The organism is Micromonospora sp. NPDC049047, assembly GCF_040649135.1.
Classification (GTDB): Bacteria; Actinomycetota; Actinomycetes; order Mycobacteriales; family Micromonosporaceae; genus Micromonospora.
In genome coordinates, this window is sequence record NZ_JBEZEY010000003.1 from 137,274 (window position 1) to 193,718 (window position 56,445).

At 71.6% G+C, this 56,445-nt stretch carries 54 protein-coding genes and 1 pseudogene (1 of these 55 cut by a window edge); 23 read left to right on the forward strand and 32 right to left on the reverse strand.

The window, feature by feature from the left end; genetic code table 11:
- Positions 1-286: pseudogene (locus AB0B86_RS06240) on the forward strand (hypothetical protein); the annotation flags it as partial.
- Positions 287-459: 173 nt separating this feature from the next.
- Here AB0B86_RS06240 and AB0B86_RS06245 read toward each other — a convergent pair.
- The 4 genes from AB0B86_RS06245 to purS all read right to left on the reverse strand — a co-directional run bounded on the left by AB0B86_RS06245 (position 460) and on the right by purS (position 4,885).
- Complete coding sequence (locus AB0B86_RS06245) at positions 460-1,215, reverse strand: 2-phosphosulfolactate phosphatase (RefSeq protein ID WP_357411573.1); 756 nt, start codon at positions 1,213-1,215, stop codon at positions 460-462.
- Positions 1,216-1,219: 4 nt separating this feature from the next.
- A complete protein-coding gene (purL, locus tag AB0B86_RS06250) occupies positions 1,220-3,874 on the reverse strand; it encodes a phosphoribosylformylglycinamidine synthase subunit PurL (RefSeq protein WP_357411492.1) in 2,655 nt (884 codons plus the stop codon).
- A gap of 67 nt (positions 3,875-3,941) precedes the next feature.
- Positions 3,942-4,625, reverse strand: a complete 684-nt coding sequence (gene purQ, locus AB0B86_RS06255; RefSeq protein ID WP_357411494.1) for a phosphoribosylformylglycinamidine synthase subunit PurQ — start codon at positions 4,623-4,625, stop codon at positions 3,942-3,944.
- Positions 4,622-4,885, reverse strand: a complete 264-nt coding sequence (gene purS, locus AB0B86_RS06260; RefSeq protein ID WP_030491392.1) for a phosphoribosylformylglycinamidine synthase subunit PurS — start codon at positions 4,883-4,885, stop codon at positions 4,622-4,624. Before purS ends, purQ begins: the two co-directional genes overlap by 4 nt.
- Before the next feature lie 355 nt (positions 4,886-5,240).
- Here purS and AB0B86_RS06265 point away from each other — a divergent pair, with 355 nt between their 5' ends.
- On the forward strand, positions 5,241-5,924 hold the full coding sequence (locus AB0B86_RS06265) for a DUF1986 domain-containing protein (protein WP_357411496.1): 684 nt from the start codon (positions 5,241-5,243) through the stop codon (positions 5,922-5,924).
- A gap of 24 nt (positions 5,925-5,948) precedes the next feature.
- Positions 5,949-6,509 carry a YbjQ family protein gene (locus AB0B86_RS06270; RefSeq protein WP_357411499.1) on the forward strand — a complete coding sequence of 187 codons (561 nt, stop codon included), beginning with the start codon at positions 5,949-5,951 and terminating at the stop codon, positions 6,507-6,509.
- 142 nt (positions 6,510-6,651) lie between these two features.
- Here AB0B86_RS06270 and purB read toward each other — a convergent pair whose 3' ends face one another.
- The 4 genes from purB to AB0B86_RS06290 all read right to left on the reverse strand — a co-directional run bounded on the left by purB (position 6,652) and on the right by AB0B86_RS06290 (position 13,010).
- Positions 6,652-8,076 (reverse strand): adenylosuccinate lyase, encoded by a 1,425-nt coding sequence (purB, locus tag AB0B86_RS06275; protein WP_357411501.1) that lies wholly within the window; start codon positions 8,074-8,076, stop codon positions 6,652-6,654.
- A 60-nt stretch (positions 8,077-8,136) separates the two neighbouring features.
- Positions 8,137-10,512, reverse strand: coding sequence for a hypothetical protein (locus AB0B86_RS06280; RefSeq protein ID WP_357411503.1), 2,376 nt, complete (start codon positions 10,510-10,512; stop codon positions 8,137-8,139).
- Positions 10,505-11,542, reverse strand: coding sequence for a glycosyltransferase family 2 protein (locus tag AB0B86_RS06285; protein WP_357416328.1), 1,038 nt, complete (start codon positions 11,540-11,542; stop codon positions 10,505-10,507). Before AB0B86_RS06285 ends, AB0B86_RS06280 begins: the two co-directional genes overlap by 8 nt.
- A 175-nt stretch (positions 11,543-11,717) precedes the next feature.
- The gene (locus tag AB0B86_RS06290; RefSeq protein WP_357411507.1) at positions 11,718-13,010 is read right to left on the reverse strand and encodes an acetyl-CoA C-acetyltransferase; all 1,293 of its coding nucleotides are present in this window, start codon (positions 13,008-13,010) and stop codon (positions 11,718-11,720) included.
- A 55-nt stretch (positions 13,011-13,065) separates the two neighbouring features.
- On the opposite strand from AB0B86_RS06290, the gene AB0B86_RS06295 reads away from it, so the two are divergent.
- The 6 genes from AB0B86_RS06295 (at position 13,066) to AB0B86_RS06320 (ending at position 19,419) form a co-directional block, all read left to right on the forward strand.
- Positions 13,066-14,421 carry a 3-oxoacyl-ACP reductase gene (locus AB0B86_RS06295; RefSeq protein WP_357411509.1) on the forward strand — a complete coding sequence of 452 codons (1,356 nt, stop codon included), beginning with the start codon at positions 13,066-13,068 and terminating at the stop codon, positions 14,419-14,421.
- A gap of 140 nt (positions 14,422-14,561) precedes the next feature.
- Entirely contained in the window at positions 14,562-15,377 is an 816-nt protein-coding gene (locus tag AB0B86_RS06300; RefSeq protein WP_357416712.1) for a MaoC/PaaZ C-terminal domain-containing protein, read from the forward strand.
- Between the two features lie 93 nt (positions 15,378-15,470).
- Entirely contained in the window at positions 15,471-16,223 is a 753-nt protein-coding gene (locus AB0B86_RS06305; protein ID WP_357411511.1) for an NUDIX domain-containing protein, read from the forward strand.
- On the forward strand, positions 16,220-17,191 hold the full coding sequence (locus tag AB0B86_RS06310; RefSeq protein ID WP_357411513.1) for a serine/threonine protein kinase: 972 nt from the start codon (positions 16,220-16,222) through the stop codon (positions 17,189-17,191). The genes AB0B86_RS06305 and AB0B86_RS06310 overlap by 4 nt, the downstream gene beginning before the upstream one ends.
- Before the next feature lie 9 nt (positions 17,192-17,200).
- Positions 17,201-18,160 (forward strand): hypothetical protein, encoded by a 960-nt coding sequence (locus AB0B86_RS06315; protein WP_357411515.1) that lies wholly within the window; start codon positions 17,201-17,203, stop codon positions 18,158-18,160.
- Positions 18,157-19,419 (forward strand): adenylosuccinate synthetase, encoded by a 1,263-nt coding sequence (locus AB0B86_RS06320; RefSeq protein ID WP_357416333.1) that lies wholly within the window; start codon positions 18,157-18,159, stop codon positions 19,417-19,419. Before AB0B86_RS06315 ends, AB0B86_RS06320 begins: the two co-directional genes overlap by 4 nt.
- Here the strand turns inward: AB0B86_RS06320 and AB0B86_RS06325 are convergent.
- A complete protein-coding gene (locus AB0B86_RS06325; RefSeq protein ID WP_357411519.1) occupies positions 19,407-19,901 on the reverse strand; it encodes an Lrp/AsnC family transcriptional regulator in 495 nt (164 codons plus the stop codon). The two genes, AB0B86_RS06320 and AB0B86_RS06325, sit on opposite strands and share 13 nt — an antisense overlap.
- 108 nt (positions 19,902-20,009) lie before the next feature.
- Between AB0B86_RS06325 and AB0B86_RS06330 the strand changes: the two genes are divergently transcribed.
- Positions 20,010-20,981: an SMP-30/gluconolactonase/LRE family protein gene (locus AB0B86_RS06330; protein WP_357411521.1), complete on the forward strand. Its 972-nt coding sequence runs from the start codon at positions 20,010-20,012 to the stop codon at positions 20,979-20,981.
- Between the two features lie 59 nt (positions 20,982-21,040).
- The gene (locus tag AB0B86_RS06335) at positions 21,041-21,673 is read left to right on the forward strand and encodes a DedA family protein (protein WP_357416337.1); all 633 of its coding nucleotides are present in this window, start codon (positions 21,041-21,043) and stop codon (positions 21,671-21,673) included.
- Positions 21,674-21,688: 15 nt separating this feature from the next.
- Here AB0B86_RS06335 and AB0B86_RS06340 read toward each other — a convergent pair whose 3' ends face one another.
- Entirely contained in the window at positions 21,689-22,330 is a 642-nt protein-coding gene (locus AB0B86_RS06340; RefSeq protein ID WP_357411525.1) for a response regulator transcription factor, read from the reverse strand.
- Between the two features lie 16 nt (positions 22,331-22,346).
- Complete coding sequence (locus AB0B86_RS06345) at positions 22,347-23,498, reverse strand: histidine kinase (protein ID WP_357411527.1); 1,152 nt, start codon at positions 23,496-23,498, stop codon at positions 22,347-22,349.
- 169 nt (positions 23,499-23,667) lie between these two features.
- Here AB0B86_RS06345 and AB0B86_RS06350 point away from each other — a divergent pair, with 169 nt between their 5' ends.
- Positions 23,668-24,315, forward strand: coding sequence for a DedA family protein (locus AB0B86_RS06350; protein WP_357416342.1), 648 nt, complete (start codon positions 23,668-23,670; stop codon positions 24,313-24,315).
- Between the two features lie 38 nt (positions 24,316-24,353).
- Here AB0B86_RS06350 and AB0B86_RS06355 read toward each other — a convergent pair whose 3' ends face one another.
- Positions 24,354-24,992, reverse strand: a complete 639-nt coding sequence (locus AB0B86_RS06355) for a TetR/AcrR family transcriptional regulator (RefSeq protein WP_357411531.1) — start codon at positions 24,990-24,992, stop codon at positions 24,354-24,356.
- Between the two features lie 67 nt (positions 24,993-25,059).
- Between AB0B86_RS06355 and AB0B86_RS06360 the strand changes: the two genes are divergently transcribed.
- The 3 genes from AB0B86_RS06360 (at position 25,060) to AB0B86_RS06370 (ending at position 28,577) form a co-directional block, all read left to right on the forward strand.
- Entirely contained in the window at positions 25,060-25,512 is a 453-nt protein-coding gene (locus AB0B86_RS06360; protein ID WP_357411533.1) for an SCP2 sterol-binding domain-containing protein, read from the forward strand.
- A 1-nt stretch (position 25,513) separates the two neighbouring features.
- Positions 25,514-26,728, forward strand: coding sequence for an acyl-CoA dehydrogenase family protein (locus AB0B86_RS06365; RefSeq protein WP_357416346.1), 1,215 nt, complete (start codon positions 25,514-25,516; stop codon positions 26,726-26,728).
- 286 nt (positions 26,729-27,014) lie between these two features.
- Positions 27,015-28,577, forward strand: a complete 1,563-nt coding sequence (locus AB0B86_RS06370) for an AMP-binding protein (protein WP_357411537.1) — start codon at positions 27,015-27,017, stop codon at positions 28,575-28,577.
- A 55-nt stretch (positions 28,578-28,632) separates the two neighbouring features.
- Here AB0B86_RS06370 and AB0B86_RS06375 read toward each other — a convergent pair whose 3' ends face one another.
- The 5 genes from AB0B86_RS06375 to AB0B86_RS06395 all read right to left on the reverse strand — a co-directional run bounded on the left by AB0B86_RS06375 (position 28,633) and on the right by AB0B86_RS06395 (position 34,678).
- The gene (locus tag AB0B86_RS06375) at positions 28,633-29,859 is read right to left on the reverse strand and encodes a hypothetical protein (protein ID WP_357416349.1); all 1,227 of its coding nucleotides are present in this window, start codon (positions 29,857-29,859) and stop codon (positions 28,633-28,635) included.
- A 2-nt stretch (positions 29,860-29,861) separates the two neighbouring features.
- Positions 29,862-30,446 (reverse strand): SigE family RNA polymerase sigma factor, encoded by a 585-nt coding sequence (locus AB0B86_RS06380; protein WP_357411541.1) that lies wholly within the window; start codon positions 30,444-30,446, stop codon positions 29,862-29,864.
- A 432-nt stretch (positions 30,447-30,878) separates the two neighbouring features.
- Entirely contained in the window at positions 30,879-32,129 is a 1,251-nt protein-coding gene (gene purD / locus AB0B86_RS06385; RefSeq protein WP_357411543.1) for a phosphoribosylamine--glycine ligase, read from the reverse strand.
- Positions 32,130-32,219: 90 nt separating this feature from the next.
- A complete protein-coding gene (locus tag AB0B86_RS06390; protein WP_357416353.1) occupies positions 32,220-33,152 on the reverse strand; it encodes a type IV toxin-antitoxin system AbiEi family antitoxin domain-containing protein in 933 nt (310 codons plus the stop codon).
- A 236-nt stretch (positions 33,153-33,388) separates the two neighbouring features.
- Positions 33,389-34,678: an adenylosuccinate synthase gene (locus AB0B86_RS06395; RefSeq protein ID WP_357411547.1), complete on the reverse strand. Its 1,290-nt coding sequence runs from the start codon at positions 34,676-34,678 to the stop codon at positions 33,389-33,391.
- 124 nt (positions 34,679-34,802) lie between these two features.
- On the opposite strand from AB0B86_RS06395, the gene AB0B86_RS06400 reads away from it, so the two are divergent.
- Positions 34,803-35,864: a hypothetical protein gene (locus AB0B86_RS06400; RefSeq protein ID WP_357411549.1), complete on the forward strand. Its 1,062-nt coding sequence runs from the start codon at positions 34,803-34,805 to the stop codon at positions 35,862-35,864.
- Between the two features lie 91 nt (positions 35,865-35,955).
- Positions 35,956-38,244, forward strand: coding sequence for a chromosome partitioning protein (locus AB0B86_RS06405; protein WP_357416357.1), 2,289 nt, complete (start codon positions 35,956-35,958; stop codon positions 38,242-38,244).
- Between the two features lie 45 nt (positions 38,245-38,289).
- Here the strand turns inward: AB0B86_RS06405 and AB0B86_RS06410 are convergent, their stop codons facing one another.
- Complete coding sequence (locus tag AB0B86_RS06410; RefSeq protein WP_357411553.1) at positions 38,290-38,718, reverse strand: DUF3151 domain-containing protein; 429 nt, start codon at positions 38,716-38,718, stop codon at positions 38,290-38,292.
- 249 nt (positions 38,719-38,967) lie between these two features.
- Between AB0B86_RS06410 and AB0B86_RS06415 the strand changes: the two genes are divergently transcribed.
- Complete coding sequence (locus AB0B86_RS06415) at positions 38,968-40,161, forward strand: hypothetical protein (RefSeq protein ID WP_357411555.1); 1,194 nt, start codon at positions 38,968-38,970, stop codon at positions 40,159-40,161.
- A 51-nt stretch (positions 40,162-40,212) separates the two neighbouring features.
- On the opposite strand, the gene fbaA is transcribed toward AB0B86_RS06415, so the two are convergent.
- Both fbaA and AB0B86_RS06425 read right to left on the reverse strand, forming a co-directional pair.
- Positions 40,213-41,238, reverse strand: coding sequence for a class II fructose-bisphosphate aldolase (gene fbaA / locus AB0B86_RS06420; RefSeq protein WP_124771129.1), 1,026 nt, complete (start codon positions 41,236-41,238; stop codon positions 40,213-40,215).
- Positions 41,239-41,374: 136 nt separating this feature from the next.
- Positions 41,375-41,758: a phage holin family protein gene (locus tag AB0B86_RS06425; RefSeq protein WP_357411556.1), complete on the reverse strand. Its 384-nt coding sequence runs from the start codon at positions 41,756-41,758 to the stop codon at positions 41,375-41,377.
- Between the two features lie 124 nt (positions 41,759-41,882).
- On the opposite strand from AB0B86_RS06425, the gene AB0B86_RS06430 reads away from it, so the two are divergent.
- Entirely contained in the window at positions 41,883-42,092 is a 210-nt protein-coding gene (locus tag AB0B86_RS06430; RefSeq protein WP_357416363.1) for a hypothetical protein, read from the forward strand.
- A 4-nt stretch (positions 42,093-42,096) separates the two neighbouring features.
- Here the strand turns inward: AB0B86_RS06430 and AB0B86_RS06435 are convergent, their stop codons facing one another.
- Both AB0B86_RS06435 and AB0B86_RS06440 read right to left on the reverse strand, forming a co-directional pair.
- The gene (locus AB0B86_RS06435; protein WP_357411558.1) at positions 42,097-43,161 is read right to left on the reverse strand and encodes an LCP family protein; all 1,065 of its coding nucleotides are present in this window, start codon (positions 43,159-43,161) and stop codon (positions 42,097-42,099) included.
- A gap of 2 nt (positions 43,162-43,163) precedes the next feature.
- Positions 43,164-43,643: a SigE family RNA polymerase sigma factor gene (locus tag AB0B86_RS06440; protein ID WP_357411559.1), complete on the reverse strand. Its 480-nt coding sequence runs from the start codon at positions 43,641-43,643 to the stop codon at positions 43,164-43,166.
- A gap of 141 nt (positions 43,644-43,784) precedes the next feature.
- Between AB0B86_RS06440 and AB0B86_RS06445 the strand changes: the two genes are divergently transcribed.
- Positions 43,785-44,606 carry a DedA family protein gene (locus AB0B86_RS06445; RefSeq protein ID WP_357411560.1) on the forward strand — a complete coding sequence of 274 codons (822 nt, stop codon included), beginning with the start codon at positions 43,785-43,787 and terminating at the stop codon, positions 44,604-44,606.
- A 173-nt stretch (positions 44,607-44,779) separates the two neighbouring features.
- Here the strand turns inward: AB0B86_RS06445 and AB0B86_RS06450 are convergent, their stop codons facing one another.
- The 9 genes from AB0B86_RS06450 to AB0B86_RS06490 form a co-directional block, all read right to left on the reverse strand.
- Positions 44,780-45,157, reverse strand: coding sequence for a metalloregulator ArsR/SmtB family transcription factor (locus AB0B86_RS06450; RefSeq protein WP_030332125.1), 378 nt, complete (start codon positions 45,155-45,157; stop codon positions 44,780-44,782).
- 57 nt (positions 45,158-45,214) lie between these two features.
- Positions 45,215-45,754: an orotate phosphoribosyltransferase gene (gene pyrE, locus AB0B86_RS06455; protein WP_357373246.1), complete on the reverse strand. Its 540-nt coding sequence runs from the start codon at positions 45,752-45,754 to the stop codon at positions 45,215-45,217.
- Between the two features lie 169 nt (positions 45,755-45,923).
- Positions 45,924-46,733: an SDR family oxidoreductase gene (locus AB0B86_RS06460; RefSeq protein ID WP_357411561.1), complete on the reverse strand. Its 810-nt coding sequence runs from the start codon at positions 46,731-46,733 to the stop codon at positions 45,924-45,926.
- A 10-nt stretch (positions 46,734-46,743) separates the two neighbouring features.
- Positions 46,744-47,409, reverse strand: coding sequence for a hypothetical protein (locus AB0B86_RS06465; RefSeq protein WP_357411562.1), 666 nt, complete (start codon positions 47,407-47,409; stop codon positions 46,744-46,746).
- A gap of 72 nt (positions 47,410-47,481) precedes the next feature.
- On the reverse strand, positions 47,482-48,276 hold the full coding sequence (locus AB0B86_RS06470) for a hypothetical protein (RefSeq protein WP_357411563.1): 795 nt from the start codon (positions 48,274-48,276) through the stop codon (positions 47,482-47,484).
- Between the two features lie 93 nt (positions 48,277-48,369).
- A complete protein-coding gene (locus tag AB0B86_RS06475; RefSeq protein WP_357411564.1) occupies positions 48,370-48,975 on the reverse strand; it encodes a DUF4178 domain-containing protein in 606 nt (201 codons plus the stop codon).
- A gap of 172 nt (positions 48,976-49,147) precedes the next feature.
- The gene (locus AB0B86_RS06480) at positions 49,148-49,528 is read right to left on the reverse strand and encodes a hypothetical protein (RefSeq protein WP_357411565.1); all 381 of its coding nucleotides are present in this window, start codon (positions 49,526-49,528) and stop codon (positions 49,148-49,150) included.
- Positions 49,529-49,627: 99 nt separating this feature from the next.
- Positions 49,628-52,219, reverse strand: a complete 2,592-nt coding sequence (clpB, locus tag AB0B86_RS06485) for an ATP-dependent chaperone ClpB (protein WP_357411566.1) — start codon at positions 52,217-52,219, stop codon at positions 49,628-49,630.
- Positions 52,220-52,304: 85 nt separating this feature from the next.
- Complete coding sequence (locus AB0B86_RS06490) at positions 52,305-52,949, reverse strand: helix-turn-helix domain-containing protein (protein WP_357411567.1); 645 nt, start codon at positions 52,947-52,949, stop codon at positions 52,305-52,307.
- A gap of 84 nt (positions 52,950-53,033) precedes the next feature.
- Here AB0B86_RS06490 and AB0B86_RS06495 point away from each other — a divergent pair, with 84 nt between their 5' ends.
- From AB0B86_RS06495 to AB0B86_RS06505, 3 genes are all read left to right on the forward strand, one after another.
- Positions 53,034-54,170 carry an epoxide hydrolase gene (locus AB0B86_RS06495; protein WP_357416374.1) on the forward strand — a complete coding sequence of 379 codons (1,137 nt, stop codon included), beginning with the start codon at positions 53,034-53,036 and terminating at the stop codon, positions 54,168-54,170.
- A gap of 277 nt (positions 54,171-54,447) precedes the next feature.
- Positions 54,448-54,948: a TrkA C-terminal domain-containing protein gene (locus AB0B86_RS06500; RefSeq protein ID WP_124815967.1), complete on the forward strand. Its 501-nt coding sequence runs from the start codon at positions 54,448-54,450 to the stop codon at positions 54,946-54,948.
- A 5-nt stretch (positions 54,949-54,953) separates the two neighbouring features.
- The gene (locus tag AB0B86_RS06505; protein WP_357411569.1) at positions 54,954-56,168 is read left to right on the forward strand and encodes a cation:proton antiporter; all 1,215 of its coding nucleotides are present in this window, start codon (positions 54,954-54,956) and stop codon (positions 56,166-56,168) included.
- 10 nt (positions 56,169-56,178) lie between these two features.
- Here the strand turns inward: AB0B86_RS06505 and AB0B86_RS06510 are convergent, their stop codons facing one another.
- Positions 56,179-56,445 carry the 3' portion of a GNAT family N-acetyltransferase gene (locus AB0B86_RS06510; protein ID WP_357411570.1) on the reverse strand. The gene runs 198 nt beyond the window's last position, so the window shows 267 of its 465 coding nt (coding positions 199-465); its start codon lies beyond the right edge, outside the window; its stop codon occupies positions 56,179-56,181.

Consider the following 56,445-nt stretch of genomic DNA (forward strand, 5'->3'; position numbering starts at 1 on the left):
GGCCGGCGGGTACGACCAGGGCGGCACCTACGGTCAGGAGCCCCCGGCGCAGCGCGGCGGCTACGACGACCGGGGCTACGACCAGGGCGGCTACGGCGGCCAACCGGCCGGCGGGTACGACCAGGGCGGCACCTACGGTCAGGAGCCCCCGGCGCAGCGCGGCGGCTACGACGACCGGGGCTACGACCAGGGCGGCTACGGCCAGCCGGCCGGCGGTCGGTCCCGACCGGAGACCCCGCCGCCGACCGACCGGGGCAGCCGACGTCTCGACTGGCTTGACGACTGACGACACAGCGCACTGAAGAACGGCCACCCGGAGATCCGGGTGGCCGTTCCGCATTCAAGCGTCACTCGTGGTCAACGAGGTCGTGGCATCCCGCCGGCCCGAACACCACGGCGTCACCCAAGCCGAGTTGATCAATGCAGGCGGGCCGACGCGGCGCGCTGGTTGAGCGGCGGTCAGGCGGCGGAGAAGACGCCCTGGTTGAGCAGCGGCACGACGTCCGAGACGCCGATCCGGACGGCGATGTCCACGTCCTGGGCGAAGCCACTCTCGGTCAATTCCCGCCCGGACACGCTTCCCCGCACCGCCGCTGGCACATCCGGAGTGCTCGCCAGGGCGGCGAGTGCCATGGCGGCCTCCACGGACAGCCCACCCGGCACGCCGGAGAGCGCGTCGAGCACCGAGGCGGCGCCGAGCTGGTCCTCCACCGACGGGCGCAGCGACCCATCCGGCCACCGCTCACCCGAGGCGATCACGCCGATCGGGGCGTCCACGGTGCCGTACCCCTGGCGGCGCAGCCAACGCCCGACGGCCCGCGCGTTACGCAGACACGCCGCGACCACCGGGAGGCCGGTGGCGCTGGCCGCGGCGCTGATGGCGGAACCGTTCGGCGAGGGTAGGACCAGGTCCGCCACCACCGGTGCGGTGCTCAGTGCGGCGGGCGAGAGCGACCACGGATGTTCCGCGCTCACCCGCCGCCGGCCCACCGCCGCGACCGCGCCGACCCGTACCGCGTACTCCGGGGCCTGCTCGCCCCAGGGGAACGGGTGCACCCGGATGCCCCGCGCCACCGCCACCTCGACGGCGGTGGTGAACGACAGCACGTCCACCACCACCAGCGCCGCGCAGACCCGGCCGAGCTCGGCCGCCCCGGTCAGCCCCCAGTCGAACCGGGCACCGGAACCGGGTTGGCCGTAGACAGCGGCCGACAACGCCTCAGCGCTCGTCAGGCGACGGTTCGGTGACACCGGTGTCAGACTCGGCCGCCCCACCGATCGGCTCGACGGCACCGGTCTTCGGGTCAGGCCCCGAAGACGCGATCGGCTCGGAGAGCACCTCAGCCGGGTCGATCCGCTCGGCCGGGGCGACCGGCAGCGGGACGGCCTCGACCGCGCCCGCCACACCGGCTGCCGGCGCGGGCACCTCGACGGCGGTCGTACCCCCGAAGAGGCGCGGCAGCGTCTCGGTGTGCGCGCTGCGCAGCTCGTCCAGGCCGATCCGGAACTGGCCGTGCACCTCGAGCGCACCGCCGGTCGGGTCGGTGACGCCGATCAGCTCGAACGGCACCCCCCGCTCGGCGCAGAGCGCCGCGAACGCCTTGTCGTGGCCACGCGGCACCGACACCAGCGCCCGGGTGGCGGACTCGCTGAACAGGTAGACGAACGGCATCGAACCGTCGGCGAACTGCTCCGGCACGGCGATCCGAGCGCCGACGCCACGCCGCAGACAGGACTCGACAAGGCTCTGGGCGAGGCCACCGTCGGACAGGTCGTGCGCCGAGCTGAGGTGACCCACCCGGGCCGCCTCGGCCAGCAGGTCGGCCAGCGCCTTCTCGCGGAGCAGGTCGACCTGCGGCGGGATGCCGCCGAGGTGCTCGTGCGTCACCCAGGCCCACTCCGAGCCGGACAGCTCGACGTTGGTCTCACCGAGCAGGTAGAGCTGGTCGTGGTCGCCGCCGGGACGCGGGACGAAGCCCATCGGCACCCGGTCGGCCACGTTGTCCAGCACACCCAGCACGCCGACCACCGGGGTCGGGTGGATGGCCGCCGCACCGGTCTGGTTGTAGAAGCTGACGTTGCCGCCGGTGACCGGGATGCCCAGCTCCAGGCAGCCGTCCGCCAGGCCGCGCACGGCCTCGGCGAACTGCCACATCACGCCCGGGTCCTCCGGCGAGCCGAAGTTGAGGCAGTTGGTGACGGCGATCGGCTTCGCGCCGGTCACCGCCACGTTCCGGTACGCCTCGGCCAGGGCCAGCTTGGTGCCGTTGTACGGGTCGAGCCGGGCGTACCGGCCGTTGCCGTCGACCGACAGCGCCACACCGAGTCCGGTGCGCTCGTCGATCCGGATCACGCCGCCGTCCTCCGGCTGCGCGAGCACTGTGTTGCCCAGCACGTAGCGGTCGTACTGCTCGGTGACCCACGTCTTGTCGGCCAGGTTCGGTGACGCGATCATGCGCAGCACGGTCTCCCGCAGCGCGTCCGGGTCGGCCGGGCGGGGCAGCGTTTCGGCCCGGTCGGCCTGGAGCAGGATCAGGTCGGCCGGCTCACGCATCGGCCGGGCGTAGACCGGGCCGTCGTCGACGAGCGAACCCGGCGGCACATCGACGACCAGGTGGTCCTGCCAGGTGATCAGCAGACGACCCGGGCGGCCGTCCGGCTCCGGTGCGGTGACCTCGCCGATGGCGGTGGCGAGGACGCCCCACTTCTCGCAGGTCTTGAGCACCGCGTCGAGCTTGTCCGGCTCGACGACGAGGAGCATCCGCTCCTGCGACTCGCTGGCCAGAATCTCGTGCGGGTCCATCGACGGCTCGCGCAGCGGCACCCGCTCCAGCCAGACCCGCATGCCGGTGCCGGCCGCGGCGGCGGTCTCGGTGAGCGCGCAGGTCAGGCCGGCGCCGCCGAGGTCCTGGATGCCGACGACCAGCTGGCCGTCGTACAGCTCCAGGCACGCCTCGATCAGCAGCTTCTCGGTGAACGGGTCACCGACCTGCACGGCGGGGCGGCGGGCCTCGCTGCCCTCGTCGAAGGTGGCACTGGCCAGCACCGAGACGCCGCCGATGCCGTCCCGGCCGGTCTTGGCGCCCATCAGCACGACCACGTTGCCGGGGCCGGCGGCGGCCTTGTTCTGCAGCCTGTCGACCGGCAGCACGCCCAGGCAGAGCGCGTTGAGCAACGGGTTGCCCTGGTAGGACGGGTCGAAGACCAGCTCGCCACCGATGTTCGGCAGGCCGAGGCAGTTGCCGTAGCCGCCGACGCCGGCGACGACGCCGGTGAGGACCCGGGCGGTGTCCGGGTGATCCGCAGCACCGAAGCGCAGCGGGTCCATCACCGCGACCGGGCGGGCACCCATGGCGAGGATGTCCCGGACGATGCCGCCGACGCCGGTCGCCGCACCCTGGTACGGCTCGACGAAGCTCGGGTGGTTGTGCGACTCGACCTTGAAGGTCACCGCCAACTCGTCGGAGACCTGCACGACGCCGGCGTTCTCACCGATGCCGGCGAGCAGCCGGTCGCTGTGCGGGGCCTTCTCACCGAACTGCCGCAGGTGCACCTTGCTCGACTTGTACGAGCAGTGCTCGCTCCACATGATCGAGTACATCGCCAGCTCGGACTGGGTGGGCCGGCGGCCGAGGATCTGCCGGATCCGGTCGTACTCGTCGTCGCGCAGACCCAGCTCGGTGTACGGCTGAAGCTCGCCCGGGGTGCCACCGGCGCGCGGCACGGTGTCCACGCCCTCGGTCCAGACGGCAGCGGCCGGCTGGGCGGGAGCGGTCGCGGGTGCGACCGGCTGCGCCGGGCTCGGCTCGGTCGGCTGCACCGGGGCGGAGTATGCCTCCGGGGTGTCGCGTACCGGGTCCGGATGGGTGGTCATGACCTCTCCTCGCTGCGCTCGCGCCCGCCAGAGATGCGGTTGAGCTGACCGATGATCGTGCCGCCGGTCACGCCGGCGCCCCCACCAGGTGCTTGAGGACCGAGGTGAAGAAGCCGAGGCCGTCAAGCGAGGGGCCGGTGAGCGCCTCCACCGCGTGCTCGGGGTGCGGCATGATGCCGACCACGTTGCCGGCGGCGTTGGTGATCGCGGCGATGTCGCGCTGCGACCCGTTGGGGTTGCCGCCGACGTAGCGCGCGACCACCCGGCCCTCGCCTTCGAGCTGGTCCAGCGTCGCGGTGTCGGCGACGTAGCAGCCCTCGCCGTTCTTGACCGGGACGAGCACCTCCTGGCCGGGCTGGAACGTGTTCGTCCACGCGGTCCCGGCCGACTCGATGCGCAGGACCTGGTCCCGGTTGCGGAAGTGCAGGTGCTGGTTACGGGTGAGCGCGCCGGGCAGCAGGTGCGCCTCGCAGAGGATCTGGAAGCCGTTGCAGATGCCGAGCACCGGCAGACCGCCCCGGGCGGCGTCCACGATCGTCTCCATCACCGGGGCGAACCGGGCGATGGCACCGCAGCGCAGGTAGTCGCCGTAGGAGAAGCCACCGGGCAGGACGACGGCGTCCACGCCGTGCAAGCCCGGGTCGCCGTGCCAGAGCCGGACCGGCTCAGCGCCGGCGATCCGGACGGCCCGGGCCGCGTCCCCGTCGTCGAGCGAGCCGGGGAAGGTGACCACACCGACCCGGGCGGTCACGAGCGGGCGTCCGCGGTCTCGTCGGCCTCGACCAGGCGAACGGTGAAGTCCTCGATGACCGGGTTGGCGAGCAACTTGTCGGCAATCTCCCGAGCGCGGTCCAGGTCCGGTTCACCGGTGAACTCGATCTCGATCCGCCTGCCGATCCGAACCGAGGCGACGTCACCGACGCCGAGCCGGGGCAGCGCGTTTGCGACGGCCTGGCCCTGCGGATCGAGGATCTCGGGCTTGAGCATGACGTCGACGACGACGCGAGGCACTGGGCACTCCTGACTGTGTACGCAGTTGGGTGCCGACCCACAACGGGCGAGCGCAGCCAGCCTACCTGGCAGATATCGCCGCGGACGCACCGGCCGGGTGCAGTTCAGGCAGTGATCAACATTACCGGCGCTCAGGGTGACCCATCGGGCGCGACACGCGGCCTCAGCAGGACATATACAGCGCTACAGCGAGCCAAATCGTTACATAGAGCAACATTGATCGAATCCTTGATAACGACCACCCCGCACCCTACTGTACATCGACGTAAGTCGATTCAGGCGTCGGCGGGACCCCTCGCTGCCGCCCATCCGCGCCCGGCGACCCCGGGCCCGCCCCGTCCAAGGAGTCCACCCGATGCGCATCCGCCCCCTGCTCGCCGTACTCAGCACCGCGCTGGTCGGCGCCCTCGGCGTCCCGTCCGCCGCGTCCGCCGCCCCCGCCGGCCCGCAACCCATCATCGGTGGCGGCACCGTCTCGTCCGCCCCCTGGGCCGCCGCGGTGTTCAGTAACGGCTCGTTCACCTGCTCCGGCAGCGTCATCGCCGCCCAGTGGGTGCTCACCGCCCGGCACTGCATCAGCGGCACCATGTCGGTGCGGGTCGGAAGCGTCAACCGCACCTCCGGCGGGGTCACCCGCACGGTCAGCGCCACCTACACCCGCAACGACCTCGCGCTGATGCGGCTCTCCAGCACCGTCAGCACCTCCGCGGTGTCCCTGGCCAGCAGCAACCCGCCGATCAACTCGACGAACTCGATCTACGGCTGGGGCATGACCTGCTACAGCGGTTGCTCGGCGTCCACCCAGTTGAAGACCGCCACCGTCCGGGTGACAAGCAACAGCGCCACCGACGCGTACGGCGGGCAGGCCATCCGCAGCACCCGGATCAACGGCAACGCGTGGCGCGGCGACTCCGGCGGCCCGCAGTTCTACAACGGCCAGCAGGTCGGCGTCGCCTCCACCGCCGACGGGTCGAGCATCCAGAACTACGGCAGCGTTGCGTACAACCGGGCCTGGATCACCTCGACGGCCGGTGTCTGACGGTTAACGCCCGACGCGACGCGGATGGTCAGCCACGTGCCGGCCGTCCGCGCCGCGTCGTTTTGCAGCATCCGATCAGGTGAACAATGCACACGATCGGGTCGCGCCACTCCTGACAGCATCGGAAACGTGCTGGTCGTGACGACAGAGCAACTGCCCGGCTACGAGATCCGCCAGATTCTCGGTGAGGTGGTGTCATCGATGGCCAGGACGCGCAACCCGTACCGCGAGGGGGTCAAGAACCTGCGCGGTGGCGCGTACGACCCGATGGCCCCGGACAACCTCACCCGGTGGCGCACCGACTCGGTGACCCGCCTCGGCGAGGAGGCCCTGCGGCTCGGCGCGAACGCGGTGATCGGCATGCGGTTCGACAGCCGGGACTGCGGTGAGATGTGGATGGAGATCTGCGCGTACGGGACGGCAGTGGTCGCCGTACCCGTCATGCCGGAAGTCATGCCGGCCGACCAGCCGGCGGTCGCTGCGGAGACCGCCACCGACCCGGCCTTCGCCGAGTCCCTCGGCGGCATCGCCGAACCGGCGAGCGCCCCCAACCTCAGCACAGCCGCAGAAACCCCAAACCCCTAACCCACCCCACCCCACCCACCCACCCAACCCACCGTTGATCATGAAGTTATTGCCACGACACGCCGGTGCGGAGGGCAATAACTTCATGATCAACGGGACCTAGGCGGCCCGGCCGAGGGTGGGGGTGGGGGTTCGGGGTGGGTTAGAGGATGGGGGGTGGGGTGTAGGTGGCTGCGTCCGGGTGGGCTGTCACCACTGCGGTGATCCGCTTGGTTACCGCTGCCACCTGGGCCTGGGCGGCACCGACGAAGGCGCTGCGGTCGGCGACCAGGGTGTCGATGTCGGCGCGGGACAGACCCAACCGACCGTCGGCGGCCAACCTGTCGAACAGGTCGTTCTCCGGGGAGCCCTGCTCGCGCATCGCCAGGGCCACCGCTACCGCGTGCTCCTTGATCACCTCGTGGGCGACCTCCCGGCCGACGCCCCGCCGGACCGCCGCCACCAGGATCTTGGTGGTGGCCAGGAACGGCAGGAACCGCTCCAACTCCCGGTTGATCACCGCCGGGTACGCGCCGAACTCGTCGAGCACCGTCAGGAACGTCTGGAACAGCCCGTCGGCGGCGAAGAACGCGTCCGGCAGGGCGACCCGGCGGACCACCGAGCAGGACACGTCCCCCTCGTTCCACTGGTCGCCGGCCAACTCGCCGACCATCGACAGGTAACCCCTGATGATCACGGCGAAGCCGTTCACCCGCTCCGACGAGCGCGTGTTCATCTTGTGCGGCATCGCGCTGGAGCCGACCTGGCCCGGCTTGAAGCCCTCGGTCGCCAACTCCTGGCCGACCATCAGCCGGATCGTGGTGGCCAGCGACGACGGCGCGGCGGCGGTCTGCGCCAGCGCGGCCAGCACGTCGAAGTCCAGCGAGCGCGGGTAGACCTGCCCGACGCTGTCGAGCACCCGGGAGAAGCCCAGGTGCTCGGCGACGCGGCGCTCCAACTCGGCCACCTTGTCGGCGTCGCCGTCGAAGAGGTCGAGCTGGTCGGCGGCCGTGCCGACCGGCCCCTTGATCCCGCGCAGCGGGTACCTGGCGATCAGGTCTTCCAGGCGCTCGTACGCGATGAGCAGCTCCTCCGCCGCCGACGCGAACCGCTTGCCGAGCGTGGTGGCCTGCGCGGCCACGTTGTGCGAACGGCCGGTCATGACCAGCTCGGAGTGCTCGTACGCCAGGAAGGCGAGGCGGGCCAGGGTGGCCACCACCCGGTCCCGGACCAGCTCCAGCGAGGCCCGCACCTGCAACTGCTCGACGTTCTCGGTGAGGTCCCGGGAGGTCATCCCCTTGTGCACGTGCTCGAAGCCGGCGAGCGCGCTGAACTCCTCGATCCGGGCCTTCACGTCGTGCCGGGTGACCCGCTCCCGCTCCGCGATCGAGGCGAGGTCGACCTGGTCGAGCACCCGCTCGTACGCCTCGACCACGCCGTCCGGCACCGACACGCCGAGGTCACGCTGCGCGCGGAGCACGGCGAGCCAGAGCCGCCGTTCCATCCGGACCTTCTCCTCCGGAGACCAGAGGGCGACCAGTTCGGGCGAGGCGTACCGGTTGGCCAGCACGTTGGGGATCGTCGTCACGTACCTCATTGTCCCGCACCCGCCGGCCGCCACCTGGACCGGGCCGGGTTGGCGAGAGCGTCAGGGGCGGTTCAGCTCGTAGACGATGACCGAGCCGGAGACCAACCGGACCTGGGCCAGCCGGGCCAGCTCCGGCGACACCGCCCCCGCCCGGGTGTCGGCGAAGAGCCACCGCACCCCGTGCCGTGTCCGGAGCCGCTCCAGGTCGTCCACGGTCGGCGAGGTGAACACCCGGTCGTTGAACGCGAGCAGTTCCTGATCGGGGAAGTTCTGCCGGGCGTACCCCAGGTTGTCGACACCGTGTGCGGCCACGACGGCGTCGGTGTAGCTCCAGCTCTCCACCACCGTCCGGTGCCCGCCCAGGCCGGTCACCCAGAACGCGCGGGCATCGCAGTGCGGCGTGGTGCGCACCGGCCGGCAGTGCACGTTGGTGGCCACCACGTCGTCGTCGGCGGCGTGCTCGTCCAGCCACAACGCCGCGCGCATCTCGGCGGCGGTGAGGGCGTACGGCTGTGGTCCGCTCACCGGCACCGGTTCGGTGAGCACCGAGCGGACGATCCCACCCACGACGACTGAGGCACTGGCACCGAGCATCGCGGCGGTGACACCGGCCACCGCGAGCGTCGACACGCGCCGACGACCCCACGTCGACGGGACGCGCCGCCGCCACAGGGCTGCCACCCCGACGGCGAGCGCGGCGGCCACCGCCACGAACAGCACGTACCGGGCCGCCGAGAGGCCCAGCACCCGCAGCCACCCCTCGATGGTCGAGGTTTCCGGGGTGCCGGGACGGTCGATCCTCGGCAGGGCGAAACCCGTCACCGTGCCGGCCGTGCCGAGCGCCACCAACGCGCCGGCCAGGGCGGGCACCACCAGCGCCGGCCAGGGTGCCCGGGCGGCGGCGAGTGACCAGGCGGTCAGCACGACACCGACCGGGATGACCCCCATCCAGAAGTAGATCTGGCTGATCGACGGGTGCTGGAAGACCCAGGTGGTGGCGGCGCCGGCCAGCACGGTGCCCGCGAGCAACCAGACGGCACTGTCGATCCGGTGCTCCCGATCGGCGAGCAGGCTCATTCCGACCCACCGGGGCGCCTGACCCAGAATCCACCAGACGACCACCGAGAACGCCAGCAGCCACCCGAGGGCCCCACCGTCGTCGATGCCCGGCGGCAGCGGTGCGTCCGGCCAGATGCCGTCGCCCGCGCCGAGGGTCTCCGCGTACGGTGCGATGAAGTGCAGCAACGCCAACGCCTGCACGCGCAGGGTGGACGCCCCGCCACCGGCGAACAACCGGAAGCCCAGCGCCATCGCCGCCACGAGGCAGGCCAGGGCCACCAGGGCGGGCCGCGGGATGCGTCGGTCCCGCCACCAGAGCACGGCGGCGGTGAGACCAAGGCCGGCGACCAGCGGCGGCAACGCACTCGACTTCGCGCCCGCACAGACCAGCCCGAGCGCCGGGACCATCGCCCAGGCCGGGCCGAGCGACCGCCCCCGGACGGCATCGACGCAGAGACCGGCGAGCAGCAGCAGCGGCACCAGCACGTACGTCTGGGACGGGCTGGCGTACGACAGGGGCATCTCACCGGACACGCCCACGGCTGAGCCGAGCGTGACAGTGCTGCCCGCGAAGCCGGCGACGGCGACGACCGGGCCGGCCCAGGCGGCACCGCTCAGATCACGCGCAAGCCCGGCCGCGAGCACCACGGCGGTACCGATCACCGGCACCAGCCACAGTCGCAGCAGCACCACCGCCGGCGAGATGCCGGTGATCATGCTGCCGCTGGCGATGTGGGCGTCGGAGAGGTAGTGGTAGCGCAGGTCCTCCCCCGCGACGTGCGGCAGCTCGAACGGCATCGCCCGGGTCAGCTCCTGCACGAGCCCCAGGTGGTAGAGCAGATCCTGGTAGTAGCTGCCGTACGCCGGCGGCAGCGGGACCGTCCGCCACTGGACGTACCCCCAGGCCAGCACCACCAGCAGCGCCGCGCCCATCCCCCAGTGCCACACGACCGGCAGGGGACGACGCTCACCCATCCGCCAGTGCCGGCGCAGCCCGGGAACGGCGGCGAAGGCCACGAGTACGGGCAGCGGCCACCAGCGCAGCACTGACTGTTGGCCGATCGCGGCAGCCGACGCCCAGGCGACGATTTCGAGCAGCAGGCCGGTGGCCGCGCCGTAGGCGAGGTCCTCCGGAAGGTTGCCCCGGCTGCCGCGCAGGGCGCGGTGCACGAGCGTCCCGGGCAGCACCAGCGCGAGGACCCAGTACGCGCAGAAGCGGGCAAGGGCGGGGGCGGGCACACCGCCGCGTGACCAGACCAGGAGCAGTGCGGCGAGTACGAGCGCCCACGGCAGTGTGGTGAGGACCGGCAGGAGAACGTTGCGACGCGTCGTCGGCGCCGGGCTGTCGACCCGCTCGGCCACGAGGACGTCAGCCATGGACGCCGACCACCGAGTCCACGTCGGACGTACGCGAGTCGTTCTCGACCCGGCGTCGGGCGACAGTCCCGGTGACCCGGGCCTCGTCGCGGGAGTCGAACCCGACGTGGAAGGCCGGCCGGTTCTGCACTGTGGCGTAGATCCGGCCGACGTAATCGCCCAGGAGGCCGAGGCAGACCAGCTGTACCCCGCTGAGCAGCAGCACCGCGACGAACATCGAGGTCCAGCCGGGGATCGTGGTGCCGGAGACGTGGGCGACCATGCCGAAGACGATCAGGCCGAGGCAGAGCAGGAAGCTCGACATTCCCAGCCAGGTGGCCAGTCGCAGGGGCGCGGCGGAGAAGTTCGCAGTGCTCTCCCAGGCCAGGGCGGCCATCCGGCGCAGCGGGTACTTCGTCTCCCCGGCGGCCCGCGCCGCCCGGGTGTAGCGCACCTCGGCGCTGGGGAAACCGAGAGACGGCACCAGCAGCCGGTAGACCGGGGCGCGCTCGGGCAGCCGGCGCAGCACCTCGATCACGTCGCGGCTGAGCAGCCGGAAGTCGCCGGCCTGGGCGGGCAGGTCGGCACCGACGAGGCGGCGCATGAACCAGTAGTAGCCCCGGGCCGTGTTGCGCTTGAAGGCCGTGTCGGTGCTGCGATCGGCGCGGACGCCGTAGACGACGTCCACACTCTCCTCGCGGGCCACCCGGAGCATCTCGGCGATGGTCTCCGGCGGATCCTGGAGGTCGGCGTCGAGGCTTACCACCCACTGACCGACGGCCCGGTGCAGTCCGGCGGTCAACGCCGCCTGGTGGCCGCTGTTGCGCCGCAGCCGCACGACCCGCATCTGCGGCCAGTCCCGGCCGTTGTCGAAGAGCACCGAAACGGTGTCGTCCCGGCTGCCGTCGTCGACGGTGACCACCTCGTAGTCGACGCCGAGCGCGTCGAGCACCGGCCGCAGCCGGGCGACCAGGGCCGGGATGACCGCGGCCTCGTTGAACATCGGGATGACCACCGACAGGGTGGCTGCCCCGGGGACGACTGACTCCACGGTGATACGGCCCCGTTCCGCACGCAGGAGTGATCGATACCGCGCCGAGGGCGCGTTGACGATCACCGTGGCGTGGCGAAATCTCCACCAGCGGGCCGGTTGCTGAACGGGCCATTAAGGCCTGTCGACCAATGCCGGGGTATGGGGTGACGCGGGACGATAGCCGCGTCTGCGCTCAGCGTTCCAGGATGGCTGTCACGCCCTGACCACCGGCCGCGCAGATGGAGATCAGCCCGCGTCCGGTGCCCTTCTCGGCAAGCATCTTGGCCAGGGTCGCCACGATCCGACCGCCGGTGGCAGCGAACGGGTGCCCGGCGGCAAGCGACGAGCCGTTCACGTTGAGCCGGTCGGTGTCGATCGCGCCCAGCGGTGCGTCCAGGCCGAGGCGGTCCTTGCAGAACTCGGGCGACTCCCAGGCGGCGAGGGTGGCCAGCACCTGCGACGCGAACGCCTCGTGGATCTCGTAGTAGTCGAAGTCCTGCAACGTCAGCCCGGCCCGGGCCAGCATCCGGGGCACCGCGTACGCGGGGGCCATCAGCAGCCCCTCGTCGCCGTGCACGAAGTCGACAGCCGCCGTCTCCGACCAGCTGAACCAGGCCAGCACCGGCAGGTTGTGCGCGGCCGCCCACTCCTCGCTGGCCAGCAGCACCGTGGACGCGCCGTCGGTGAGCGGCGACGAGTTGCCGGCGGTCATCGTGGCGTGCTCGGCGTCCGTGCCCCGGGTGCCGAAGGCCGGCTTGAGTGAGCCGAGCTTCTCCAGGCTGGTGTCGGGGCGCAGGTTCTGGTCGCGGGTCAGCCCCAGGTACGGCGTCATCAGGTCGTCGAAGAAGCCCCTGTCGTACGCGGCGGCCAGCCGTTGGTGCGAGCGCAGCGCCAGCTCGTCCTGGGATCGCCTGTCGATCTGCCAGCGCAGCGCGGTGCGGGCGGCGTGGTCACCCATGGACAGGCCGGTACGCGGTTCGGCGTTGCGCGGGATGTCCGGCTTGAACGGCTGGAGCGGGCGCAACTTCGCCGCGATCTTGAGCCGTTCGCCGAGCGTGCGGGCGCTGTTGAGCTTGAGCAGGGTGCGCCGCATCTCCTCGTTGACAGCGAGCGGTGCGTCGGAGGTGGTGTCGACGCCACCGGCGATGCCCACGTCGAGCTGACCGAGGGCGATCTTGTTGGCGACCAGGATCGCCGCCTCCAGGCCGGTGCCGCAGGCCTGCTGGATGTCGTACGCCGGGGTGTGCGGGTCCAGCCGGGAGCCGAGGACCACCTCACGGGTGAGGTTGAAGTCGCGGGAGTGCTTCAGCACCGCGCCCGCCACCACCTCGCCGACCCGCTGCCCGGCCAGCCCGTACCGGGCGATCAGGCCGTCCAGCGCGGCACCAAGCAGGTCGGCGTTCGACGCGTCCGCGTAGCGGGAGTTGGAACGGGCGAAGGGGATGCGGTTGCCCCCGATGACGGCGACCTTCCGGATGCTCTGCACGATCCGCCTCCTCGCAAAGTGTTGCTCCAACCCTACTCGCCAGTAGGCTACGCCCATGACCGACAGGTACGCGAGCTTCGTCCAATCGGCCGCCGGCCGCGCGCTGGTCAAGCGCCTCGGGCTGCCCGACCCGCCCCGACTGCGTCGGTACCAGCCCGGCGACCCGCTGCTGACCGGGCCGGCCCTGCTCGGCGCGGCCACCGGAGGCCGGCTCACCGAGCCGGTCGGCAGGATCCTGACCACCGCCGGGGTCGAGCTGGCCGACAGTGCCGCCGCCACCGGACCCCAGGATCGGTTCGGCGCCCTGGTGTACGACGCCAGCGGCATCACCGACTCCACCCAGCTCCGCCAGCTCTACGACTTCTTCCACCCGCACGCCCGGGCCGTGCTGCCAAGCGGCCGGGTGATCGTGCTGGGAACCCCGCCGCAGGAGTGCCCGACGCCCCGCGAGGCGACCGCCCAGCGCGCCTTGGAAGGGCTGGTCCGCAGCATCGGCAAGGAGTTCGGGCGGGGCACCACCGCCCAGCTCGTCTACGTGACCCGGGCCGAGGACGGCGTCCTCACCAGCCTCGAGTCGACGCTCCGCTTCCTGCTCTCCGGCCGGTCCGCGTACGTCTCGGGCCAGGTGATCCGGGTCGGCGCGGGCGAGGCGAGCGTCCCGGCCGACTGGGAGCGCCCGTTGGACGGGCAGGTGGTGCTTGTCACAGGCGCCGCCCGGGGCATCGGCGCGGCGCTGGCGAAGGTGCTCGCCCGCGACGGCGCGCAGGTCGTGGCCCTGGACATCCCCGCCGCCGGGGACGCCCTCGCCGCGGTGGCGAACGACATCGGCGGCACCGCCGTCCAGCTCGACCTGACCGCGCCGGACGCGCCGACCCGGCTCGCCGACCACCTGGCCAGCCGGCACGGCCGGGTCGACGTGGTGGTGCACAACGCCGGCATCACCCGGGACAAGACGCTCGGCCGGATGGACGCCGACCGGTGGGACCAGGTCCTCGACGTCAACCTCTCCAGCCAGGAACGGATCAACGACGTGCTGCTGGAGCGGGAATTGATCCCGACCGGCGGGCGGATCGTGGCGGTCTCCTCGATCGCCGGGATCGCCGGCAACCGGGGGCAGACCAACTACGCGACGAGCAAGGCCGGGGTGATCGGGCTGGTCGACTCGCTCGCCCCGAGCCTGCGGGAGCGGGGCATCAGCGTCAACGCTGTGGCGCCCGGCTTCATCGAGACCCGGCTGACCGCGCGCATCCCGCTCGTGGTCCGTGAGGCGGGCCGGCGGATGAACAGCCTGGCGCAGGGCGGGCTGCCGGTGGACGTGGCCGAGACGATCGGCTGGCTGGCCTGGCCGGCAAGCGGCGGGGTCAGCGGGAACGTGGTCCGGGTCTGCGGCCAGAGCCTGCTGGGGGCGTGATGCGGAGCGAGCGGGAGCCGGACGACGACCTTTCCCTGCACGAACTGATCGACGGCCCGACCGAGACGTTGACGGCGGAGACCCTGGCCGCGGCGCTCGAACCGGGGTCGGGCGGTCGCACCCGGGTCGACCTGCCGCGAATGCCGGCGGTAGGGGCGCTGAACCGGCGGGCGCTGCTCGGCGCGCTGCCGGGGCTCGCTGGCGGGCGGCGCGGGCCCGGCCTACCGACTGTCGAACTGGCCGTCGGCGGGGTGACTGTCGACAGGGCACAGTTGGCTGCCTACGACCGGGTCTGCGGGTTTCGGCTCAGTGATCGGCTGCCGGGGACGTTCCCGCACGTCCTGGGCTTCCCGCTGAGTCTGCGGCTGATGACCCTGCCGGCGTTCCCGATCCCTCTGACCGGCCTGGTGCACGTCGGCAACCGGATCGCCGTGCACCGCCCGATCACCTCCGACGAGACACTCGACTTCACCGCGTACGCGGAGAATCTGCGCCCGCACGACCGGGGGCGGCAGGTGGACGTGGTGCTTGTCGGCTCGGTCGACGGCGAGCGGGTCTGGGAGGGCGTCTCGACGTACCTGGCCCGGGACGGCAGGCCGGGCGGCGGCGACCGGGGTGGACGCCCCGAGGCGCCGGTCGGCACGGCTCGCTGGCGGGTGGAACCTCGCGTCGGCACGGAGTACGCGCGGGTGGCCGGGGATCACAACCCGATCCACACCTCCCGGATCGGCGCGCGGCTGTTCGGTTTCCGGCGGCCGATCGCGCACGGCATGTGGAGCAAGGCGCGCTGCCTGGCCGCGTTGGAGAACCGCCTGCCGGACTCGTACGCCGTCGAGGTCGCCTTCAAGCTGCCCGTGCCGCTGCCGAGCACCGTGAACTTCACAGTGCTGCCGGACGGCGGGTTCGCCCTGCACGACTCGCGCGGCCGACCGCACCTGGCAGGTCTCCTGCGCTGACCCGCCCCCGCCGAGCAGTTCGGGCTTGGCAGGGGCGCACTCGTGCGCTAAGTTGTTCTCATATAGAGATGTTCTCACAGTGAGGCAGACGCGATGGGTGAGCAGGAGTTCCTGGACGCGTACGACCCGCGGGCCTACCCGGCGGTCGCGGTGACAGTCGACGTCGTCGCATTCACCATCCGCGCCGACGCGCTGCACCTGCTGCTGATCCGGCGTGGTCAGGCACCCTTCGCGGGGCACTGGGCGCTGCCCGGCGGCTTCGTCCACACCGACGAGGACCTCACCACCGGCGCCCGACGCGAGCTGGCCGAGGAGACCGGGCTCGGCGGTGAAGGGCTGCGCCGCGTACACCTGGAGCAGTTGGGCAGCTATGGCGCTCCCGACCGCGACCCGCGGATGCGCGTCGTCTCGGTCGCCCACCTCGCGTTCGCCCCCGACCTGCCGGACCCGGCCGCCGGCACCGACGCCGACGAGGCGATCTGGCTGCCGGTGACAGCGCTGAGCAGCCGGCAGCTGGCCTTCGACCACGGCCGGATCATCGAGGACGCGCTGGAACGGGCCCGGTCCAAGCTGGAGTACACGCCACTCGCCACCCGCTTCCTCCCGGCCGAGTTCACCATCAGCGAGCTGCGCGCCGTCTACGAGACGGTGTGGGGTCACCCGCTGCACGCCGGCAACTTCCACCGCAAGGTGCTCTCCGTGCCGGGCTTCGTGGAGAGCACCGGCGCCAGCACCGAGCGCGGCGGCAGCCGGGGCGGCCCGCGCGCCCGGCTCTACCGGGCCGGCGACGCCCGCCTGCTGCACCCGGCGCTGCTACGCCCGGCCCGCGAGGAGACGGTGCGATGAGGACCACCGAGGCGATCGGCCTGGTCGCGGCGGCCCGCACCGACGCCGACCTGTTCGGCGCGGACCAACCGGCCCGCCGCTACCGCGAGCTGGTAGCGGCCCTGCACCCCGACCGCCTGCCGGCCGACCCGGCGGTACGCGCCGAAGCCACCGAGGCCTTCATCCAGGTCACCACCCGGTGGCGGGCCCGGCAGGTCACAGTGCTCGGGGACTACCGACTCGGCGAGCCGGCCCACTCGGGTGACCTGGCGGACCTCTACGACGTCGGTGCGGACCGGCTGCTCAAGCTGCCCCGACGGCCCACCGACAACGACCTGATGGCCCGCGAGGCGCACGCGCTGCGCACCATCGCCGAGCGCGGCGACCCGCGCTACCTGCCGTACGTGCCCCGGCTCGTCGACGAGTTCCCGCACCGGGACGCGTCGACCGGCGCGGAACGTCGGATCAACGTGCTGGCCACCGCACCCGGGCTGCATGACCTCGACGCGGTGCGGCGCGCGTACCCCGACGGGTTGGACGCCCGGGACGTGGCCTGGATGTGGCGGCGGCTGCTTGTGGTGCTCGGCCTGGCCCACCGGGCCGGTGTGGTGCACGGCGCTGTAGTGCCGCGACACGTGCTCGTCGAGCCGGACGCGCACGGAGTGGTCCTCGTCGACTGGTGCTTCTCGGCCCCCGTCGGCAGCACGATCCCGGCGCTGGTGCCCGGCCACCAGGACTGGTATCCCCCCGAGGTCCTCCAGAAGCGGCAGTGCGGGCCGGGCACCGACATCTGGATGGCCACCCGCTGCATGACCTGGCTGCTGAACCGCCACGCGCCCCGTGAGCTGCACGCCTTCGCGCAGGGCTGCCAGCAGCACTCCCTGCACGCCCGGCCCGACGACGCCTGGCGCCTGCTGCGCGAACTCGACAGGGTGCTGGACCGGCTCTACGGGCCCCGCACCTTCCGACCCTTCACCCTCACCCCCTAAGGAGCTGTCATGGGCAGTGGAATCTGGTCCACCGACGTGTACGACGCCGCCGACCGTTACCGCCGGTCCACCGGTAAGAGCGCCTTCTCCTACAGCGACAGCGGGGCGCGAACCGTGCACGCCGCGCTCGACCCGCGCGGCGCGATGCGCGAGAGCCGCGACTCCGACGAGCACCCCCGGTCGACCCCCGTCGCCGTGCTCTTCGACGTGACCGGCTCGATGCGCACCGTGCCGCGCGTGCTGCAGACCAAGCTGCCGCAACTGCTCGGCCTGCTGCAACGGCAGGGGTACGCCAGCGACCCGCAGATCATGTTCGGTGCGATCGGCGACGCCACCTGCGACCGGGTGCCGTTGCAGGTCGGCCAGTTCGAGTCGGACAACCGGATGGACGACGACCTCGGCCGGATCGTCCTGGAGGGCGGTGGCGGCGGGCAGATGAGCGAGTCGTACGAGCTGGCCATGTACTTCATGGCCCGGCACACCGCCACCGACAACTGGGAGAAGCGCGGCCGACGCGGCTACCTGTTCATCATCGGCGACGAGCTGGCGTACCAGCAGGTGAAGACCCGGGAGGTGGCCCGCCTGATCGGCGACGACCTGAGCGAGGACATGCCGCTGCGGCAGGTCGTCGACGAGGTCACCCGCCGCTGGGACACCTACTACCTGCTCCCCGCCGGCAGCCACTACGCCGGCAACGCCAAGGTGCTGGACTTCTGGCGGGACCTGCTCGGGCAGAACGCAGTGGTGCTCGACGACCTCGACGCGGTCTGCGAGACCATCGCGCTCACCATCGGCCTCGGTGAGCAGGCCATCGACCTGGACGAGGGCCTGCGCCACCTGGATCACGCCGGCTCCAGCGCCACCGGCACCGTGTCCAAGGCGCTGGCCCGCCTCGGCCGGGGACGGCGGGCCGAGGTGTCGACGCTGCCCGCGTTCCGCGACACCACCGGCGGGGTGACCCGGCTGTGAACCATGTGGCGGTGGTCGACCTCGGCTACGGCGACGCCGGCAAGGGCACGGTGGTGGACTGGCTCTGCGCCACCCGGCCCGTGCACACGGTGGTCCGCTTCAACGGGGGCGCGCAGGCGGCACACAACGTCGTGCTGCGCGACGGGCGGCACCACACGTTCGCGCAGTTCGGTGCCGGCACGTTCCACAGCGGGATCCGTACCCACCTGTCGCGGCACGTGGTGGTGGACCCGCTGGCCCTGGCCGCCGAGGCCGACCATCTCGCCACCGTCGGGGTGACCGACGCGCTCGACCGACTGACAGTCGACGGGGCGGCGCTGCTCGCCACCCCGTACCACCGGGCCGCCAACCGGGCCCGGGAGATCGCCCGGGGAGCCGACCGGCACGGCTCCTGCGGGCTGGGGGTGGGCGAGGCCGTCGCGTACGGTCTCGCCCACCCGGACGACGCCCCCCGGGTCGCCGACTGCCACAGCCCGACGCTGCTGCGCCGCCGGCTGACCGCCCTGCGGGACCGGCTGACCGCCGAACTCGGCCCGCTGGACGCCCCACCGGTCGAGGACTGCCTGCCCGCGTTCACCGGGTTCGCCGGGCGGGTCGCGATCGTCGACTGGAGCTGGCTCGCCGGAGCCCTGCGCGCGGGGACCTGCGTCTTCGAGGGCGCGCAGGGGGTGCTGCTCGACGAGTGGCACGGCTTCCACCCGTACACGACGTGGAGCACCACCACCTTCGCCAACGCCGACAGTCTGCTCGCCGAGGCCGGCCTGCCCGGTGCGGTGACCCGGATCGGGGTGCTCCGGATCGCCACCACCCGACACGGTGCCGGCCCGCTGGTGACCGAGGACCCGGCCCTGCCGTTCACCGACCGGCACAACGCCACCAACCCGTGGCAGGGCCGGTTCCGGTTCGGCCACTTCGACGCGGTCGCCCACCGGTACGCCCTCGCCGCCGCCGGTGGGGTCGACGGCCTGGCCCTGACCCACCTCGACCTCGCCGGCCCTCACCTGCGGATCTGCCGCCGCTACGACACCACCGACCGGCTCACCCCGGGCCCGCCCGGTGACCTGGACCGACAGGCCGCGCTCACCGCCCGCCTGCTGCGCTCCCGCCCGGTCTATGACGACCCGCCGACGGACTGGGCACAGGCGGTGAGCACCGAGTTGGCCGCACCGGTGGTGCTGACCTCGCACGGCCCCACCGCCGACGACAAGACCGCGCACGGCCCGCTGCTCGCCGCGCCGACACTGGTTCACTCGGCCTGACGACTGGCGTCCGGACGGCGCGGCTTGTCGGGCTGCTCGACCACGCTCACCGGGCGTTCGAAGAACGTCTCCAGCACGACCATGGCCTGGGTGCCGGTTACCCCGTCGATGCCGAAGACGCGGCGCAGCGCCGCTTGCAGGTCTTCGGTGGTCGCGGTGCGGATCTTCACCAGCAGGGACGCCGCACCGGCGATGATGTGCGCCTCCTGGATCTCGGGGATGGCCGCAAGCGCGTCCCGGGTAGGGGCGTCGCCCATCCAGGAGTCCGCGCTGACCAGCACGAAGGCCGACACGCCACGGCCCACGGCGGCCGGGTCGACGTCTACGGTGCTCCGGCGGATAACGCCTCGTTCGCGCAGCTTGCGTACCCGCTCATGGGCCGAACCGGCGGACAGACCCACCGCCCTGGCCAGCGTCGCGTAGGACTGGGTGGCGTCGCGCTGAAGCTGTGTGATCAGCGCGCGGTCGACGTCATCTACCACCGGGACACCTTACTGAACGTGATTTGGAAAGACTGCCTGTTGACCAGATGAAGTATGGCAGATATATGATTCTGCCGAATGAGCCCCCGGCGCTGGGGAGGCGCAGCAATGGTCGACACTGTTCCCGCCGAATTCCGCCTGCTGGACGAGCGGTTTCGCAGCTGCGACGGCGACTTCGTTGTCGAACGGCTGCACAGCGGCGCACGTAAGACGGAAGGGCCGGCCTACTTCCCGGCGGGCCGCTACCTGGTGTGGAGCGACATCCCCAACGACCGACTGCTGCGCTGGGACGAGACCACCGGCACCGTCGGTGTCTACCGCCACGGCTCGGGCTACGCCAACGGCAACACCGTGGACCGTCAGGGTCGGCTTGTCACGTGCGAGCAGGGAAACCGGCGGGTCACCCGCACCGAGCACGACGGCACGATCACCGTGCTCGCCGACCGGTTCCACGGCAAGCGGTTCAACAGCCCCAACGACGTGGTCGTCCGCGCCGACGGCACGATCTGGTTCACCGATCCGAGCTACGGCATCCAGGGCGACTACGAGGGCAACAAGGGCGACAGCGAGTTCGGCGGGGCCTGCTACGTGTTCCGCCTGGACCCCGCCACCGGGGACGTACGCGTCGTGGCGGACGACTTCTCCCGCCCCAACGGCCTGGCGTTCTCGGCCGACGAGCAGCGGCTCTACATCGCCGACACCCGGCAGGAGCCCAGTCACATCCGCGTCTTCGACGTCACGGCCGACGGCACCCTGGACGAGGGAAAGATCTTCGCCGAGTGTGACTTCGGCCGGTTCGACGGCCTCCGTCTCGACCATCTCGGGCGGGTCTGGGCGGCGGCCTGGGACGGCGTGCACTGCTTCGACCCCGACGGCACCCTCATCGGCAAGCTGCTGCTACCCGAACCGGCAGCCAACCTCACGTTCGGTGGCCCGAAGCGCAATCACCTGTTCGTCACCGCCGGTACCTCGGTGTACACGCTGCGAGTCACCTTCAACGGCGCCCACTACCCGCCAGCGACGCAACTCCCCGCGGACGCCTCGTCGCCCGCGACAGCGACGGTGGCAGCGCTCGGCTGACCGGTTGCCAATGTCGGCGAAGCGCCACCGACCGCCGCCGCGCCCCCGAGCATGGGGGCATGGACGCCCTGCTCGACCTCCTCCGTGGGACGGTCACGTCGCCGTGGGTCTACCTGTTGATCTTCGGGCTCACCGCTGTCGACGCGTTCTTCCCCGCGGTGCCGGGCGAGGCGGCGGTGATCACCGCTGGGGTGCTCGCGGCGAGCGACGGACATCCCAGCCTGACCCTGGTGATCGTGAGCGCAGCCATCGGCGCGCTCGTCGGCGACCACATCTCGTACGCCATCGGACAGGGCGGAGGCGCCCGCCGGCTGGCCCGCCTGCCCGACGGCAGCCGTCGTCGGGCCAGCTCCGAGTGGGCCCGCCGGGCCGTCGACCGGCGCGGCGGAATCATCCTGACCACCAGCCGGTACGTGCCGGGCGGGCGGACCGCCGTCACCCTGACCATGGGCGCGGTGCGCTATCCCCGCCGGGCGTTCCTGCTCTACGACAGCATCGGCGCGGGCACCTGGGCGGTGTACTGCGGCCTGCTCGGCTACTTCGGCGGGCTCGCCTTCGAACGTGACCCGGTGAAGGGGGTACTGGTCGGGGTGGGGCTCTCGCTGATCGTCACGTTCGGGCTGGAGGGGATCCGGTGGCTGCGCCGCCGAGCCCACCGCCGGGCCCGCCGCCACGCCACCTCCCGGCACTGACCGGGCTCGGCCCGGTCACAACAGGTCCGCGTCGTGCACCACGATGGCCAACTGCACCCGGTTGCCGGCCTGGACCTTCGCCAGCGCCCGACTGACGTGTGCCTTCACCGTGGCCTCGCTCATCGTCAGCCGTCGGGCGATCTCCGCGTTGCCGTGCCCGCGGGCCACCTCCCGGACGACCTCCAACTCCCGCACGGTGAGCGGCGCCAGCCGGTTGCGAGCCGCGCTCCGCCGGACCGGACCACGTTCGGCGAACGAGCTGATCAGGCGCCGGGTGACAGTCGGGGCGAGCATCGCGTTCCCGGCGGCCACAGTGCGGACGGCGGCGGCCAACTCCCGGGGCGGGGTGTCCTTGAGCAGGAAACCGACCGCCCCGGCCCGCAGCGCCTGGTGCACGTACTCGTCGAGGTCGAAGGTGGTCAGCATGATCACCTTCGGCCCGGCGGCGATCACGTCGGGTGCGATGGTCAGGCCGTCGACACCCGGCATCCGCACGTCGAGCAGCACCACGTCGGGACGTAACCGTTCGGCCTGCTCCAACGCACCGGCGCCGTCCGCCGCCTCGCCCACCACAGCGATGTCCTCCGCCGCCTCGAGGATCATCCGCAGCCCGGCGCGGATCAGCTGCTCGTCGTCGACCACCACCACCCGGATCACGTCGCACCCACCTGGATCACGTCGCACCCGCCACCGGGATCAGGGCGCGGACCAGAAAGCCGCCGTCCACTGGTGTCGCCTCCAGCCGACCGCCGAGCAACTCCACCCGCTCGCGTAGTCCGAGCAACCCCTGGCCGGCACCGGGCAGCGACCGGCCGCCCTCGGACGGGCCGTTACTGACCCGCACCTCCAGCCCGTCGGGCAGGTAGCGCAGGCACACTGTCGACTCGGCGTCGGCGGCGTGCTTGCGTACGTTGGTGAGCGCCTCCCGGACCACCCGGTACGCCGTGCGCCCCACCGTCGCCGGCAACGCCGCCGGCACTCCCTCGTCCCGCCGGTGCACCCGCAGCCCGGCGGCACGGGACTCGCCGATCAGCTCGTCCAGCGCGTCGAGGCCCCGCTCCGGCAGCACGGCCGGACCGGCCTGCCGCAGCACACCGAGCACCTCGCGCAGGTCGGTGAGCGCCTCCCGACCGGTTGTCCTGATCAACGCGGCGGCCTCGACTGTCGACGGGTCGGCCGCTGTCACCTCCAACGCCCCGGCGTGCACCACCATCAGCGAGACCCGGTGCGCGACCACGTCGTGCATCTCGCGGGCGATCCGGGTCCGCTCCTCGGCGCGGACCTGGTCGGCGCGGGCCTCCTGTTCACCTTCCAACCGTTCGGCCCGGTCCCGCAGGGCGGCGAGGGTGTCCCGGCGGGCCCGCACCCAGAGGCCGAAGACCAGCGGCAGTCCAACCAGACCGGCGGCAAGGAAAATCACGTTGCCGGTGGTGGCGGTGGTGATCCGGCGTACGCCGCCCACCGCCTGCCCGATGAGCACCCCACCGGCCAGCACCACTGCCGCCCCGACGAGGTAGCCGGCGAGCCGCCGGCCCCGCAGCCGCAGCCCTGCCTGGTAGGAGGCGACCACCCCGGCGGCCGCGGCCGCGAGCACCCACCAGCCGACCGCCGCGGCCACGAACAACGGCCAGCGGCGGGCCCGCACCGTGCTGGCGGCCCAACCCGAACCCAGCGCGAGCAGCAGCACCACAGCGCCCGGCAGCGGCGAGCGGACCCCCAGGTCACCGCTGGCGCTGGCCCAGACAGCAAGCACCACCAGGACGGCGAGCAGCAGCGGGGCGTACCGCTTGACGACCCGCCGGAGGGCGACGGCGCTGGTGGCCACCTGCCGAGCCTAGAACTCCGCAGGTGGTTCGGGTCGCCCCACGCCGTCGGACCCGGGTGCGCTGGGGGATGACCCCTACCCGGCGTCCGGGCCGGAGACGACCTAAGTAGTGGCCTCCGGCTGACCACTGGCCGATGGCGGGAGCCGCCTCCCGCACCACCATCAGGGCATGGACCTGCTCGACCTGCTGCACGAGACGATGGCCTCGCCCTGGGTCTATCTGGCGATCTTCGCGATCGCGGTGCTCGACGGCTTCTTCCCGGTGGTACCGAGCGAGACAGCAGTGATCACCGCCGGGGTGTTCGCGGCCTCCGGCGCGCCGTACCTTCCCGCGGTGATCGTGGTGGCCGCGAGCGGGGCACTGCTCGGCGATCACATCTCGTACGCCATCGGTCGGGGCGGTGGCACCCGGCTACTCGACCGGCTACCGCCCGAGGGCCGGCGTCGGGCCGCCATCGAGTGGGCCCGTCGAGGGATCGTCACCCGGGGTGGCCTCATCCTCACCGTGGCCCGTTATGTGCCGGGCGGCCGGACGGCGGTCACCCTCACCATGGGCGCGGTGCGCTATCCCCGACGACGGTTCCTGGCCTTCGACGCGCTCGCCGCCGGCTCGTGGGGGCTCTACTCCGGGCTGGTGGGCTACCTCGGCGGGATGGCCTTCGAGCAGGATCCGCTGCGCGGTCTGCTGCTTGGTCTGGGCCTCGCCCTGGGCGTGACCACGATCGTCGAGGTGGTGCGCTGGCTGGGCCGGCGTCGTCGCCGATCCGCGCGGTCGGCGTCGGCGACCGAACCGGTGAGCCGGGTGCCGGTGCGCTGACCTCGGGGGCCGGGGCCGGGGCGCTGACCTCGGGGCGGTCAGTCGGCGGCCGGGCGCCAGACGACGCCGTGCAGGAGTTGGCCGGCGCCCAGCCAGGCCACGTTCATCATCCGGGTGGCGGTCTTCTCCGGGTCGGCCTCCGGGTGGTCCGCGAGCCAGTCGGCGAGCGACTCGGTCGCGCCGACCAGGGCGTACGCGACGACCTCCAAATCGACGGCGCCGATCTCCCGGCCCTCGGCGCGCAGGGCGTGGTCGAGCATCCCGGCGACCACCTCGACCAACCGGGCCCGCATGGTGGCCAGTTCGCCGGCGAACGGCTGTTCGCCCCGGGCCTGCCGGTAGAGCACCGCCCAGCCGTCGCGGTGTGCCCCCACGAAGCCGAAGAACGCCTTCAGCCCGCGCCAGAGTCGAACGTCCGCCGGCAGGTCGGGGGCGGCGGCACCGGCGATGGCCTGCATCATCCGGGTGCCCTCCCGATGCAGGCAGGCGACGAAGAGTTCCTCCTTGGTGCCGAGGTACGCGTACACCATGGGCTTGGAGATGCCGGCGTCCTCGGCGATCTCGTCCATGCTCGCGGCGTGGAAGCCGCGCCGGGAGAAGACCTTCACGGCCGCGTCGAGCATCTGTTGCTCGCGAACGGCACGTGGCAGGCGCTTGAAGGCGGGCGGCGTGGACACCTTGCGAGCATACCTACTCGTGCGTAGGGTTACGCACGAGTAGCCATATCTTCGGAAGGCGCACCTGATGACTGACTTCGACCCGGCCACCTTCGCCAACGTGGGCCCCAAGGAGTTCGCCCAACTGGTCAAGTCCACCCCGGACGACAAGATCGCCCAGGTGATGTCCGGTGACCTGCGCGGCAGGGTTCTGGGCGAGGTGTTCGGCCGGATGCCGACGATGTTCCGCGCGGACCGGGCCGGCTCCACGAACGCGGTCATCCACTGGATCATCACCGGCCGCCCGGATGGTGGCAGCGACACCTACGAGGTGGTCGTCGCCGATGGCAAGTGCGCGGTGAACGAGACCCCGCAGCACGACCCGAAGCTGAGCCTGACCATGGGCCCGGTCGAGTTCCTGAAGATCGTCTCCGGTGGTGCCAACCCGGTGATGATGTTCATGACCGGCAAGCTGAAGGCGAAGGGCGACCTCGGTCTCGCCGCCAACATCGCCAACCTGTTCGACATCCCCAAGGCCTGACATGGCTGAGTTCTCGCTCGACCTGAACGAGGAACAGCGGGATCTACGCGACTGGGTGCACGGCTTCGCCGCCGAGGTCGTGCGCCCGGCCGCCGCCGAGTGGGACGAGCGCGAGGAAACCCCGTGGCCGGTGATCAAAGAGGCCGCCAAGGTCGGCCTCTACGGCTTCGAGTTCCTCGCCACCTGCTGGGCCGATCCGACCGGGCTGTCGCTGCCGATCGCCAGCGAGGAACTCTTCTGGGGTGACGCCGGCATCGGCCTCTCCATCTTCGGCACCTCGCTCGCCGTCGCCGCCATCTACGGTGCCGGCACCCCGGACCAACTGGTCGAGTGGGTGCCACAGTGCTTCGGCGACATCGACTCGCCCGCCGTCGCCGCGTTCTGCACGAGTGAGCCGGAAGCCGGCTCCGACGTCGGCGCGATGCGCACCCGGGCCGTCTACGACGAGGCCACCGACGAGTGGGTGCTCAACGGCCAGAAGGCGTACGCCACGAACGGTGGGATCGCCGGCGTGCACGTGGTCACCGCCTCGGTGGACAGCACGCTCGGCTCCCGGGGCCAGGCCGCGTTCGTCGTACCCCCTGGCACCCCCGGCCTGACCGCCACCCGCAAGCTGCGCAAACTCGGCCTGCGCGCGTCCCACACCGCCGACGTCTTCCTCGACGGGGTCCGCGTGCCCGGCCGCTGCCTGCTCGGCGGGCGGGACGCCCTGCTGGAACGCCTCGACCGGGCCCGCACCGGCCAGCGGGCCAGCGGGCAGGCAGCCATGCGGACCTTCGAGCTGTCCCGGCCCACTGTCGGCGCGCAGGCGCTCGGTGTGGCCCGGGCCGCCTACGAGTACGCCCTTGACTACGCGAAGGACCGGGTCCAGTTCGGACGGCCGATCATCGAGAACCAGGCTGTCGCGTTCGCGCTCGCCGACATGCGGATGGAGATCGACGCGGCGCGGCTGCTGGTCTGGCGGGCGTCGTGGATGGGCCGCAACAACCGCCCGTTCACCGCGGGTGAGGGCTCGATGTCCAAGCTCAAGGCCGGCGAGGTGGCGGTGTCGGTCACCGAGAAGGCGGTGCAGTTGCTCGGCGGGGCCGGTTTCCTGCGTGACCATCCGGTCGAACGCTGGTACCGCGACGCCAAGATCTACACCATCTTCGAGGGCACCTCGGAGATCCAGCGACTTGTCATCTCCCGGGCGATCTCCGGGATGCAGATCCGCTGACCGACCCGCATCGGCGGGCCCGGCCGGTCCGGTCGGGGGTGCGCCCCGGTCCGGCTGACTGCCGTGCGGTCGGCCGGACCCGGCCCGTCTCTGCCGAGCCGGGCGCACAGGCCGCGACGTCCAGATACCGCGCCGGCACCAATTCCACAATCTGTGCCGTGTTCGTCACCCCAAGCGGGCGTGAGCTGCGCCTTCCGCCGCGCCCAGTGCATGATCAAGGAAGACGCCCTGATGGACGGGGGGATCCGCTGCCCCGTCCGCGCACCACCCCGAGGAGGTCTGCGGCATGGACCTGCCGTTCGTCATTGCCACGCTCACCCGTCGCGGACTGCTCACCCCCGGCAGCCCCGTCCGGGTCGCCGCACAGCTCAACGCGTTGCGGACGTGGGGCTGGAGCCTGGCCGGCGAGTTGCGCCAGGCAGCCGCCCGGGACCCCGGCCGGCCGGCGGTCATCGACGAGGACGGCGTCGAGCTGACGTACCACGATCTGCTCGACCGGGCCGAACGGATGGCCCGCTCGATGCGGGCCGGGCTCGGCGTCCAAGCCGGCGACCGGATCGGCGTCCTCTGCCGCAACCATCACGGGCTGATCGAGACGATCGTCGCGGCCACCATGCTCGGCGTCGACGCCGTACTCGTCAACACCGGGCTCTCCGCCGCCCAACTGGGCACCGTCGCCGAGGAGCAGCAGCTACGGCTGCTCGTGCACGACGACGAGTTCGCCGAGCGGGTCCTCGGTCTCCCCACCGAGCTGCCCCGACTCGACGAACGGGCCCGCGAGGAGTTGGTCGCCGGGGCGTTGCCGGGTGACCTGCGTCCCCCGGAGCGGGACGGCCGGATCATCGTGCTCACCTCCGGCACCACCGGCACGCCCAAGGGCGCCCGCCGACCCACCCCGAGCGGCTTCGGCCCGTTGGTGTCCATCATCGACCAGATCCCCCTGCACGCCCGGAACCGGGTGATGATCTCGGCACCGATCTTCCACACCTGGGGGTTCGCCGCCCTCCAGGTCTGCCTGGCGTTGCGGGCCACAATCGTGCTGCACCGGCGCTTCGACCCGGCCGTCACGCTCGCCGCTCTCACGGCGCACCGCTGTGACGCGCTGTTCGCCGTGCCCGTGATGGTGCAGCGACTCCTGGAGGTGCCCCCGACGGACCCGCGCCCGCCGCTCAAGGTCGTCGCGGTAAGCGGTTCTGCCCTGCCCGGCGGGCTCGCCCCCAAGTTCATGGATGTCTACGGCGACGTCCTGTACAACCTCTACGGCTCCACCGAGGTCTCCTGGGCGTCCATCGCCGCTCCGCAGGACCTGCGCCAGGCACCCACCACAGCCGGGCGGCCACCGCACGGCACCCGGCTGGAGATGCTCGGCGACGACGGCCAACCCGTGCCGAAAGGCCAGGTGGGGCGGATCTTCGTCGGCAACGAGATGCTCTTCGAGGGTTACACCTCCGGCGCCGACCGGGAGACCCACAACGGTCTCCTCGACACCGGCGACCTCGGCCGACTCAACCCGGACGGCCTGCTCTTCGTCGACGGTCGGGCCGACGACATGATCGTCTCCGGCGGCGAGAACGTCTTCCCGTCCGAGGTGGAGGACCTGCTCGCCCAACTGCCCCAGGTCCGCGAGGCGGCGGTGATCGGCGTGCCGGACGCCGAGTACGGCCAGCGGCTGTCCGCGTTCCTCGCCCTGCACCCGGACGAAACGCTCGACCCCGAGGCGGTACGCGAGTACGTCCGGCGCTACCTGGCCCGCTTCTCCGTGCCCCGGGACGTGGTCTTCGTCAAATACCTGCCCCGCAACGCCACAGGCAAGGTGCTCGCCCGCGAGCTGCGCCGCTACTACGGCTGACCGCCCCGGAACCGTCGGCGAGAACCGGCGGGTTCCGGGGCGGTCACCGCGCCCGTCAGTCGACAGTCAGTGCGGGCCGCCAGTCCGGCTTCGCCTCGGCGAGGTCGAGGTGCTGGAACAGGCCCTTCGTGCCCGGCTCATCGAGCGTTCCGCGGTGTGCGTCGATCTCGACCACCATCCCCCGGACGTCGAGCACCTCCAGCGTCTCCGACGAGTTCGGATCATCAGCGGCAGAGTAGAACGACGCTTGATGACCGTCGACTGTGGTGTTCGGCGGCCGGAAGAGTTCCTTCCCCTTCAACTCGGCCCGAATCTTGTCGGTCATCTCGACGTACGGGGAGAAGCCGACGTCCACCATCTTCGCCCGCTGCCTACCGGGATCCGCCGTGGCGGGTTCGGCGCTGTACGTGACTCCGGCGTACCACCGCCAACCCTCCGGGGTCAGTGGCCCGTTGACGGTGGTATAGATCAGCCGGAGGCGCTGCGGCACCCCAGTGACCTGGGCCGGCGTCCGCACCCGCTCGGTCGTACTGAACCTGAGCTTCTGCGCCACGTGCAGGGCGATCTCGCGGGCGTCCTGCCCCGCCGCCCAGGGTGAGACATCGACGGCGGCCCAGCCGTCCGGGGCGTACTGCCAACGCAGGGAGAGCCGGTCAGTGCCGTCGACGTCGTACAGGGTGAAGGTCGCCGCCGCGCCCCGCACCTCGGGCGCGGGCGCCGTACTCACTGTGGGAGCCCGTTGGTCGATGCCCATGACCTGCGGCGCGGGCGGCGTCACCCCCTTGGGGTAGAGGCTGACCATCACACCCGCCGCCGAGTTGCCATCCGGCGAATCGGGAGCGTGCCCGATCAGGACGACACCCGGCCCGCTCAGCAGCAAACCCACCTGGTACTGCAGACTGGCCAGGCCCGACGGCAACCAACCGAACCGAACGTACTGAACGGTCGGATCGATCGTCTCCAACGCGGCCGGGATCCGGGACGTGTCGGGCGACGGCACCTTCCCGGTGTACGGCTCCAGCGGAGCCAGGGCGCCGAACAGGTTCAGTGACGACGGCTGCGCCGACGGCGCCGACCCGTCCGGCGGCGCAACCAGGCCCGGCACCGTGACAGCACCGACAACCACCGCGACCACGGCCAGTGCGGCGCCCGCACTGCGCGCGTACCAGCGCTGCCGGCGCCCGACGGTCATCGCCCGTTCGACGTTCACCACGGCGGACGGCGTCTCGGCCGCCTCGACCTCGGCGCGCATCAACCGCGCCACATCCAGTTCATCGATCATTGTCAACTCCCGTGGGCTAACACGTTGGTCGGCGTGCCACTCGCCGTGCCGGGCTGCCTGCTGGTCGGCACGTCGTTCCGGGCGGGGGCGAGCAGTCCTCGCAACGTCGCCAGCCCCTTGGCCGTCTGACTCTTGACGGTGCCCGACGAGCAGCCCAGCACCTGTGCCGTCTCCTCCACCGTCAGGTCCTGGAAGAACCGCAGCACCAGGACGGCCCGCTGCCGCGGTGCGACCTGACGCAGTGCCGCCACCAGATCGAGCCGCTCCGTGGCATCCGGGGCGGCCGGTGCGGGCCGCTCCGGCAGCAGGTCGGTGATCAGCACCCGAGTCCAACCGCGTCGCCGCTCGTCGATCAACCGCCGCATCAGCATCGTCCGGACCAGCGCGTTCAGGTTGTCGGCCCGCCGCGCCCGGGACCAGTTGCGGTACAGCTCGGTGAGCACCCGCTGCACGATGTCGTCGCCCTGATGCCAGTCACCGCACATCAGGTACGCCGTCCGGCGCCACTGCGGCAGACCGACGCGAACGCACTCGGTGTACTCGACGTCGGCCGCAGACCGCTCGACCGGTTTCCGGCTCAGCGGCATCCTCGGACCTGTCCCCCCACCGGCCACCAACAACACGGTGATCGTCCGCAAACCCGCATCTGCCCTCCTCCCGTCGCTGTGCCTCCGACACCGCTAAGTCGTGGTCGGAGCAACGCCGGGTTGCCCTGCGGGGCGGACCGCCTCACCGGACTGGCTCATCCGCGGCACGCACAGGCACGCGACCCATCCGGTCGCCACGGATCGACACGTCATGGGGATCGCGGCGGGCCGTCCGGCCAGAGTGGTGGCAGATCGTGCCCGGGTGCGGCTACGACGACAGGCTTCCGGGTGGCGTTCGGCGGCACCGGAGCGTGGCGAACACGATGGCCCCCCGCTCAACCTGCGAGGGCGGCCCGGAACCGGGTCGAACTCTCGATCAGCCCCGCACCGCAGACGTTCGCGGTCGAGGCACCCACCCACCGATGTGGGGAGTCAGCTCGGGATCGTGATCCGGTGCTCGATCGCGGCGGCGGCGATGTCGGTGCGGTGCTGCGAGCCGGCCAGCCCCACCCCGTTCACGAGCGCGTACGCGGCATCCCGCGCGGCGGCCAGGTCGACGCCGGTGGCCGTACCGCAGAGGACCCGACCGCCGGCGGAGAGCAACGCGCCGTCGCTGGCCCGGCGGGCGGTGCCGGCGTGGATGATGCCGGGTCGGTCCGCGCCGGTGATGACCTCGCCGGTGCGCGGTGCCGCCGGGTAGCCCGGGGCGGCGAGCACCACGGTGACCGCGCTGCCGTCGCGCCACCGCAGCGGCGGGTGCTCGGCAAGCGTGCCGGTGGCCGCCGCGTGCAGCAGCCCGCCCAGCGGGGTCTCCAGGAGCGCGAGCACCACCTGGGTCTCCGGGTCACCGAAGCGCGCGTTGAACTCGATCACCCGCGGGCCGGCCCCGGTGATCGCGAGCCCGACGTAGAGCAGGCCGGCGAACGGGGTGCCCCGGCGGCGCATCTCGGCCAGGGTGGGGTGGACCACGTCGCGCATGACCTCGTCCACCAGGCCCGACGGCGCCCAGGGCAGCGGCGCGTACGCGCCCATGCCGCCGGTGTTCGGGCCGGTGTCGCCGTCGCCGAGCCGCTTGAAGTCCTGCGCCGGCAGCAGCGGCAGCGCCGCCTCACCGTCGGTGACCACGAAGAGGCTGACCTCCGGGCCGTCGAGGAACTCCTCGATCACCACCCGTCCGCACTCGGCGGCGTGCGCCAGCGCGGCGGACCGGTCGTCGGTCACCACCACGCCCTTGCCGGCGGCGAGCCCGTCGTCCTTCACCACGTACGGGGCACCGAACTCGTCGAGCGCCCTCGCGGTGCTCTCCTCGTCAGTGCAGACGTACGCCCGGGCGGTCGGCACACCGGCGGCGGTCATCACGTCCTTGGCGAACGCCTTGGAACCCTCAAGCTGAGCGGCCGCACCGGAGGGGCCGAACACGGGGATGCCCTTGGCGCGTACGGCGTCGGCGACCCCGGCGACCAGCGGGGCCTCGGGCCCGATCACTACCAGGTCAGCAGCGGTCTCCACTGCCAGCGCCGCCACCGCGGCCGGATCGGAGGCGTTCGTGGCCCGCAGCTCAGCCACCGAGGCGATCCCCGGATTACCCGGCGCGGCAACAACCGCAGAAACGCCCGAATCCGCCACCAGCCGGAGCGCGAGCGCATGCTCCCGCCCTCCACCACCCACCAAAAGAACCCGCACGCCCCGAGATCCTACTGCCCCCACCTCCGCCCGCGTTGATCATGAAGTTGTTGCGGGCCGCCTCGGCGTGTCATGGCGATAACTTCATGATCAACGGCGTCGGGCGGCGGCGATCGCCTGGCGGACCGTCCACGGGATGTAATCCGGGCGGAGAGTGTCCTCCCAGGTGAATCGGAGGATGGTCCAGCCGGCGTTGACCAGGCGATTCTGGCGGCGGCGGTCGGCGAAGGCAGCTTCGGGCACGTCGTGCGGGCCACGACCGTCGGCCTCGGCGATGACCCGGGAGGCGCGCCAGCCAAGATCCCCGATGCCGAGCAGATAACCGTCGTCGTCACGGACCTCGAGTTGCAGAACATCGGGCGGCACCCTGCCGTCGACGCATCGGAGCCGGGCACGCGTCTCCAGCGGCGACTGCGCTCGCCCGTCCACCTCGCCGAGGTAGCCCCGAGCCGCGACCGCACCGCGCCGACCACGGATGAGGCGCGGGATGGAGAGCAGGTCGTCGGCCGCCGTCACGAGGCGACGATTCAACGCGGAATCCAGCACACTCACCGCTGAGAAACGATCTGCCCGCAGGCTGAGGTCGGCAACAGTCCGAAGGGGCCCAGTCGCGGTCATCCCGTCCACCCGAACGAGCTGCGCAGGCGGGATGACCAACTGATGGACCACCACCTGCGGATGGCCGAGTCGAGCCGGCCTGGCGACCGGACCCGGCACCGACAGATGGATCAACTCGGTGAACCGCATTCCGGCCAACCCGTGCAGCTCGGCGGCCATTGAGAGCACTGCGACTGCCGCCGAGCCAAAGGACACCATCGCCGCCCTGATTCGCGCCCGTCGGGGCACCTCGTCATACAGGTCGGCGTCGACGAGATAACTGCCCCGCGCCACAGCGCGCCAACGGCCGGCCCGACAGAGCCGCTGGACCTCGTGTGTGGTCAGGCCAGCGGCACGCGCCTGCCCGAGGGTCACAATCCCGTCGCGGCCGGCGGCAACCCGCCGTACAACATCCAAGGCGTCCACTCAGCCACCCTGGCCCACTCGAAAACCCCAGGCACCCCCCTGTGGACAACCACAACCACCCTGTGGATAACCCCCCCCCACCACCCACCCCCACCCACCACCCTTGGTTGATCATGAAGTTGTTGCCACGACGCGCCGAGGCGGAGGGCAATAACTTCATGATCAACGCGGGATGGCGCGCCGGCAGGCGGGGGCCAGGGGGTGGGGGTGGGGGCCAGGGGGTGGGGGTGAGGGCTTTAGGGGAGGAGGGGGTGGAGGACTACGTTTTCCTCTCGGCCGGGGCCTACGCCTACGACGCTCACCCTGGTGTTGCAGAGTTCTTCCACGCGGGCGATGTAGCGGCGGGCGTTCTCCGGCAGATCCTCGGCGGTGCGGGCCTTGGTGATGTCCTCCCACCAGCCGTCGAGTTCCTCGTAGACCGGGGTGGCGTGGTGGAAGTCCGTCTGGCTCATCGGCATGTCGTCCACCCGGACGCCATTGATCTCGTAGCCGACGCAGAGCGGCACCTTGGGCAGGCCGGTGAGCACGTCCAGTTTGGTGATGACCAGGTCGGTCACCCCGTTGAGGCGGCAGGCGTACCGGGCGACGACCGCGTCGAACCAGCCACACCGACGCTCCCGCCCGGTGGTGGTGCCGTACTCCGCGCCGACCTTGCGCAGGTGCTCGCCGTTGGCGTCGAACAGCTCGGTCGGGAACGGCCCCGCGCCGACCCGGGTGGTGTACGCCTTGCTCACCGCGATCACCTTGTTGATCGCGGTCGGCGGGATGCCGGCGCCCACGCAGGCACCACCGGCGGTCGGGTTGGACGAGGTCACGAAGGGGTACGTGCCGTGGTCCATGTCGAGCATGGTGGCCTGCGCGCCCTCCAGCAGCACCGTGTCGCCCCGGTCCAGGGCGTCCCAGAGCATCGCCCGGGTCTCCGCGATGTACGGCTTGAGCCGCTCGGCGTACGCCAGGTACTCCTCGACCGTCGCCTCGAGGTCGATCGCCTTGCGGTTGTAGACCTTGAACAGGATCTGGTTCTTCTCGCGCAGCGCCAGTTCGAGCTTCTTCCGCAGGATGCCCGGGTCGAGCAGGTCCTGCAGGCGGATGCCGATCCGGGCGACCTTGTCGCCGTACGCCGGGCCGATCCCGCGGCCGGTCGTGCCGATCCGCGACGAGCCGAGATAGCGCTCGATCACCCGGTCCAGGGCCCGGTGGTGCGGCATGATCAGATGCGCGTCGCCCGAGATCCGTAGCCGGGAGACGTCGACGCCGCGCTCGGCCAGGCCGTCGATCTCGGCGAGCAGCACCTTCGGATCGACCACCACACCGTTGCCGATGACGATCATCGCGTTCGGCGAGAGCGCGCCGGACGGCATCAGGTGCAGCGCGTACTTCTGGCCGTCGGGGGTGATCACCGTGTGGCCGGCATTGTTGCCACCGGAGTAGCGCACGACGTAGTCGACCCGCTCACCCAGCAGGTCGGTAACCTTGCCCTTGCCCTCGTCGCCCCACTGAGCGCCGATGAGCACGATCGCTGGCATCTTTTCCGCCTCCAGAAGGCTCGGGTGCCAGGTGGCGACCGGTTGGCGAGCCCGGGGTGTCAGGTTAACAAGTAATGACGGCGTGGCCGGCAGGGGTCGCGTCGAGAGGCAGGAGGCTCCTTCGGTGTACGACGTGGTGCTGCTCACCCTCGGTTCGGAGCGGGACGCTCCCGGGGGCTGCGGCAGCGGCGGGGCCTGCTGCGGCGGCGCGACCGGGTCCGCAGCCGATGGGTCCGCGGCCGACCCGACGAAGCAGACCGAGAGCGGTCAGGGATCCCCGGCCCGGACCGGCGACACCGAACAGTGCGCCACCGAGCGACCCCGGGTGCCGGTGCTGGCCTGCTCCGACGCGCTGATCGCCAGAGGTGCCCGGGTGGAGATGGTCACCGCCCGCTCCGACGCGGAGATCGACGCGGTGTTGGCCCGGCTCGACGGTCCGGCCCGCCCGGACGGCCTGACCTGGCCCGACCCGGACAGCAAGACCCGGCTGGTCGTCGCCACGGCGAGCGACGGACAGTTGCGCGCCGTGCTGCGCCGACTGGTCCGGCGGTACGCGCCAGCGCCGAGCAGGCGACCGGCGGATCTGCCCGGCAACCGGACCCTGCCCGACCTGCCGCCGGTGGCCGTACTCCCGCTCGATCCGGCTCGGGGCGGCAGCCACCAGGACCTGGCCGCGCAGCTCAAGCTGCCGCGTGACCCGGCGGCGGTGGCCGCCGCGGTGGTGGACGGCACGCCGCGCCGACTCGACCTCCTGCGTAACGACGGTGGATCGGTGACCCTGGACGGCGCGCTGCTCGGCGCCGCCGACGACGCCGGCCGGCCGCTGCACTGGCGGGCCCGGGTGGAGGTGGACGACACCGTCCTCACGAACGGCGACGAACCGCTGCTGGCCTGCGTGGTCGGCAACGCCGGCGGGTACGCGACGCTCGACGACGTGCGGCTGCTTACCGCGCCGGACCCGGCCGACGGCCAGATCGAGGTCGCGGTGGCCGTGCCGGTGGTGGTCCGCTCGGCGCTGGGCCGCAAGCGGGTCCGGCTCGAGGTGCGGCGAGCCCGTGGGCGGGCCGTTTCGGTGCTGCCCCGGGAGGGGAAGATCCCGTACCTCGACGATGGTGTCGAGGCTGAGCTGACCCGAAAGCGTTCCTGGTGGATCGAGCCGGGCGCCTGGGCGGTCTGGTCGATCTGATCCCGGCCGCACGCCGCGCGGCGGCCGGCTGCGCCGACGGCCCCGCCGGGTGGTTGGGCCTATCCTCGCAGGAGGACTGGGAGGGGCCGTAATGGACGAGAACGCCGACCGGGCGCAGGTGCACGGCCAGCAGCCGGTGCCGGAGCGGGACATCGAACCACTCTGGCCACCGGATCCGGCCGACCGCACCACGGGTAGCGCGGTGCCGCCGTGGGCGGCGGTCGCCCAACAGCGGGGTGCGCCGTCGTCGGCCGCGCCGGGGCCGGTGACGCCGCCGGTGGCCGCGCCGCCGATCGGCAGGCCGCCGGTGCCCGGGCAACCCGGAGCCCCGGCCCAACCGCCGCCTTCGCCGGCGGACTACCCGTCGCTCTCCGGTGCCGTTCCGGCGCCCGGCGGCTGGGACACCAGCGGCTCATCCGTCGCCCCGTCCGGCTGGGCGCCAGCTCAACCGAGTTGGCCGCCGGCCAACCCGGGGCCGCCGGCCAACCCGGGGCCGCCGGCCAACCCGGGGCCGCCGGCCGACCTGGCGGCGCCGGCCAACCCGGCAGCAGCGCCTGCCCCGGGCACGCCAACGGCACCCGCCACGCCGCCAGCCCCGGGCACGCCAACCACCCCGGGTATGCCAACCACCTCGGGCACGCCAACGGCACCAGGCACGCCGCCGACTCCCGGCACGCCAACGGCACCGGGCACGACGAGCCCCGCCGCCGGGGCGACAGGCACCTCCGGGATGACGAGCGGCGCGCCCAGCGCCGCAGCCGGGGCGCGGGGCAGCGCAGCCGGCGTGGGGCCGGCGCCCGCCGGCGACCGGGGGCCGGCCGTCGCCGCGCCGATCCTCCCGGCGGGGGTGGACCTGGACCAGCCGTTCACCCTGGACAACCCCACCGCGGCCGGGACGCCCGCCGATCGCCCGAACGGTGCGACCCGCGCCTCGGCAGACTCGGCAGCAACCGGCCCCGCAGCGGCAGGGACGGCCCCGGAGGTCGACGGGGCCGAGAAGGACGGATCTGCCGGCGGGGTGGGCCGGCCCGCCGAGTCGCCCTGGGCGTACCCGCCGCAACGCCCCGCCGCAACGCCCACACCGGCTCACGACCAGGCCGCCGCGCCGCCGCCACCGCCACCGCTACAGCCGCCGCACCCCGGGCCGGCTCCGGCGTACCCGGGCCCGTCGGTCACCCCGGTGATCCCCGGTCAGGCCGGCCCGGGGCATATCCCGCCGCCGCCGGACCTGACCCAGTTCAGCAACCTGCCGCCGCAGGTCGGGTCGGCGACCCCACCGCCGGGACCGTTTCCGCCGTCTCCGGGTTGGTACCCGCCGCCGTGGCAGCAGGGTGCACCAGGTGTCCAGCCCGGGCAGCCCTACCAGGAGGCCGAAGGGGTGACCCGGGTGCCCGCGGCCGGCTACCCGGAGGCGACCGCGTACCCGGACGCGAGCTGGACGCCGGAGGAGACCGCGGTACCGACCGCCGAGGACTTCAGCCGACGCCGGCAGGTCCGGCCCGCCGACCCGGTGGCGACAATGGGCGTCCGGGCGGTGGTCAACAAGATGGGGCTGCTCCGGCTGTCTCCCGGTCGACACGAGCAGGAACTCAAGCGGGACATCGAGATGGTGCGCCGGAACTTCGGCGGGCTGCGGCAGGTGACGGTGGTCAACCCGAAGGGCGGCGCCGGCAAGACGGTGGCCATCCTGCTGCTCGCCATGACGTTCGGTCAGAAGCGCGGTGGCTACGTGCTGGCCTGGGACAACAACGAGACCCAGGGCACCCTGGGGATGCGTGCCCAGCAGGACTTCCACTCCCGCACGGTGCGGGACATGCTGCGCGATCTCGGGCAGTTCCAGGGCGCGCACGGGCGGGTCGGTGACCTGTCGCAGTACGTCCGCTCGCAGGGCGAGGGCATGTTCGACGTGCTGGCCTCGGACGAGTCGGCCACCGGTGGCGAGATGTTGACAGCTGCCGCGTTCGCCGAGATCCGCGAGGTGGTGAGCCGGTTCTACAAGTTGATCTTTGTGGACACCGGGAACAACGTCCGGGCGCAGAACTGGCAGGCCTCGATGGACGCCACCGACCAGTTGGTGGTCACCATGTCGGCCCGTAACGACTCGGCGGAGACCGCCGCCCGGATGCTCGACCACCTGGAGCAGAGCGGCCGGCAACGGCTGGTACGCCAGGCCGTGACAGTGGTGTCGATGCCACCGTCCCGCAAGGAGATCGACCTGCCGGCCATCCAGGAGCACTTCGCGGCCCGCACCCGGGCGGTGCTGCTGGCTCCGTACGAGCGGCTCATCGACACGGGTGAGCCGATCCGGTACGGCGGGCTCTCCTCGGCCACCCGGGACGCCTGGCTGAAGATCGCCGCTGCGGTCGCCGAAGGGCTGTGACCCACCGACGGCCGGCCCGCTGTCGGGTCGGCCGTCGGATCGGGGTCAGTTGCTCGCGAGCGCGTCGGCCGCCGCCGGGTCGCAGTCGCGCAGGAACTGGGCGCAGCGGGCCGCCTCGTCGGCCTCGCCGATCTCGTCCGCAGCCCGGGACAGCACGTAGAGGCAGCGGAGGAAGCCCCGGTTGGGCTCGTGCGACCACGGCACCGGGCCGTGCCCCTTCCACCCGCTGCGGCGCAACTGGTCGAGGCCCCGGTGGTAGCCGGTGCGCGCGTACGCGTACGCCGTCACCACCTGCCCCTGCGCGAACGACCGGGCGGCGAGCTCCGCCCAGGCCGCACTGTAGGTGGGGAAGCCGGCCGCCACGCTGGCGAACGCCTCAGCCGTGCCGGCCTCCTCGGCGGCAGCCAGTGCGGTGTCGGCCTCGTCGTTCGCGGGCAGGCGGGTGGCCGGTGGCTCTGGCAAAAGGTTCTGCATCGCCCCATTCAACCCGCTGGACAGGGCGACACGCGAGCGGGTCGGCCGACACGTTCCGCTGAACGGCTGAGGAGTTGGTCACGCCTGCGGCCTATGCCGCCGCCAAGTGTTTTCCACTACAACTAATGGTCCGGAGCCTCCCCAGGAACCGGTTACGCAGGAGCCCGGTGGCCACGGTCACCGGGCTCCTGTCGGTTCCACCCCGGGCCCGAGGTTTGGCCGGCCCCGGCCGAGGGGCAGGATGGCCGGGTGCCGACCCCACCTCCCGCGGACGTCATCGAGCCGCACCTGCACGCCGACGAGATCCAGACCCGCGACGAGTTCGACAGGCAGTTGGCCACCGGCCGACTGACCGGGCTGACCGTGCAGGGCCTGCGCCTCGACCTGGCACCGGTGCCCGACCTGCGGGGGATCGAGGTCGCTGGCACGCTCTTCGTGGGATGCCGGTTCGCCTCCCGGGACGTCGGGGCCGACCTGGTCCGCCGCGGCGCGAACGTGGTGCCGCCGTTCTCCGGGCTGCCGTACCCGACCCAGCCGTCGCACCTCTACACCCCGCAGGACCTGGCCGCCGGCTTCGCCGAGGGCGGGTTCACCGAGATGTACGACACCCGGGTGTACGACCACTACCGGGCGCACGGCGGCGCGCTGCCGGACGTCAAGGAGGCGCTGGGCCAGCGACTGCACGACCATGGCGTGGACAACGCGCTCACCGACGCCACCCGGGCCTGGCTGGCCCGGCACGGTCCGCAGTCGGTGGTCGGCATCATGGGTGGGCACGCGGTGCGGCGTGGCAGCCCGCCGTACCGGATGGCTGCCGTGCTGGGGTGGGAGCTGGCGCGGGCCGACCGGCTGGTGGTGACCGGCGGTGGTCCGGGTGTGATGGAGGCGGCGAATCTCGGCGCCTACCTGGCGGACCGGCCGGCGGCCGAGTTGACCGAGGCGATCGACCTGTTGGCCGAGGCGCCCGACTTCACCGACCACCACCGGTACACAGCCACCGCGTTGGCGGTGCGGCAGCGCTACGCGGGGGTGCCCCGGCAGCGTGGTGACGACCTCGCCTGGGCGCGGGCCGGTGGCCTGGCCATCCCCACCTGGCTGTACGGGCACGAGCCGGCGAACCTGTTCGCCGGGCGGATCGCGAAGTACTTCTCGAACGCGATCCGGGAGGACACCATCCTGCGCCTGGCCCGGGGCGGCATCGTCTTCGCGCCGGGGCGGGCGGGCACGGTGCAGGAGGTGTTCCAGGCGGCCACCAAGACCTACTACGGCACGGACGGCGCCAGCGGCGCGTACATCTTCCTGGACCGTGGCTACTGGACCACCGAACTGCCGGTGGAGGCGTTGCTGCGTCCGCTGCTGGCCGCGTCCCCGTTCGGTGACCTGTCGACGACGATCCATCTCACCGACGACGTCCGTGAGGCCGTCCGCCTGCTCACCGCCTGAACGACGACGGCCGGCTCCCCCGAGGGGAAGCCGGCCGTTCGTGGTGCGTAGTTACTTGGTCATCGTGGTGCCGGTGGAGCGCAGGTGCTCGCACGCCTCGACGACCCGGGCGGCCAGGCCGGCCTCGGCGGCCTTGCCCCAGGCGCGCGGGTCGTACTGCTTCTTGTTGCCGACCTCGCCGTCGATCTTCAGCACGCCGTCGTAGTTGCGGAGCATGTGGTCCGCGACGGGCCGGGTGAAGGCGTACTGGGTGTCGGTGTCGATGTTCATCTTCACCACGCCGTAGTCGAGCGCCTCACGGATCTCGCTCAGCAGTGAGCCCGAGCCGCCGTGGAAGACCAGGCTGAGCGGCTTGTCCTTGCCGTACTTGGCGCCGACCGCCTCCTGGATCTGGTTGAGGATCTCCGGGCGGAGCTTGACGTTGCCGGGCTTGTAGACGCCGTGCACGTTGCCGAAGGTGAGCGCCGCCATGTAGCGGCCCTTCTCGCCGAGGCCGAGCGCCTCGACCATGGCCAGGCCGTCTTCGGTGGTGGTGTAGAGCTTGTCGTTGATGGCGTTCTCGACGCCGTCCTCCTCGCCACCGACGACGCCGACCTCGATCTCAAGAACGATCTTGGCCTTGGCGGCCTCGTCGAGGAGCTGGGCGGCGATCTGGAGGTTCTCCGCGACCGGCACGGCCGAGCCGTCCCACATGTGCGACTGGTACAGCGGCTCCTCGCCGCGCTTCACCCGCTCCTGCGAGATGCCCATCAGCGGACGGACGAACTTGTCCAGCTTGTCCTTCGGGCAGTGGTCGGTGTGCAGGGCGATGTTGACCGAGTACTTCTTGGCCACCTCGTGCGCGTAAGCGGCGAACGCCACGGCGCCGGTGACCATGTCCTTGATCGACGGGCCGGAAAGGTACTCGGCGCCACCGGTGGAGACCTGGATGATGCCGTCGCTCTCCGCGTCGGCGAAGCCCTTGAGCGCCGCGTTCAGCGTCTGCGAGGAGGTCACGTTGATCGCGGGGTACGCGTACCGGCCAGCCTTGGCGCGGTCCAGCATCTCCGCGTAGGCCTCGGGGGAAGCGATGGGCATGTGATGCGCTCCTTACTTACCACTCTCGGCCGTGCTGGCCGCTGTTGTTCATTTGTGCGCCGGACCGCGCTGTCCTCCGCCCGGCAGTATCCCGCAGGTGCGGTGCGCCGGAACAACCGACCCGGCGGTCAACCCCTCACCGGCGGTCCAGATGGTCCGGCACGATGACGCTGATCAGCCAGGTGACCACTGTCATCACGATGGCTCCCCAGAACGCCGGCCAGAAACCGTCCACCCGGAACGGCAGGTCGAGCCCGCGGGCGATCCGGTCGGTGAGCAGGAACAGCAACGCGTTCACCACGAGCGCGAACAGGCCCAGGGTCAGCAGGTAGAACACACAGCCGACCACCCGGATGATCGGTTTGAGCACCGCGTTGATCACGCCGAAGATCAGCGCGACCACGATCAGGGTGAGCACTGTGTTGCCACCCGAGCGGCCGTGCACGTCGACCCCGGGCACGATCAACGTGGTTATCCACAGCGCGACCGCGGTGATCGCCAGTCGGATGAGAAAGCCCACCGCACCATCCTGGCATCGGGTCGCGTCGTTGCGGGCTGATTCCGCCTACTCCGCTTCCGGGCGCGCTGCCGGCGCAGCCCGTACGGTGGGTGGGAACCGTGCCCCGAGACCCCCGGGAGGGATGATGGGCCAGCCCGATGAGGACTTCGCCCCCGGCGACCACCTCGCCCCGGACGAGCGCAACCCGGAGGCCGAGCCGGCGGACGCTGTCGAGCAGGCCACCACTGTCGGCCCGGTCGACGACGGTGCACCGCAACGCGGCCTGGAGGTCGACGACTGGGACGCGATGGAGCAGGCCCGGGTGGTCACCGGGGACGAGGACGACTACCGCTGAACGGTCAGCGAGCGCCGTCCACAGCCGTCGGGTGACGGGCCACCCAGTCGCCGAGCCGGTCCTCGCGCAGTGCGGTCAGGAACTCCGGGGCGAGCTGCGGGTCCGCCTCCAGGTAGCTACTGGTCCCGGTCGGCTCGGTCACCGGCAGGCTGAGCCCGACCTGGTCCGTCGACCGCAGTGTCGGCACCAGCCGCATGAGGTCGAGCATGGTGGCCACCCCCGGTGACACGGCGAGGCCCGGCTCGACGGCGCTCAGCAACCTGGTCAGTCGTACCGGATTGGTGAGCACGCCCTCGTCGGAGGCCGCGCGCACCAGCCCGGCGGCGAAGAGCCGCGCGTTGCGGTCCCGGTCCTGGCTGCCCCCGGGCAGGTCACGCCGCTGGCGGAGCAGGTCGACAGCCGCGGCGCCGTCGAGACGCTGGCACGCGGCCGGGAAGACCCGCCGGGTGTGGACCGACCGGACCTGGTCAGGCAGGCAGACCGGCACGCCGCCCACCTCGTTTGTCAGCGACCGCAGCGCGGAGTACGTGAAAACCACACCGGTGTCGACACGAACTCCGGTCAGCTCCGCCACCGTCTTCCGGGTCAGCTCGTACCCTCTGCTCAGGTCCGGTGACGAATGGCCCGCACCGAACGCGAACGCCGCGTTCAGCTTGTCGGTGCCGTGACCGGAGATCGGCACCCGCAGGTCGCGGGGCAGTGAGATCAGGTACGGGCGGCTCCGGTCGGCCGGGATGTGCAGCAGCAACACCGAGTCGGCAAGCGGCGGGCCGGGTGTCCGGCTGTCGATGCCGAGCAGCAGGACAGTCACCGCACCAGCCGCCACCGGATCCGGCGAGCCGATCAGGGTGTCCATTTTCTGCGCCGGCCCGGCCCGTTCCGGGCTGAGCAGCGGAACCCCGATGCCGAGTACGCCGAGCACGGCCAGCGCCGCACCGCCGGCCTGCCAGCGCTTCCGGCGCTGCCGGCGACGGGTCGCCAGCCGATCGATCGCGGCCCGCAGCGGGCCGGTGGGTGGGGTCAGCGTCTCGTGCCGGCCGAAGGCGGCACGCAGGTCGTCCTCAATCATGTTCACGCCTCCACGTACTCGGCCCGGAGCGTGGCGAGGGCCCGGGAGATGGACGAACGTACGGTCCCGACGGCACAGCCGAGAATGTCGGCGATCTCCGCGTCGGGCAGGTCCTCGTAGTAGCGCAGCACCAGGGTGGCCCGTTGCCGGCGCGGCAGCCGGGACAGCCAGGTCCAGATCTGGTCCCGGTCCACTGCGGTCTGGGTGTGGTCGGTGGGGGCCGGCAGCGTCGCGTCGGGCTCGGCCCGCAACAGCACCCGGCGCACCCAGGAGCCGCGGCGCCAGTCGATGAACTGGTTGGTGAGCATCCGGCGCACGTAGTGCTCGGGCGAATCCGCCCGGGCAACCCGCCGCCAGTTCAGTTGGACCCGGACCATGGTTTCCTGAACCAGATCCTGCGCCTGGTGCGGATCACCGGTGAGCATCACCGCGTACCGCAGTAGCGGGCCCAGCCGCGTGTCCGCGAACTCCTCGTACGTCACTGCACCTCCCGAGGCTCCTACCGCAGATGACGGAAGCGGGCGAGCGGAACATTGCAGCAGGGGCGGACCGAACTCCACTACGCGGGCGGGTGGCGCGGGACCGGTCCGGCGCGGCCGGGACCTTGGGCTTCGGTACCCTTTGTGGCCGTGGACACAGCTGAGAAGACCCGCGCTCTCGTGGAGAGCGTCGCCCTGAACCCGCTCGATCCCAAGGATCTGTTGCAGACCTTCGGGCTGATCGGCGTGTGGGTGATCCTCTTCGCCGAAACTGGCCTGCTGGTGGGCTTCTTCTTCCCGGGCGACTCACTGCTGTTCCTCGCCGGGGTGGCCTCGTCACCGGTGGCGGACGCGATCTTCGGTGACGGCACCCGGCTCTCCCTGCCCGCCCTGCTGGTCGGCGGACCGATCTGCGCGATCCTCGGCGCGCAACTGGGGCACTGGCTCGGTGCCCGGTACGGCCGGCCGATGTTCGAGCGGCCGAACTCCCGGCTCTTCAAGAAGGAGTACGTGGAGAAGGCCGAGTACTACTTCGAGAAGTTCGGCCCGGCGAAGGCCGTGGTGCTGGCGCGCTTCATCCCGATCGTCCGGACGTTCCTCAACCCGGTCGCGGGCGCGCTCGGCATGCCGGCCCGGAAGTTCCTGCTCTGGAACATCGTCGGCGCGGTGCTCTGGGTGGACGGCATCCTGCTGATCGGCTACCTGCTCGCCGAGCAGATCTACGACGCCATCGGCGACAAGATCGACCGCTACATCCTGCCGGTGGTGGCCCTGATCATCCTGATCTCGGTGTTGCCGATCTTCTTCGAGTTCCTCCGCGACCGGCGGGCCCGTAAGCGCGGCGAGGCGGTCGCGGTGGTGGCGGCGGCCAGCGCCGCCGGCGCGGTGGAGGCGGCCCGCGAGGCGTTCGACAACGACGTGCACCAGCACGGCCGGCACCGTCCGGAGCACGGCCAGGACCACTGAGTCCAGGTACGACGACGACGGCCGGCCCCCTGGTGCGGGGGTCGGCCGTCGGCATGTCGGACCCGGCCGCCGGCGGTGCGGCCGGGGGACGAGCAGGTGTTACCCACCGATGGCGCCACCCCTGGCTCGCCACCGGACGCCGCCCCGGCGCGGGACGGCGTGCAGCGCCTACGTCAGCGGGCCTTCTTGGTGGCCCGCTTACGCGGCGGGGTCAGCAGGTCGGCGATCGTCGCGATCGCACTCGGGACCAGGCTGTAGTACGCCCAGACACCGCGCTTCTCCCGCTGCAGCAAGCCCGCCTCGGTGAGGATACGCAGGTGATGACTGACCGTCGGCTGAGAGAGGCCGAGCGGCGCCGTCAGGTCACAGACGCACGCCTCGCCCTCTGGGGCCGACTGGATCAGGCTGAGCAGCCGCAGCCGAGCAGGATCCGCAAGGGCCTTGAGGACCCCGGCGAGACGCTCGGCATCGGCACGTTCGATCGGCTCGCCGTTAAGCGGCGAGATCTGAGGCATAGTCATTTCGGCCAACGCAGTTCCCACGTATTCCATCCTTCCACCAGCAGCATCGATCCGCCTGCATATCAGCAGATCCGAATCGGCAAACTTTTACGCCACAAGGCCGAGGTCAGCCAACGTATAGGCCGCCCGGTAAGGCAATCCGGCGGCTCGCACCGCGTCGCCGGCGCCTCGATCAACAATAACCGCCACGCCCACGACTTCCGCCCCGGCCTCGCGAAGCGCCTCGACAGCGGTCAACACACTTCCGCCAGTCGTGGACGTATCCTCCACCGCCAACACCCGACGGCCGGCCACCTCCGGTCCTTCGATCCGCCGTTGCAGACCATGTGCCTTACCCGCCTTGCGCACCACAAAGGCGTCCAGGGCACGACCGGTCGGAGCGGCGGCGTGCAGCATCGAGACCGCGACGGGATCAGCGCCCAGGGTGAGGCCGCCGACAGCGGCGTAATCCCAGTCGGCGGTGAGGTCGAGCAACACCCGGCCGACCAGAGGAGCGGCCTGGTGATGGAGCGTGACGCGCCGCAGGTCCACGTACCAGTCTGCCTCACGCCCCGAGGAGAGCACGACCCGTCCGTGGACCACGGCCAGGTCGGTAATGAATTTACGCAGGTCGTCGTGGTCCCCCATGGCGATAGAGGTTACTGCGCAAGTCTGAACGGCGTGTGCGGGGTCTACCCTGACCAGCCCGGCGAGGCACCGATGATTGGCGATGTTCGACTACGCTCAGCGACCGTCTTGATAGCGGCGCGCCAACGTCTCCGCCTCGATCACCGGGAGCCGGTGGGCCGGTCGAGGGTCAGCCCTCGTCGCGGCCGATCCGCCCGCGAGTGTCCCGGGCGACCGCCTGGAGCAGTCGACGCGGCGCATGCCGCATGCCGGCGACCACCAACTTGTACTTCCATGCCGGGACACTGACCATCTTGCCTTTGCCCAGGTCACGCAGTGCTTCGTCGACCACATCCTCGGCCCGCAGCCAAAGCCACTCGGGGGTCTTGGACATGTTGATGCCGGCCCGCTCGTGGAACTCGGTGCGCGTGTAGCCGGGGCAGAGGGCCATCACCCGGACCCCGAACGGGCGGGCTGACAAGCCCACGGACTCGCTGAAGTTGGTCACCCACGCCTTGCTGGCCGAGTACGTCGAACCGGGCATGGCCGTACCGAACCCAGCAACCGAAGAGACATTTATCACTGCCCCATTTCGGCGTTCGGTCATCGATCGCAGCGCCGCCAGGGTCAATCGCATGACCGCGTGCACGTTGAGCCGCAGCAGGCGCGCTTCGTCCTCTGCGGTGGACCGCAGGAACGGTTTGTTCAGGCTGATCCCGGCGTTGTTGACAAGCAGCTGCACCGGCTCGCCGTCGGCGAGCCGTCGCTCCACGACGGCGCACCCGTCGTCGGTGGACAGATCCGCCGGGATCGTCTCCACCTCGCGGCCGTGGGCGGCACCCAACTCGCCGGCCAACTCGGCCAGCCGGGCCGCGTCGCGGGCGACGATCACCAGGTGCCAACCGTCGGCGGCCAGCCGTCGGGCGAACGCCGCGCCGATGCCGGCGGTGGCCCCGGTGATCAGGGCTCGACGCTCGGTGGTGGTGGGGTCGAGCGGCACGGGACGGTCCTCACCTGGGCGGGTACGGGGGCGCGGGCGGCGCCGACGGTGGTTGGTGCGGGGCGGAGGTGAACGCGGGTGGCGCGGATGGTGGCGGCGGCGTGGTTGAGCGGCGGTGACCGAACCAGGCGTTTGCCGCCGGCAGGGCCAGCAGCAGAGCTACTACAAGGTAACCGAGCCCCTGCCCGACGGAAAGCCCAGCGTTGAGCGGGATCCACCAGGACGGGTACGCGTCGCCGATCAGGCCCAGCAACTCGGCGAGAGCCTGGTCGTCGGCACCGAGTTGCAGCGGCGCGGCCCGTTCGCCGATGAGCACGGCCGCGCTGCAACAGCCGCCGAGCAGGCCGAGCCCACTGACCACCCAGGTGGCCACCCGGACGCCGTTGCGCGCCGTCAGCAGCCCGAGGGCCAGGCCGGCGAGCACCGGCGCGGAGAGCGCCGACACCACCGCCGACAGCACGGCGGACGCGCGGAGCAGGGTCACCACGTCGTCTATCTGCTCCGGGCTGGCCGAGGTGTCCCGGGCGGCGGAGCGGAACGCGTCGAGCGTCCCGCCGAGCACCATCAGGTCGACCACTGTGTAGACGAGCGCGGACACCGCCATCACCCAGAGCACCGCGGCGGCCGACAGGACGACGGCGGGCCGGCGGGCCGATGCCGATTCGGGGTACGACACGACGAATCCCTCCGGTAGGCGTCGGGTTGCAACCTACTCGGAGGGATCGTCGGCGTCGTGCCTACCGGGCCGTCAACTCGTCGATGGCGGGGTTGACCCGGGCCGGTCCGTGGGTGGCGTGTCGTCCGGCCGGCTCGCCGGCGGCGGGTAGCTCGGCTCACCTGACGACTGCGGGTAGCCGGGCTGGGCCGGGGCCTGCGGGTAGCCGGGCTCACCTGACGACTGCGGGTAGCCGGGCTGGGCCGGGGCCTGCGGGTTACCCGGGTAGCTGGCGCCCGGGGCCGGCGGCTCCCAGGCCGCTGTCGGCTTGCGGAAGAACGGGTGGGCCTGCGGCAGCGCCAGCAGGATAAGCGCCGCGATCAGCGCGATCAGGCTGACCACGTTGAGCGCCAGGCTGACGGGAGCGGCCCAGGAGGGCAGCCCCTCCTCCAGACGACGCTGGATCTCGTCGGCGCTCGGCCCGTTGGCGTTGGTGTTACCACTGGCGGTGAAACCGCCCGCCGCACTGCTGAGCAGGTTGCCGCCCACGCAGCAGACCATGATGCCGCCGATGATCCAGGTGGTGATTCGGGCACCGTTGCGGCCCTGGTTGTTGAAGAGGGCCAGCACGCTGAGCACTATCGCGAGCAGGAGCAGCAGGATGCTGCCCGCCAGGGCGATGGCGACGAAGACGCCGACCACCTGATCGGCATTCTCGATGGTGCTGCCCTCGTACGCGGCGCGGATGGCGTCACGCGTCGCGCCGATGGTGCTGAGCGTGACGATCAGAGTGAGCACCTGACACGCCAGGAACAGAAAGAGCAGATAGCTGGAGATAGCTACAACGGATGGCCGCTGACGGGCTGGTGTGCTCTGGGAATCGACCATGATTCTCCTTCCCTTCAAATCGCGCCCACACCGTATCGGCAACCGACAACTTCGGCATGCCGTGGCGAGCCGACGCGCCCGTCCGGTTCGGGCTCAGCGCTCGCCGGGTCCGGGCAGGATCGTCAGGGCGGTGGGGTCGAGCAGTTCGCCCCGGGCCACTCGCCAACTCTCCTCGCCGTACGCCTCGAAGGAGAGCCGCGCCGCGCCGCCGGACTGGTAGTCGTGGTAGCGCATCGTGCCGGCTGACGGGAGCCCGGTCTGCCCGGTGGCGGTGTAGCGCGCCTGCCCCGTCTCGGCCCAGGTGTAGCGCCGTTCACCGAGGTCGATGGTCGGGGCACCGGGGGTCACTGTCGCCCCCGGCTCAGCCGCCCAGAGCACCAGCTCCAGCTCGGGGCGGGCCTCCACGGAGAGCCGGTAGCGGGTGCCGGAGTCGTCGTCGAGCAGGTGTTGCACCCAACTCCAGTCGCCCTCGACCAGGCGGATCGTGCCGCTCACCGCGTACTCCCGGGCGCGGATCCGCACGCGGTCGCCCGGGCCCAGGCGGAGCGGGTCGCCGCGCAGCGACTCCGCGGTGCGGGCGTCCGACGATCGCCCGCCGGGCCGGGTCGTCGCCGACCGCCGGGCCCGCACGACGATCGCGATGACGACCGCCGCGACTACGGCAAGCGCCACCACCAGGTACGTCACTGACCTGCCCACCCGACCATCTCCCCAGGGACCTCGGCGCAGACGTTAACAACTTTCGGCACCGGTGGTACCCGTAGCGTGATCGACGGCTCAGCTACCGACGGCAGCCGTGGCGTCGCCTGTTGTGCACGATCGCACTGTGGACGGCCGGGTGGGCGGCGGTTCGTCCGGGTGCGCGGTGGGATCAAGATGCGGCGAGTCGTTGGCTGGCGTAGGTGCCGAGGGTCTCGCGGCCCATCACACATCCGACGAAGGTGGTGAACTCGCTCGGGTCTTCCCGCAACGAGGTCCAGGCCGCTCGGGCGGCAGCCGGGTCGACCCGCTCCAGCAGCGTTGCCGCGTACGCCCGGCCGGCGGGTGTGCCGTCGGCCAGCACCCGGTCGAGTTGCCGGCGGACCGCGTCGGGGTGGTCGTCGAGGGCGGCTGACACCCGCTCGTACGCCTCCGTCACCGGCAACACCTCGCCGGCGAAGCCAACCCCACCGAAGGCGAGCGTGTCAGCGTGCACCAACGCGTCAACGGCCGCGTCGAGTTCGCGCTCCCATTTCTTGCCGATACCAAACATGCCCACACCTCTTCCCCGCCCACCGCCACTCCACCCTGTTGATCAAGAGGTTTGCGTCATGAGAAGACAGCCCATGACGCAACCTCTTGATCACCGCGCTCAGGCGGGGGTCACCGTGAGGCTGCCGGTTTGCGGGTTCTGGTCCACCTTCACCGTCTGGCCGTCGCGGATCTGGCCGGACAGGAGGGCCTTCGCCAACTGGTCGCCGATTGCGGTCTGGACCAGGCGACGCAAGGGGCGGGCACCGTAGATCGGGTCGTAGCCGTGCTCGGCCAGCCACTGACGGGCGGACTCGGTGATGTCCAGTGCCAATCGGCGGTCCGCAAGACGGTTTCGCATCCGGTCCAGCTGGATGTCGACGATGGTCCGCAGATCGTCCCCGCGCAGCGAGGCGAAGACCACTATGTCGTCGAGCCGGTTGAGGAACTCCGGCTTGAAGTGCGACCGGACCACGGCCAGCACACCCTCCCGGCGCTGCTCGTCGGCGAGCGTCAGGTCACCGATCACCGACGACCCGAGGTTGGACGTGAGGATCAGGATCGCGTTACGGAAGTCGACAGTGCGGCCCTGGCCGTCGGTGAGCCGGCCGTCGTCGAGCACCTGGAGCAGCACGTCGAAGACGTCCGGGTGGGCCTTCTCCACCTCGTCGAGCAGGATCACCGAGTACGGCCGGCGGCGCACCGCCTCGGTGAGCTGACCGCCCTCGGTGTAGCCGACGTAACCGGGTGGGGCACCGACCAGGCGGGCGACCGAGTGCTTCTCGCCGTACTCGCTCATGTCGATGCGGACCATCGCCCGCTCGTCGTCGAAGAGGAACTCGGCGAGGGCCTTCGCCAGCTCCGTCTTGCCGACGCCGGTGGGGCCGAGGAAGAGGAAGCTGCCGGTCGGGCGATCCGGGTCGGCGATTCCGGCCCGGGCCCGGCGCACCGCGTCGGAGACCGCACCGACCGCCTCGGCCTGGCCGACCACCCGGCCGCCCAGCGACTCCTCCATCCGCAGCAGCTTGGCCGTCTCGCCCTCGAGTAGGCGGCCGGCGGGGATGCCGGTCCAGGACGCGACCACCGCGGCGATGTCGTCCGCGCCTACCTCCTCCTTGAGCATCGCGCCGTCGGCCTGGAGCTGGGCCAGCTCCTCCTCGGCCTGGGTCAGCTCGAGCTTGAGGGCGGGGATCCGCCCGTAGCGCAGCTCGGCGGCACGTTCCAGCTCGCCGTCCCGCTCGGCCCGCTCGGCCTCGCCGCCGAGGCGTTCCAGCTCCTCCTTGGCGGTGGAGAGCTTGGTGATGTGGCTCTTCTCCGTCTGCCAGCGCTCGGAGAGCACTGTGAGCTGCTCGCGCTTGTCGGCCAACTCCTTACGCAGCCGTTCCAGTCGCTCGGCGGAGGCGGCGTCCGGCTCCTTGGCCAGCGCCATCTCCTCGATCTCCAGCCGGCGGACCGCCCGCTCGATCTCGTCCACCTCGACCGGCCGGGAGTCGATCTCCATCCGGAGCCGGGACGCGGACTCGTCGACCAGGTCGATCGCCTTGTCCGGCAGGAACCGGTCGGTGATGTAGCGGTCGGAGAGAGTGGCGGCTGCGACAAGCGCGGCGTCGGTGATCCGGACACCGTGGTGCACCTCGTAGCGCTCCTTGAGCCCGCGCAGGATGCCGATGGTGTCCTCGATCGTCGGCTCGCCGACAAGCACCGGCTGGAAACGACGCTCCAGCGCCGGGTCCTTCTCGATGTGCTCGCGGTACTCGTCGAGCGTGGTGGCACCCACCATCCGCAGCTCGCCGCGGGCCAGCATCGGCTTGAGCATGTTGCCGGCGTCCATCGAGCCCTCGCCCTTGCCGGCGCCGACGACCGTGTGCAGCTCGTCGAGGAAGGTGATGACCTGCCCGTTGGAGTTCTTGATCTCCTCCAGAACGGACTTCAGGCGCTCCTCGAACTGGCCCCGGTACTGCGCTCCGGCGACCATCGCGCCGAGGTCCAGCGAGATCAGCTTCTTGTCGCGCAGCGACTCGGGGACGTCACCGGTGACGATCCGCTGGGCCAGGCCCTCGACGATCGCGGTCTTGCCGACGCCGGGCTCGCCGATCAGCACCGGGTTGTTCTTCGTCCGCCGGGAGAGCACCTGGATGACGCGGCGGATCTCCGAGTCGCGGCCGATGACCGGGTCGATCTTGCCGTCCCGGGCGCTGGCGGTGAGGTCCACGCCGTACTTGGTAAGGGCCTGATAGGTCTGCTCCGGATCTGCGGTGGTGACCCGACGGTCGCCACCGCGAACGGTCGGGAAGGCCGCGACCAGGGCTTCCTCGGTGGCGCCCGCCGTCTTCAACGCACCGGACACCGCGCCGCCCACCCGGGCCAGGCCGGCGAGCAGGTGCTCGGTGGACGTGTACTCGTCGCCCAGCGGCCGGGCGATCTGCTCGGCGGCGCCGATGGCGTTCACGAACTCCCGCGCCAACGTCGGCTCGGCGATGCTCGAACCGCGGGCGGCCGGCAGGGCGTCCACCGCGCGCTGGGCGGTCCGGCGCAGCTCGGCGGGGTCGGACCCGACGGCGCGCAACAGACCGGTGGCGGTCGAGCCGTCGGTGTCCAGGAGTGACAGCAGCAGGTGCCAGGGCTCCACGGTGGCGTGACCACGCTGGTTGGCCAGCGCGACGGCGCCCGTGATGGTCTCGCGGCTCTTTGTGGTGAGTCTTTCGGTGTTCATGGGCTCCCCCGGATCGGCGTTGTCCACTGAGAAGGACACAACCAGAGTTGAGCGTATTCCGCTCAACCTTAGCGCGTGACGCCCATCACTCCCGGGGACGCCACCGCCAGTCGAACTCCCCGGCCGCCGGGGCCGGGCCGGGCAGCGGCTCCGGGTCCGGCACCGCCGAGAGGCCGGCCAGCAGCACCGCGAGCTGGCGGCGGCGCAGCTGCCCGGTCCGCTCCGGCTCGGGTACGCGCACCGCCGCGCACGACTCCAGCAACAGCCCCAGATCCGGTACGACCACGTCGGGGCGCAGCCGCCCGCTGGCGCGGGCCCGCTCGAACAGGGTGGTGGCCAGCTCGTTGGCGCGCATCGCGTCCCGGCCCATCTCCTCGGTCGGGGTGAAGGTGCCGGCCAGATGGACGGTGAGTGAGTGCACGTCGGCGTCGACCACCCGGGCCAGAAAGCCGGTGAACGCGGCCCAGCCGTCCGGCTCGGCGAGGGCCGACTCGGCCTCGGCGACATACCGGCGCAACCCGTCGTGGCAGAGCTGACGCAGCAGGTCCTCCTTGCTGGCGTACCTCCGGTAGAGGGCGCTGATGCCGACGCCCGCGCGCTCGGCGACGGCGGCGATCGGCGCCTTCGGGTCGGCGAGGAAGACCGCACGGGCGGCTTCGAGGATGACCTCGTCGTTGCGGGCGGCCTGGGCGCGGCGGCCACCAAGCGTCTTCTGGGGTGCGGTCGGCATGAGTTCAGACTACCAGTGGAACGGATCGTTCCGCTCTGCTACGGTGATTGCAGAACGAAACATTCCGTTCCGAAGGAGTCCGAGATGACCGGCACCGCGATCCGCCCGTTCCGCGTCGAGATCCCGCAGACCGACCTCGACGACCTGGCCGCCCGGCTCGGCCGCACGAACTGGCCCGCCGAGCTGCCCGGCGCGGGCGACGCCTACGGGATGAGCACCGAGCGGGTGCGGGCGCTCGCCGCGCGGTGGCGCGACGGGTTCGACTGGCGGGCCGTCGAGGCCCGACTGAACACCCACCCCCAGTTCGTCACCGAGATCGACGGCGAGCAGATCCACTTCCTGCACGTCCGATCGTCCCGGCCGGACGCCACCGCCCTGGTGCTCACCCACGGCTGGCCCGGCTCGGTGCTGGAATACCTGGACGTGATCGCCCCGCTGACCGAGCCCACCGACCCGACCGCGCCGGCCTTCCACCTGGTGATCCCGTCGCTGCCCGGCTTCGGGTTCTCCGGGCCCACCCGCAGCGCCGGCTGGAACCGCTTCCGCACCGCCCGCGCCTGGGCCGAACTGATGAACCGCCTGGGGTACGACAGCTACGGCGCGGTCGGCAACGACGCCGGCTCGATGATCTCGCCGGAGCTGGGCCGGATCGACCGGGAGCACGTCCTCGGCGTGCACGTCACCCAACTCTTCTCGTTCCCGTCCGGCGACCCGGCCGAGTTCGCCGAGCTGTCCGAGGCGGACCAGGCGGCGCTCGGACACCTCCAGTGGTTCTACGAGAACAAGTTCTCCTTCAACCAGGTGCACAGCCAGCAGCCGCAGACCCTGGCGTACGCCCTCGCCGACTCGCCGGTTGGGCTGCTCGCCTGGAACGCCCAACTCTTCGACGAGAGCCTGGACACCGACTTCATCCTGGCCAACGTGGCGCTCTACTGGTTCACCGGCACGGCCGCCTCGGCGATCCGGTTCTACTGGGAGGACGCCCACGCCGGGCAGCCACCGACCGAGCCGACAAGCGCGCCGACCGGGCTGGCCATGTTCCCCGGCGACTTCCAGTCCATCCGCCGCTTCGCCGAGCGCGACCACGCGAACATCGTCAGGTGGACGGCGTACGGGACGGACGTCGACGGTCGCGGCGACGTCGGTGGCCACTACGCCGCCCACCAGGCCACCGACGTCCTGGTCGCCGACATCCGCGAGTTCTTCGCCAGCCTCCGCTGACCCGGCCCTGTCCGGGCCCACTCGGTGCCCGGCCCGCCCTCGGTGCCCGCCCCGCACGCCCGGGGGCGGGCGCCGTCCGGCGTTACTGCCCGACTCGGCTGTGCAGTCGGGCGGTGCAGTGCGAGAGATCGACTCGGTTTTCCGTGAAGTCGGGGTGTCCGCGCGCTGGGATACCCCAACTTCACGGAGACCGAGTCGATCAAGGCGGTCCGGACGGTTGGAAGGGCGTCGTCACTCCAAGATCTGCGCGTTGTTAACCAAGCGGTAGCCTTGGCGGGTGCGAGTACGTGTCGAGCAGACCGCCTTACCCGGGATCGGGGTACGTCACGATCTGGTGACGGAGTCCGGACGTCGCCTCGGCGTCGTCTCCCACCGCAACGGCCGCCGAGATCTGGTCCTCTACGACCCTGACGACCCCGACGCCTGCCAGGCGGACATCCCGCTGACCGATGACGAGGCCGAGGCACTCGCCGACATCCTCGGCGCGTCGCTGATGCTCGGTCAGCTCTCCGGGCTGCGTGAGCAGGCCGCCGGGCTACTCACCGAGCAGATCGCCATCACGGCCGGGTCGCCGTACGTCAACCGCAAGCTCGGCGACACAAAGGCGCGTACCCGCACCAGCGCCTCCATCGTGGCGGTCCTCCGCGAAGGCGAAGTGATCGTCTCGCCACTTCCCTCCTTCCGCTTCGCAGCCGGCGACGTGGTGGTGGTCGTCGGGACTCGACGGGGTCTCGACGGTGTGTCCGCCATCCTCGCTGACAGTGACCCGGACGGCTGAGGCGGATGCACGATTCCACAACTCTGCTCGTCGAAGTCGGCGCGCTGCTGCTGTTGCTTGGCGTCCTCGGGCGGCTGAGCCGTCGGGTGGGCCTCTCACCCATTCCCCTCTACCTGCTCGCCGGGCTGGCCTTCGGGCACGGCGGGTTGCTTCCGCTCGCCGCGAGCGAGGAGTTCTTCGCCGTCGGCGCCGAGATCGGCGTCATTCTGCTGCTGGTGATGCTGGGCCTGGAATACTCGGCAAACGAGTTGGTCGGCAACCTCCGTTCGGCGGCACCGGCCGGGCTGATCGACGGTGTCCTCAACGCGCTGCCCGGCGCGGGGTTCGCCCTGCTGCTCGGCTGGGACTGGGTGGCCGCCCTGGTGCTCGGCGGTATCACCTGGGTCTCCTCCTCCGGGGTGATCGCCAAGGTCCTCGCGGACCTGGGCCGACTCGGTAACCGCGAGACCCCGGTGATCCTCTCGGTGCTGGTGATCGAGGACCTGGCGATGGCCCTCTACCTGCCGCTCGTCACCGCCGTGCTGGCCGGCACGGGCCTGCTCGGCGGCGGGATCGCACTCATCGTCGCGGTCGGCACGGTGCTTATCGTGCTGGTGGTCGCCATCCGGTACGGCCACCTCATCTCGTCCGCCCTGTCGGCGAAGGACCCGGAGGCGCTGCTGCTCGGCGTACTCGGCCTGACCCTGCTGATCGCGGGCCTCGCGGCGAAGCTCCAGGTGTCGGCGGCGGTCGGCGCGTTCCTGGTCGGCATCGCGCTGTCCGGTCCGGTGGCACACCACGCGACCGAGTTGCTCTCCCCACTGCGGGACCTGTTCGCCGCCGTGTTCTTCGTCTTCTTCGGCCTGGTCACCGACCCTCGGGACATCCCGCCGGTGCTGTTGCCGGCGCTCGCCCTGGCCGTGGTCACGATGGCGACGAAGACGCTCACCGGCTACCTCGCCGCCCGTCGGGTCGGCATCGCCGAACCCGGTCGATGGCGGGCCGGCCTGGCGCTCGTACCCCGAGGTGAGTTCTCCATCGTCATCGCCGGGCTCGCGGTGGCCGCCGGAAGCGTCGAGCCGCGGTTGGCGGCGCTGGCGGCGACGTACGTCCTGATCACCGTGGTGACCGGACCGATCCTGGCGCGGCTGCCGGACTTCCCGTGGTTCAAGCGGTGGCTGCGTAACCGCGCGGCGGCCCAACGGCAGGAGCGCGTTCCGGTCGCCGACCCGCTGCACTGAACGGACACCGTCAGCGGGTGGGCCCTTCGGTCCACCGGAAAGCTGCGGCCGCGTGGGTCGCACCCGCACGGACGTAGAAGCGGTGCGCGTCGGTGCGGGCCAGACCGGACTCCAGGAAAACGTAGTCGGCGCCCTGTTCCTGCGCCCAGGCCCTGGCCGCGGTCAGGAGGTTCGAGCCGACACCCCGGGAGCGCCAGTCGGGGTGTACGGCGAGATCCTCGATCGAGGCCCGACGGCCGAAGCGCACCGAGAGGATGTCCAGGTAGACGCTTGCCAC

What these genes read in the sequence shown, in the direction of transcription:
- purL (WP_357411492.1), bottom strand. Translation starts at nt 3,874, where the DNA reads ATGACCACCCATCCGGACCCGGTACGCGACACCCCGGAGGCATACTCC.
- AB0B86_RS06265 (WP_357411496.1), top strand. Translation starts at nt 5,241, where the DNA reads ATGCGCATCCGCCCCCTGCTCGCCGTACTCAGCACCGCGCTGGTCGGC.
- AB0B86_RS06270 (WP_357411499.1), top strand. Translation starts at nt 5,949, where the DNA reads ATGGTCAGCCACGTGCCGGCCGTCCGCGCCGCGTCGTTTTGCAGCATC.
- AB0B86_RS06280 (WP_357411503.1), bottom strand. Translation starts at nt 10,512, where the DNA reads ATGGCTGACGTCCTCGTGGCCGAGCGGGTCGACAGCCCGGCGCCGACG.
- AB0B86_RS06295 (WP_357411509.1), top strand. Translation starts at nt 13,066, where the DNA reads ATGACCGACAGGTACGCGAGCTTCGTCCAATCGGCCGCCGGCCGCGCG.
- AB0B86_RS06300 (WP_357416712.1), top strand. Translation starts at nt 14,562, where the DNA reads ATGCCGGCGGTAGGGGCGCTGAACCGGCGGGCGCTGCTCGGCGCGCTG.
- AB0B86_RS06305 (WP_357411511.1), top strand. Translation starts at nt 15,471, where the DNA reads ATGGGTGAGCAGGAGTTCCTGGACGCGTACGACCCGCGGGCCTACCCG.
- AB0B86_RS06310 (WP_357411513.1), top strand. Translation starts at nt 16,220, where the DNA reads ATGAGGACCACCGAGGCGATCGGCCTGGTCGCGGCGGCCCGCACCGAC.
- AB0B86_RS06315 (WP_357411515.1), top strand. Translation starts at nt 17,201, where the DNA reads ATGGGCAGTGGAATCTGGTCCACCGACGTGTACGACGCCGCCGACCGT.
- AB0B86_RS06330 (WP_357411521.1), top strand. Translation starts at nt 20,010, where the DNA reads ATGGTCGACACTGTTCCCGCCGAATTCCGCCTGCTGGACGAGCGGTTT.
- AB0B86_RS06335 (WP_357416337.1), top strand. Translation starts at nt 21,041, where the DNA reads ATGGACGCCCTGCTCGACCTCCTCCGTGGGACGGTCACGTCGCCGTGG.
- AB0B86_RS06350 (WP_357416342.1), top strand. Translation starts at nt 23,668, where the DNA reads ATGGACCTGCTCGACCTGCTGCACGAGACGATGGCCTCGCCCTGGGTC.
- AB0B86_RS06360 (WP_357411533.1), top strand. Translation starts at nt 25,060, where the DNA reads ATGACTGACTTCGACCCGGCCACCTTCGCCAACGTGGGCCCCAAGGAG.
- AB0B86_RS06365 (WP_357416346.1), top strand. Translation starts at nt 25,514, where the DNA reads ATGGCTGAGTTCTCGCTCGACCTGAACGAGGAACAGCGGGATCTACGC.
- AB0B86_RS06370 (WP_357411537.1), top strand. Translation starts at nt 27,015, where the DNA reads ATGGACCTGCCGTTCGTCATTGCCACGCTCACCCGTCGCGGACTGCTC.
- AB0B86_RS06375 (WP_357416349.1), bottom strand. Translation starts at nt 29,859, where the DNA reads ATGATCGATGAACTGGATGTGGCGCGGTTGATGCGCGCCGAGGTCGAG.
- AB0B86_RS06380 (WP_357411541.1), bottom strand. Translation starts at nt 30,446, where the DNA reads ATGCCGCTGAGCCGGAAACCGGTCGAGCGGTCTGCGGCCGACGTCGAG.
- AB0B86_RS06395 (WP_357411547.1), bottom strand. Translation starts at nt 34,678, where the DNA reads ATGCCAGCGATCGTGCTCATCGGCGCTCAGTGGGGCGACGAGGGCAAG.
- AB0B86_RS06405 (WP_357416357.1), top strand. Translation starts at nt 35,956, where the DNA reads ATGGACGAGAACGCCGACCGGGCGCAGGTGCACGGCCAGCAGCCGGTG.
- AB0B86_RS06410 (WP_357411553.1), bottom strand. Translation starts at nt 38,718, where the DNA reads ATGCAGAACCTTTTGCCAGAGCCACCGGCCACCCGCCTGCCCGCGAAC.
- fbaA (WP_124771129.1), bottom strand. Translation starts at nt 41,238, where the DNA reads ATGCCCATCGCTTCCCCCGAGGCCTACGCGGAGATGCTGGACCGCGCC.
- AB0B86_RS06430 (WP_357416363.1), top strand. Translation starts at nt 41,883, where the DNA reads ATGGGCCAGCCCGATGAGGACTTCGCCCCCGGCGACCACCTCGCCCCG.
- AB0B86_RS06435 (WP_357411558.1), bottom strand. Translation starts at nt 43,161, where the DNA reads ATGATTGAGGACGACCTGCGTGCCGCCTTCGGCCGGCACGAGACGCTG.
- AB0B86_RS06450 (WP_030332125.1), bottom strand. Translation starts at nt 45,157, where the DNA reads ATGGAATACGTGGGAACTGCGTTGGCCGAAATGACTATGCCTCAGATC.
- pyrE (WP_357373246.1), bottom strand. Translation starts at nt 45,754, where the DNA reads ATGGGGGACCACGACGACCTGCGTAAATTCATTACCGACCTGGCCGTG.
- AB0B86_RS06470 (WP_357411563.1), bottom strand. Translation starts at nt 48,276, where the DNA reads ATGGTCGATTCCCAGAGCACACCAGCCCGTCAGCGGCCATCCGTTGTA.
- AB0B86_RS06480 (WP_357411565.1), bottom strand. Translation starts at nt 49,528, where the DNA reads ATGTTTGGTATCGGCAAGAAATGGGAGCGCGAACTCGACGCGGCCGTT.
- clpB (WP_357411566.1), bottom strand. Translation starts at nt 52,219, where the DNA reads ATGAACACCGAAAGACTCACCACAAAGAGCCGCGAGACCATCACGGGC.
- AB0B86_RS06490 (WP_357411567.1), bottom strand. Translation starts at nt 52,949, where the DNA reads ATGCCGACCGCACCCCAGAAGACGCTTGGTGGCCGCCGCGCCCAGGCC.
- AB0B86_RS06495 (WP_357416374.1), top strand. Translation starts at nt 53,034, where the DNA reads ATGACCGGCACCGCGATCCGCCCGTTCCGCGTCGAGATCCCGCAGACC.
- AB0B86_RS06505 (WP_357411569.1), top strand. Translation starts at nt 54,954, where the DNA reads ATGCACGATTCCACAACTCTGCTCGTCGAAGTCGGCGCGCTGCTGCTG.